Origin of the sequence: Alkalibacterium pelagium (genome assembly GCF_900109325.1) — a bacterium.
Taxonomy (GTDB): Bacteria; Bacillota; Bacilli; order Lactobacillales; family Carnobacteriaceae_A; genus Alkalibacterium; species Alkalibacterium pelagium.
The window spans coordinates 1-57,671 of record NZ_FNZU01000005.1; the positions used below are offsets into that span (position 1 = coordinate 1).

Sequence of the window (57,671 nt, forward strand, 5' to 3'; positions counted from 1 at the left end):
ATGATCACCTATGCGGTATTAGCACCCGTTTCCGGATGTTATCCCCCTCTTATGGGCAGGTTCCCCACGTGTTACTCACCCGTTCGCCACTCATCCACACTCTGCAAGCAGAGTGCTTCAGCGTTCGACTTGCATGTATTAGGCATACCGCCAGCGTTCGTCCTGAGCCAGGATCAAACTCTCATTTTAAGTTTGACTTGCTCATAGTATTAATTGTGAGTTAACCATGTTAACTCGTTTGTTGCCTTCGACTCCAAAAGAATCGAAGACCCCTGCACATTTGGTTGTTTCTACTTTGTTCAGTTTTCAAAGATCTATCTCGTTCAGCTCTTTATTTCGTCTCATTCCGTTCGAGCTGACTTTTATAATATTACATTGTTTTCAATTAGATGTCAACAACTTTTTAAAAAAGTTTTTTGTGCATTTGATCCGCACAACGCTGACACAAAGGAAAACTTTGGTTGCTGTTATTCAACAACGAATATAACTATACCAAGTTTCCCATCTTTCGTCAACAGGTTTTCGGATATTTATTAATTCTTTTTCGCGTAGGCTAAAACACAGCGTTACTTGATCAGCTTTATTCTTCCTTCATAAATGAAAAATCAGCTTCGTCTCTTTTTGTAATCATTAACAGTCCATCTCCTACTGGCAGGATTACCGCATCCATTGCCGGGTGGTCCAACACTACATCAAGAAACTCATTTAATTTTCGGTGGATCTTTCTTGTGCGTTTCGGAATGTCCTTTTCATCATCAAGAATCGTACCTCCCTGGAGGACATCATCGACGGCTAATACACCACCCGTTTTCAGGATACGATAACATTCCGGAAAGAAGCTGTAGTATTTTGCTTTAGCGCTGTCCATGAAAATAAAATCTTTCGAGTCAGACTCTATTTTTTCCAGCCATTCATTGGCCTGACCTTTTAAAAGCGTCACTTTATCTTCCAGCCCCAGAAGCTGAAAATTAGATTCCGCTTTATCAATCATATCCGGATTTCGTTCAATTGTTGTTACGTGTCCGCTCTTAGGCATAGATTCAAGCATAAGAGCGGCCGAGAATCCAATGGCTGTTCCAACTTCAAGTACGTCTTTTGGGCTGAGCAAAGGAAGCAGCCATTTAAAGAACGCGACTGTTTCGTGAGGGATGACCGGAACGCGGTTTTCATTCGCCCATTTTTCAATCTCCAGCAATTTCCCTTTCAGCTGTTTCTGGTCTCTTCTAAGAAATTCTCTAACGTCGTTATTGATGACAGGGCGATCCATCATTTCATTCCGTTTATGCAATGTCGATTCCTCTTTTCTTTTATTTTCTCTATTTTACACTGTTTTATCTACTTAACCAAGATTGATTCTGTTATAATGAAAATGTGAAAACACGAAAAATCAGATGAGAAGGAGCTTTTGATTTATGCTTATCAAACAACTATCAGTCCCTAAAAACAACGTCACGACTATTTCTGAATCAGCTACTTTACAGGAAGCGATCACTCTATTAGAAGAAACTGGATTCCGATGTGTGCCTGTGCTGGATAAAAGCGGTCGTATTTTCCGCGGAAACATCTATAAAATGCACATTTATCGCCACAAGGCCAATGGTGGAGATATGGACCTTCCGGTGACCCACTTACTTAAGAATGCAACCAAGTATGTACACATTAATTCGTCGTTCTTTAAAATCTTCTTTATGATCAAAGACTTACCGTATATTACTGTCCTAGATGAGAACAATAATTTCTACGGTATTCTGACTCACAGCACATTGATTGACTTGCTTCAGCAGTCCTGGAGTATCGACCAGGGAAGCTACGTTCTTACCATCGCTACTCCTGGTGAAAGAGGAGATCTGGCTAACATCTCCAAACTGATCAACCGCTACTGTTCGATCATGAGCTGTATTACTCTTGATGTCCAGAGAGAGAATATGGTTCGCCGAACAATCATGACTTTGGAACCTGGCATCTCGCGAAAAACTGTTGACGAAATTTCAAAGGTTCTTGACAGAAAAGGCTTCAAGGTTGTACAGGTTGAAGACCTTCATAACGATTAAGATTAAATAGAAAAACAGTGCTGCTCCTATTGTCGCTCTTATAAAAGAGAACACTAGGAACTGCACTATTTTTTTGCGCCAGACTTGTTTAGTTTTCCATTCGTTTATTGAAGTTCAGTTTCTTATCCAGTGAAAGGATGATTGGTATCCCGACACCCATAGTAACAAACTGTCCCAGGAATACTGTCAGGTAAGTTAACCAGAAAACTTCCTCTACCCCAATAAGCAGGAGCATCAGTGCGATCATGAAGCTGAACACTGAGAATATAACGGTGTTAATCACCATCTTCTTAACTGGTGACTGAATTTTCTTTGTCACTATAAAGAAAATAATAAATGAGACAATTGTATGGCCGACGCCTAGAATCCAGTCGTATACTCCAAAAGGAGACAGAATCAGATTTGTCAGGACGACTCCGGCCGTTACACCATAAGCATACTTTTTATTAAAGACAGCCAGATGATTCAGCATCTCAGATAATCTGAACTGAATCGCTCCAAATCCAAACGGAGCGATAAGTAGTGTAATGCCTGTGTAAAGTGCTCCTATTATAGCATTTAGAACCCATTGCTTTGTTTTCATTACCATTTCCTCCTAGTTTTTATATCGTGGGTTGGCGCTTTCGAACCACGGTCGTTTTTAGACAACGAGGATAAGTTTAGCATGCTTACATTGATATTTCAATACAAAAAAGACAGACTCCGGTCGCCGAGACCAGACTCTGTCTTACACTAAGTATCGTAAGAACTTAAATATGTTTGTATTTGCTTGATAATCCAACACTGATAGCCAAAGCTTCATCAACGGCATTCATCGTCTCAGCATCCAGCTGGGTGACTTGGTCTTTCAGTCGCTGTTTATCGATCGTTCTGATCTGTTCAAGCAGAATGACAGAATTTTTTTCCAGTCCCTGCTCAGCGCTGACTTCAACATGCGTCGGCATTTTACCTTTTTCTATTCTAGTTGTGATAGCCGCAACAATAACTGTCGGACTATATTTGTTCCCAACGTTATTTTGAATAATCAGAACAGGTCGCATGCCGCCTTGTTCCGATCCAACTACCGGGGATAAATCTGCATAAAAAATATCTCCACGCTTAACCATAGGCTTTCCTCCTTGAAGGAGCCTTTCAGATAAGGTCGTGTTCCGTTTGAAGAGCAGTCGGAACCTTATTATCAGATATGGGTGTGCGCTTCGCTCTCGCATCCATCAAATTCGGAACAAATTTCCAAATTAATGTGCCCCATTTCTGCATATCCCTTCCTCATGGCATCCATTTTATTCATTGTTTCTCGAACAAAGCAGTGGAAAATATCAGACATGAGTTCTGTCTCTTCAGTATCTGTCTCCATGCAATATTCTTCGATGTCTTCGTACACTGATTGATCAAGTTCAATAACCATTTTTCTGTTGCTATGCTCTTTCATTAATATGCCCTCCAAAATATACTGATAAAAAAGCTAAACAGCCAGCTTGCTTGACACCAATGTCAGAAGCTTCAATGAATACTTAGCCATAAGAAATGTGAAATCGCATCTCTTGTCTGTTAGTTTATCATGAAAGGCAAACAAATTGAACCGCTCTTTGTGACAATTCTTTGACTCAAAAAACCGCCCAACGAGAACAAGTGTTATTTATCTTCTAAAACGACCTGCGCTACCGCGATCGTCCCTGTATGGGAAATTGATACCCACACCTTTCCCGGGAAAGGGCTTTGTGTAATTACAGGTTTCCCTTGTTCATCTGGAAGAATCTCAACATCGAGAAAAGTCAACTTACCGATACCTGTTCCCAGCGCTTTAGAGAACGCTTCTTTTGCTGAGAATCGGCCGGCTAAAAATTCAATCTGTCTCGTTCCGCTCAATGAGTGAAAGAACTCCCGTTCATTAGTTGTCAGAACTCGGTCAGCAAAGGATGGTCTTTTTATGTATGCTTTGTTGATCCGTTCAATATCGACGATATCCAGTCCGATACCAGCAATCATCTGTGTTCCTCAATTCTATAACTCTATATTAAATCAATCAGCTACTGTATCATGTTACCAGATTAAATAATAAAAGTCATTTCATATAATTTAAGATTAGATTAAAAAGAACCGGCTGATCATCTGTTCTTGTTACATTGAACAGATGATCAGCCGGCTAGTTTTATTTATTCAGTTCGCTCATTAGTTTGAACGGCGGTTATTTGAACGGTTCCCTTTATCTCCAGAACGTCCTTTACCTTTATAGTTGCGGTTTCCACCTTTACCTCTACGGTTGTTGGAATAGTTTCCTTTTCCGCCACGGCCACCGCCACGTCGCTTATCTTTGCTTGGAAGCGGACGCTGAGGTGTGATGCTTACTGGTACATCCGTCGGATCTTTAACCATGTTCTTAACTAAAGCAGCAGCCAGATCTTCAGCTGAGTATGAACTCAGGAGCTTTTCAGCAGCAGCTTCGTACTTATCCAGGCCATTCTGATCGATCATTTCCTGAATGTCTGCCATAGCCGTCTGCAGCTGACTTTCAAGCGCTTCGTCGTTTGTAGGTGGACGAAGAGACGTCATTGGCTGTTTAGTCAGTTTTTCAACTGTACGCAGGTAGCCCATTTCATGAGGCGTGACGAATGTAACAGCTACGCCTTCTTCACCAGCACGTCCAGTACGTCCGATACGGTGAACATAACTTTCAGGATCTTGAGGAATGTCATAGTTGTATACGTGTGACAGTCCGCTGACATCCAGCCCCCTGGCAGCGACGTCTGTTGCTACTAGGATATCGATTTTACCTTTTTTAAAGTCTTTCAAGACGCTCATACGCTTGCCTTGAGAAAGGTCTCCATGGATTCCTTCAGCCTGGTATCCGCGCATTTCAAGTCCTTTAGCCAGTTCATCGACACGTCTTTTCGTACGTCCGAATACGATAGCTGACTTAGGATTCTGTACATCCAGCAGGCGAGTCATGATATCAAACTTCTCGTTGTCTCGCGCTTTTGTATAGTACTGTTGGATAGTTGAAGCAGATAGTGTTTTCGTTTTGATACGAACTGTTTCAGGGTCCTGCATGAAGCGTTCACCGATACGTTTGATCGGAGCCGGCATAGTTGCTGAGAATAGCAAGGTCTGACGCTCAGCTGGTACTTCCTGAATGATTGTTTCGATATCTTCGATGAATCCCATATTAAGCATTTCATCAGCTTCGTCTAGCACCAATGTCTGAACCTGGTTCAGTTTCAATGTTTTACGACGGATGTGGTCAAGCATACGACCAGGTGTTCCAACAACGATTTGTGCGCCACCTTTGATCTGCTTGATCTGACGTCCGATGTCAGCTCCACCGTAGACACATGTTACTTTCACACGCTTGTCTTTGCTTAAACGGAATAGTTCTTCCTGTGTCTGGATAGCCAGTTCACGAGTAGGGGCGATAACAAGCCCTTGAACATTGTGGTTTTTGACGTCGATTTTCTGAAGCATAGGCAGACCGAAAGCGGCAGTTTTACCTGTTCCTGTCTGTGCTTGTCCGATGACGTCTTTTCCTGCAAGTGCAAGCGGGATCGTCTGCTCCTGGATTGGTGTTGTTTCTTCAAATCCCATATTCTGTACGGATTTGAGTAGTTCAGGTAGTAAATCTAGTTCATTAAATTTCAAAGAATGTTTCCTCCTAATATTTTCCTTAGCGTTCATTCGTTTACGAGCCAAGGTACAGTCACTCTTACATTAAGAGAAACTTCGAAAGCAATGAACAGATTTGTATCTTTCTGTTCAAATAAAGACCCTAGTGTTCGTCACTCAATTTCGATGCGATACACCAGGGATCATAGTTAACTTGACTCAGTATTTAATTTTAAATTCTATACGGATAATTCGACGTATCCATTAAACGAACGGTTCACTTCATTCCAGATGTTATCTTAACACATGAATGACTTGTTTTCAACTCGTTTTCATACCTAGATAAAATGAATACGTTTTAACCTTCATCTCCATGTCTTAACTTAGTCACAACTTCAAGCATCCCTGTACTCAAGCTCGATTTCAGTAATACAGTGTCATCTTTCTGTATCTGCTTCGTCAGATAATCGACTAAAGGCTGCTTGTTTCCTTCAAAGTGCTGAAGAGTCTGGTCATCCATCTGAGGTAAAAGCTTATCATACAATGCTTTCATATCTTTCCCGTATAAGACGATCAGATCAGCTTTCTTAGGATCGATTGCTTCACTCAGACTCTCATGCATGACTCTGGAGTGCTCACCCAGTTCCAGTACATCTCCAAGGACAATAACTTTCCTTTTAGGTACATCGATTTCCTGGAAATAACGTAGAACGGCTTTCATTGATGATGGACTGGCGTTGTATGCGTCGTTGAGCAGAGTGGATCCATTGATGCCATCGATCCATTCAAGACGGTTCTTGGTCAGTTCAAAGTTCTCAAGCTGGACATAGGCTTCCGTATCAGATATGCCAATCTCCTTTCCGACTAGAATGGCGGCCAGGGCGTTCTGAACATTGTAGATGCCCGGGACTGGCAGCGTGCATGCCTGTTTTGGATCTGCATTAGTCGTAAAGACTGTCTGTCGCAACCTTGCTTCCACTGTCAGTGGATAGAGATCCACGCCTTCTTCTTTTCCGAAGGTCAGACGCTTGCCTACAGTCGCATCCACATACCCTGCTGCTATTTTATCTTGAAGCAGCGGTTCTTTGCCTGGATAGATCAGTATGCCGTTCGACATCCCTTTAACGATTTCAAGTTTAGCTTCAGAAATCGCATCACGCGACCCGAGAAATTCAATATGAGATTCTCCGATCATCGTAATCACAGCAATGTCAGGATGCGCCAGCTGAGAGAGCACTTCAATCTCCCCTCGTTCACTCATTCCCATTTCAAGTACAAGAACTTCTGTATCCTCCGGCATATTGAGTATCGTAAACGGTAGTCCCAGGTGATTGTTGAAGTTCCCAACTGTCTTATACGTCCGGTATCTGGCAGAAGCAACGGCTGCGACCATGTCTTTCGTTGTTGTCTTTCCGTTACTTCCAGTAATCCCAATGACTTTAGGTCCTACTTTGTTCAGATAATACTGCGCGAAGTTCTGAAAGGCTTTTTCCGTATCCTCTACTGCTATGATCGGGAAACCTTCCGGAGCTTTTTCTGTGTCATCACTCCAGAAACTGGCAGCCGCCCCCTTTTCAATCGCCGCTTTGATAAAATCATGCCCGTTCCTCTCAGCAGTCAGAGGGATGAACAGGTCACTCGGCTGCAGCGAGCGCGTATCAAACGATACGCCTTCTATCTTCAGATTGTCGTCTCCACCAATCAGCTTGCCATCCACAGCTGAAGCTATTTCTTTTAATGTCCATTTAGCCATTGTTTCTCTCCGTTCCTTCTGTTCCTTGATTCCTTCTTACTTGTTTCGTCTTGTATTAAGCTCCAGACGGTCCTTGTGACGCCTGATACCCAGCTGAATTACTTCTTCAATCAGATCTTCATAAGGCAGACCCGTTTTTGCCCATACTCTAGGATACATACTGTTGTTCGTAAACCCAGGGAAAGTGTTGACTTCATTGACGTAGACTTCTCCATCTTCAGTAAGGAAGAAATCGACACGAGACACCCCAGTGCCATCGATAGCGTGAAAGGCACGCGCTGCCAGCTCCCTCAGCTTTTTGGTCAACTCATCTGAAATATCTGACGGGACCTGTCTAATCACTTCCTGGTTCAGGTATTTGTCTTCATAGTCATAAAATGGCTTATGCTTGATAAGTTCACCTGGAACTGATGTATGGATATCTTCATTGCCTAAGACGGCTACTTCAATTTCTCTCGCTTTGACGCCTTTCTCCACCACGATTCTGGTGTCATATTCAAATGCGAGTTCAATCGCCTCTTTTAACTTGTCTTCTTCAAGCACTCGCGTAATACCCACGCTCGATCCCAGATTGGCCGGCTTGACGAACATCGGGAAGCCTAGAGACTGAATCAGACCGTCCTTAACTTTATCAGGATCAACTTTCCAGTCAGTCAGTTTTACCTCATTATAAGGCAGGATGGGCAGCCCTGCTTCTTTAAATACGCTTTTACTAATGATCTTGTCCATACCGACAGCACTTGCGAGTACGCCAGCTCCTACATAAGGAATGTCGAACACTTCAAAGAGACCTTGAACCGTCCCATCTTCACCATTCGGGCCGTGAAGCACCGGGAAAGCTACTGATTCACCTTCCATCATTTCAATGAAATTAAACGGCTGTTTCTTGTCAATCTGATTCATTTCTTCCACTTCAGGAATATCATCTTTGCTGTTCACATTTCCAGCCTTGTACCACTGACCTTCTCTAGTGATATAAACCGGTATGACTGTGTAATGATCATAATATATTTTCTGTAAAATCGAGTAAGCGGATTTGATGGATACTTCATGTTCCGCACTCTTTCCTCCATAGATCAGATAAAGTTTCATTCGTTTCCTCCTGTATTAAGCTGATAGTTTATTACATAGGTAAAACAGAATCTAATCTCATTTTAGCATATTTTCCCGCTGCAACAATATAATTCGGTATCGGATACCGATTGTATTTTGGGCAAAGAAAAAAGCCCTGGCTAGCCAGAGCTTTAAACCGATTATTCTTCGTCTGCAAGACCGTATTTCTTGTTGAAACGGTCGATACGTCCATCTGCCTGAGCAAATTTCTGACGTCCAGTGTAGAACGGATGAGAGTCAGATGTAACCTCCATACGGATAAGCGGATACTCTTTTCCATCTTCCCATTCAACTGTTTCGTTTGATGTTGTAGTAGACCCTGACATGAATTTAAATCCTGTCGTTGTGTCCATGAACACTACTTGACGATATTCTGGATGAATTCCTTGTTTCATATCTTTTTCACTCCTTCATGCCATGAAACCTCTGCGGCTCCATAGTTATCTTAATCCTTTAAGTCAGCGACTGGGTGATCAGCGCTAAGCACTGGTCTCCTTCATCGGCTTGATTATATATGCAACACTAGACATAGTAACATATCCTGTCGTCTGTTGCAATGGATTGTCGCTTTTTTCTGCACATTATTTAGACGATTACTGCTTAAGTACTTTTTCTACAAAGGCGGCATTCTTACCGTAACGTCTCAATGTCTTGATGAACTGATCCGTATACTCCAGTGAATCATTGCGCATCCCTCTACGCAGTTTGTAGACCGCTTCGTATTCTTCCTTGGATAGAAGCATTTCTTCTTTACGGGTACTTGATTTTTTAATGTCGATTGCCGGATAGATGCGTCGCTCAGCCAGTTCTCGGGACAGATGGACTTCCATGTTACCCGTTCCTTTGAACTCTTCATAAATGACATCGTCCATTCGGCTTCCGGTATCCACTAATGCTGTTGCGACGATCGTCATGCTGCCGCCTTCTTCAACATTACGGGCAGACCCGAAGAAACGTTTTGGTCTATAAAGAGCTGCTGGATCGATCCCACCGGAAAGCGTACGCCCACTTGGCTGTTCCACAAGGTTATACGCTCGAGCCAGACGAGTGATGCTGTCCATAAGGATAACTACATCCTGCTTGTCCTCAACCAGTCGTCTTGCACGTTCGAGAACCAGTTCGCTTACTTTGACGTGGTTCTGCGGCTGCTGATCGAATGTCGAATGAACGACTTCTCCATCGATGCTCCGTTCCAGATCGGTTACCTCTTCTGGACGTTCATCGATAAGCAGGACAATCAGTTCAACTTCCGGATGATTTGCCTTGATTCCATTGGCAATTTCTTTGAGCAATGTCGTCTTCCCTACCTTAGGCGGTGCGACGATCAGTCCTCTCTGTCCGAACCCAATCGGAGCCACGAGATCGATCATTCGTGCAGACAGTTCGTTCTCGGATGATTCAAGGTTGATTCGACGATCCGGATACAACGGTGTAAGGGCCGGGAAATGAGGGCGTTCTCTAGCTTCTTCAGGATTCTTTCCATTGACCAGTTTGACGTTCATCAGTCCGTAGTACCGTTCCCCCGCTTTAGGCGGCCGTGCTGTACCGGTGATTTTATCTCCATTTCTCAAGCTGAAACGTGTCATCTGAGAGGCTGAAATATAAATATCTTCGTTACTATGAGAGTAATTGATCGGACGTAAAAAACCAAAGTCCTGGCTGTTGATTTTATCGAGCACCCCGCTGACCTGGAAATACCCCTGCTTTTCTTCCTGCGCGCGAATAACAGCCAGAGACAGTTCCTTTTTGTTCATCTGACTGTAATAAGGTATTTTCAATCGCTTAGCGTGCTCATAAATCTCTTTTAAAGTCATGTTCTGTAAATCACTGAAAGTTAAAAAATTTGCCACTCGTCCCTATCCCCTATTCCTATAATTTAATCGCCACTCTCTTCCATGTAAATGTCTGCACCAAGAGCGGTCAATTTTTCTACAATATGATCATATCCTCTAAGAATATTATCTACTCCATCAATGGTCGTCTGTCCTTCAGCAATCAGACCGGCAACCACAAGACAGGCACCGGCTCTCAAATCACTGGCTTTGACTTCGGTTCCTTCAAGATGTGTGCCGCCTTCAATCAGGATGACATCACTTTCCACACGAGCTTTAGCACCCATACGGTTCAGTTCCGGAATATGCTTGATGCGTTTCGGATAAATCGTATCCACAATCATTGATTCACCTTGTGCCATCATAAGCAGAGGTGTAAACGGCTGCTGCAAGTCGGTCGCAAAACCAGGATAAGGCAGTGTCTTGATAGAAACACCTCTCAGATTCCCTTCCGGCTTGGTGATACGAACGTAATCTTCCCCAATCTCAAGAGGCACGCCCATTTCTTCCATCTTTGCAATCAGACTTTCCAGATGCTCAACAATGACGTTGCGGATAACGACATCTTTCCCTTTTGCCGCAGCCATGATCAGGTACGTGCCTGCTTCGATGCGGTCAGGAATTACAGTGTGACGGCATCCATGCATCTCTTCGACACCATCTATACGGATAATGTCTGTTCCTGCTCCACGTACTTTTGCACCCATGTTATTTAGAAGCGTCGCTACATCAATGATTTCAGGTTCACGCGCAGCGTTTTCGATGATTGTTCTGCCTTTAGCTTTTACTGCTGCCAGCATGACATTGATCGTTGCTCCAATGGACACGACATCAAAATAGACACGCGCAGCCTGGAGACCATCTTCATCTGTCTTGAGATACATTGCACCCATTTCATTGTCAACAGTAGCTCCTAAGGCTCTGAACCCTTTCAGGTGCTGGTCGATCGGACGCGGACCAAGGAAGCATCCACCAGGAAGACCCACGACGCCTTGACCAAACTTAGTCAGTAAAGCGCCCATAAAGTAATACGATGCTCTCAGGCTCTTTATTTTTCCCGTAGGCATAGGAACCGATACCATCTCTGTGGGATCTACTGTCAATGTTGTGCCTTCAAAGTGCGTTTTCACATTCATGTCATTTAGAATTTCGATGAGCGAGTGGACATCTGCAATGTTTGGTACGCCTTCCAGCGTAACAGGTGAATCTGCAAGAATCGACGCTGGAATCAGCGCTACTGTACTGTTCTTTGCTCCTGAAATCGTTACTTCGCCGGATAAGTCATGTCCACCATTTACGATTAGTTTTTGTGTCATTATAAGTCCTCACTTTTGTTTATACGTTTATTGTTTGTCTGAATTTTTTATCTCGAACATTGTGTCATTATATTTTTCAAGGTCGGGCTGCTTACAGTTTAACGATACGCCTTGCGAATGGCAAGCTGGACAATCTGTCATATAAAGCGATGGCCAGAAGCATTTTAAGCGCATCAATAGGAAGAAAGACCGTCAGATTCAAGCTGACAATGCTCATCAGCGAAATCGGCGAGTCAAGAACTGTGTTCATAAGTACATACTGATAACTCATACCTGTTATATACAGTACGACTAATCCCAGGCTCATGATCCCTGTCATTTCCCATTTATTTCTCTGTTTCTTTAATCCTGACCCGACTATCCATGCGACAGCCAGTGCTCCCGCGATATAACCGAAAGACGGAGAAAGAATACTTCCCATGCCCCCGCTTCCCCCAGCAAATACAGGCATTCCGATCAATCCCATAACGATATACAAAATAATCGTCATCAGACCTTTGACTGGTCCTAATAACGCCGGAATAAATAAAAAGAAGAATACTTGTAAAGTGATTGGGATAACTCCAATTGGTAAGACGACAATTGAAGAGACAGCAAGGAGTGCTGCGGATAAGGCTATTTGAGTAAGGTCATGTGCAGATGGTTTTTTCATTTCTTTAACCTACTAACATTTTGTTTAGTTTATAGTGAACTACTAATTAAGATGGTTTCTATCATCAGAAGTTCATTTGCATTTTCTTGTAATGCGAACGGTTAGCATGTGACGACGTGAACAATGCTTTAGAATATACAGTTGCCCACACTCATAATCATACAGGGTTTACTTTTTTTTTCAACATAAAAATACAGAACACTAACTATTGTTAATGTTCTGTAAGATTTTATTCACTTTTAAAACCCATATTGTTCTTCTTTAATGCGTCTGGCTTCTTTATACGTCTCGGCAAGAACCATTGTGTCTTCCACTAGACGTTCGATTCTAAATACCGCATCCTCATTGACAATTTCCTTACGGTAGAAGTCTCTTTCTTCCATGAAGGTATAGGTCTGAACAATTTGAGCCTTCATATAAGCAAGGATCGGTTTGAGCTGTGTTTCAGCAATCAGGTAATGTTTGGCAGATCCCGCTGTCACCAGTATGCCTGCTGTTTTGTCTCTCAGCCCGTCTTGAGGAAGAAGATCGAACACGTTTTTCAGAGAGCCGGGAATGGATGCCTGAAAGATAGGTGTCCCGATGAGGATGATGTCAGACTCCATAATCGTCTCGGTCACGACTTTCGTGTCTCCTTTATATTCTCTGAAGTCCCGTCCATCACTGAAAACCAGTTCGAAATCAGCCAGATCCAGAAGGGTAACCTCGTGCTCCGGATAGTTCCGTTCAATGATATCTTTTGTATAGTTCATCGCTGTTCGCGTTTTAGACCCGATCGTCGAGCCGGATAACAGGGTAATATTCAATCTAGTCACTCCTTATGCTTTTGCTTTAGCTGTATGCTTCTTGACTGCGGGTAAAATGTCATTTCCGATCAGTTCGATATTTCTCATGATCTTGTCAAACGGCACGCCGCCGAAATCCATTTGAGCAATATAACGCTGGTGATTGAACGTCTCATGCTGATACAGGATTTTCTCGATAATTTCCTGTGGGCTGCCGACGTTCATGATATTTTTCAGATGAGCGCCTTGTGCAAATGCCTGCTTAGGAAAGCCTCGTCCATTTGTCAGCTTCATCCCTTCGTTGATGTGCGGGTAATACTCTTTCAATGCTTGCTGAGTCGTGTCTGCTGCGTAAAAGAAGCCAGCTGTTGCCACAGGAAATTCTGATGGATCCTGGCCAAGGCTTTCTAAAGTTTCTCTATAAGCATCGATCGGCCGCTTGAATACAGATGCCGGACCCCCAAGCATCGCCTGATACATCGGCACGCCCTGGTAAGCAGCTTTCATTGCACTGGCCGGTGTGCCACCGACAGCACGCCATATCGGTAAGCTTCCATTAAGTGGACGTGGAAGAATATGCGCATCCCTTAGCGGCTGACGAAACTCCCCTTCCCAGTTGACGACTTCTTCTTTATTTATCTGCAGAAGAAGTTCAAATTTTTCTTCAAACAGTTCTTCATAATCATGGAGATCATACCCTAGAAGTTCGAACAAACCTACACGGGAAGCACGTCCTGCTACGATTTCTGCCCGACCACCTGAAATCAGATCGATCGTAGCAAAGTCTTCATAGACTCTCACCGGGTCAGACGTACTAATGATCGTGGATGAACTGCTGACTTTGATTTTTTCTGTCGCCTGGGCGATTGCGGACAGGACAACCGAATGTGCCTGCGTGGTGAAGTGGTCCTGGTGGCTTTCACCTACGCTGATTAGGTCGATGCCTGCTTCTTCAGCCAGCTTGGCCATTTCAATGATCTCCTGCAGTCGCTGCTGAGGGGAAATCCGTTTGTCTATATGTGGATTCTTTAAATGGTCCCCTAAAGTATACAGGCCAAACTCCAGGCCTTTGCTGTCATCGATTCGGTATTGTTCAAAACTCATGTTATCACTCTTTTCGTTTAAATTTCATCGCTGCTTCGACTTTTACTGGGGTGTCTCATTCAGATTCGGCGGGCAGGGATATCATAATTGCATTTTCCCCGCCCAAGCGAGTTGTTCTAGTTTCAGCAGCAGCAAGTCAGTCTTTATAATGACTTATGTGTGCTCTATTTCGTCTTCTGTTACACAGTATACACTATAAACTAACTTATAGTAAGTTTTTTATCTCTAATTCGTATGATTTTTACTCGACTCGTTCTGTCTGGCTTCTTTTAAGGGCTTTTGAAGTCGAAAGCGGTCGGTCGAGCCGACCGCTTCATTATTTTCAACTGCCTGGTTTGTGGAACTGCCATCGATTTTGGGTGGCTTTCTCTCTGTTTGTCCTGCTATTACCCACTCAATAGCACGGTTCTGTTGAGTGGGTAGTAATCAGCAATCTTTTTACCACTCAAATCCAAATCGATTTTGACTGGGCACTAATTTGTCATTTATGACCCACTCGTTAGTCCAGATTCACTGAGTGGGCAATAGTATGATATTTATTCCCCACTCAAAGGCAAAATCTGTCTGAGTGGGCGTATGTAATCGTCCGATGACGATTACACTCCTTATTTACTCTCTTTTTTGAAAGTTGTGCCTGATTTATTTCCTACTCTAGTATAATTTTCAGAAAGTATCCCACGTATTCTTTTTTTTGGAATAATTTGTCCATACCATCTATATATTTTTTCAGTCGTCAGTAATTCAGCAGGATATAAAAGTATAAACTCTTCAATTTGTCGGATGACTGCACTGTTCAATGACGATGAATGCTCGCAAACTAAACATTTACATGAGCGTTGATTAACTTGCACACTAAAACTACTGCATCGCGTACAAGCTATCCCCTTCCTCAACTCCTCATAAATATACTCCGGCCTTTTGATTTGAATGCGTCCTTCCTTATCGTGTTCCTCGATCAGTCTTTCTGCCAGTCTCTTCATCTTTTTCATCCCCCATGGCTCGTACAGCTGTCTGCGATCGATTTCGGTCAGACGGGATTGAATTTGCCCATAGAAAATGAACGGGTCGGCAGGTGTCGCATGATACAGCATACATGCCGGATTGACAAACACAATGTAGCCTTCGATACTCATTTTGACCTGCCAGGACTGCAGCAGCTGCCTCAGAAGAGACAACGTTCGATTAAGCTGGGTGAGCGGGTTCGATATCTCCTTGCCGGCTACTGTATAGATGTCGCCGTCTTTCATAATAAAGTCACCCTCGTAGTTCTTGACTTCAAAGATATACACGACTTCCGAAGTCAGGAGAACTGAATCGATCTGCACTGTGTTTCCTCTGATGGTCAGCGAAAGATCCTGCAGCATCACACACTCCTGCTCCAGGTACTTCTCTCCCATCTCGTCGAACTGCCTTTCACCAATTAATCCCTTCTCCATATTCAATAGATCCTGCTTCTGTTCAAATGAATATGCCTGCCTTTGGTTCAGGGCTCTCAGTACGTTGAGTTCTTTAGATGCTTCCCGCGGCTTCATTACCTTCATTGATTCTTTCCTCCAGCTGATCAATTTGTCTTCATTCATTATATTGTCCAAACGATTGGATTCTCACGAAATTGACTGGCAGCGTTTATCAAAAGCAGAAGATTTTCGCTCAAAAACGGGCCTCACTTTTCATAAAAAAAATCACCCTCAGGAACTGGCGACAGCTCAAGAGGGTGATTCTGTTGACGGGAAGGCACGGGCCCTCGCGTCTCTATTTTATTTTAATTAAGCTTTGTTTGAAGAACCGAATTCTCTCATTTTAGCTTTAGTTGTTTCAGTGATGTCTGCTTTACCAGGTCCGATGATTTTACGAGGATCGTAAACTTTTTCGTTGGTAGCAATCACTTCACGCGTGCGCTTAGTCCATACTTGCTGAAGCTCAGTGTTTACGTTGATTTTAGTATGACCATATTCGATTGCTTTTTCAATCTGGTGAGTTGGGATACCTGATCCACCGTGAAGTACAAGTGGTGCACCTGTCAGTTCAGAAATTTCTTTCATTTCGTCAAATCCAAGTTTAGGTTCTCCATCGTAGTCTCCGTGAACAGATCCTAGAGCAGCTGCTAGAGCATCGATTCCAGCTTCGTCAACCATACGTTTACACTCTTCTTTATCAGCGTACATTACGCCACCGACAACGCCGTCTTCTTCTCCGCCGACAGTACCGATTTCAGCTTCAACTGACGCACCTTTAGAGTGAGCATATTCAACCACTTTTTTAGTGAAAGAAATGTTGTCTTCGATTGGATCATGAGAGTGGTCGATCATAACTGAAGAGAATCCAGCGTCGATCGCAGCTTTACATGTGTCAAATGATGAACCGTGGTCCAGGTGAAGAGCTACAGGAACTGTAATGTCCATTTCTTCAAGTAAAGCAGTAACCATTGCAGATACCACTGTGAATCCACCCATGTATTTAGCTGCTCCTTCAGAAACACCTAAAATTACTGGAGAATTTTCTTCCTGTGCTGCCTGTAAAATGGCTTGTGTCCATTCTAAGTTGTTGATGTTGAATTGCCCAACTGCATACTTTTCAGCCAAAGCTTTGTTCAACATGTCTGTCATACTTACTAAACGACTCATAAATATAGCCTCCTCAAATTTTTGCGCACTTTTTAAACCGATATACGCACTCGGTCTCGCTTATTATTATATACAAAACTTCACAATAAAACTAGTATTAATCATTAGGTTGTTTCTCTATTTTCAACTTTTTTCATAAAACCAGCCTCATTATCATTTATTTATTCTTGTTTTCTAATGATTTTTCAATAAACGCTTTGAACAACGGCTGAGGTCTGTTCGGTCTGGAAATGAATTCCGGATGGAACTGGCAACCAACGAAATAAGGGTGATCGGCCACTTCGATGATTTCAACCAGTTTGTTATCGGGAGAAACACCAGAGAAAATCAGTCCTTTTTCTTCAAGCAGTTCACGATAACTGTTGTTGAATTCATAACGGTGACGGTGACGCTCCTGGACGACTTCCTGATTGTCATAGGCTTCAGCGGTCACTGTGCCCGGCTTCAGTTGACATGGGTATAGACCCAGCCTCAACGTTCCACCCATATCCGTCACATTTTTCTGATCCGGCATTAAGTCGATGATGTTGTGTTCGATGTCGGGATTGACTTCCGCTGACCCAGCCCCATCAAGGTTGGCTACATTGCGGGCAAATTCCACAGCTGCCAGCTGCATGCCCAGACAGATACCGAAGAATGGAATCTTGTTTTCCCTTGCATATCGAATCGCCAGCATTTTACCTTCCAGACCGCGTTCACCGAATCCACCTGGAACGAGGATCCCGTCCGCATCATCCAGTTCCTTGACTACTTCTTCCGGAGAAAGCTTTTCCGCATTAACCCATTTGATGTCAATTTCAGAGTCTGCTGCATAACCCGCATGCTTCAGTGCTTCAACTACGGACAGATAAGCATCCGGCAGTTCCACATATTTTCCTACGATAGCGATACGTGTAGATGTTTTTAGGTTCAGCACCTTTTCTTCCAGTGCTTTCCATTCTGTCATGTCCGCTTCCGGCACATCCAGTTTCAGATGATCGACTACAATCTGATCCAGTCCCTGTTTCTGCAAGTTCAACGGGATCGAGTAAAGCGTATCGACATCCAAAGATTCGATGACCGCTTTGGAATCCACATCGGTGAAGGACGCCAGTTTATCTTTTGTATGCTGCTCAACTGGATACTCCGAACGGACAATCAGCACGTTTGGCTGGATTCCTAAGCTTCTAAGCTCTTTTACACTGTGCTGGGTCGGCTTAGTTTTCATTTCACCGGCCGCTTTAAGGTAAGGAATCAGTGTCGTATGCAGATACATGACATTGTCGGACCCGACATCACTTTTCATCTGACGCAGTGCTTCAAGGAAAGGCAGCGACTCAATGTCTCCTACCGTTCCACCAACTTCAGTGATGATCACATCCGAATCGGTCGTCTGTGCCGCACGCATGATCTTTTTCTTGATTTCATCTGTAATGTGCGGAATGACCTGAACCGTTCCGCCCAGATAATCACCGCGACGTTCTTTGTTGATCACTTCAGAATAGACTTTCCCTGTCGTGACATTTGAATACTGGTTCAAATTGATATCGATGAATCGCTCGTAATGCCCCAGATCCAGATCCGTTTCAGCGCCATCATCCGTTACAAACACTTCTCCGTGCTGATACGGACTCATTGTCCCTGGATCCACATTGATATAAGGATCAAATTTCTGAATCGTTACTTTCAGCCCTCTGTTTTTCAATAGTCGGCCAAGAGAGGCTGCCGCGATGCCTTTTCCGATTGACGATACCACTCCGCCTGTTACAAAAATATACTTTGTCATAGTATTCCCTCCATAATTCTTTTAAGGAAAGGCAAAATGTCTCATAAAACAGAAAACTCCCTATTCCATTTAATAAATGAAATAGGGAGCGGTGAACTGTCTTGCATTCTGTCCTGTTGACCCTTTACATACATCACATGTACGTAGGGTGCCCAATAAATAGTTTAAAGACCTGACCGCTGTAAGTCAAGAACGAATTCTATTAGTTTTCCCATTTGAGTAAAGTAGAGGGATTACTGATCACTTCAACCGTCCGTCCGCCATATCTATGCCCATCTCCACTTTTATTCTGCGGACGACTTATTCGATCTCAGCTATAAATCTGACGCATTTTTACGCATCAAAAAAGCTGACCCCGGTATACAGAGAGTCAGCTTTTCCAGACAGGTTCAGCGATCAAACCGCCCGCCTTTACTTTTATTCTTCTTCGTCTTCTTCGTCTTCAAGAACATCTTCATCATCAACGATGTTCAGACCTTTCAGCTCTTCGCTGTCTTCGTCCTCATCACCAAGATCGTCGAGATCATCTTTGTATTCACCAAGGTCTTCCTCATCTTCGTCATCGACCATGACGCCATGCTCATCGACTTCAACGCGGTCCCCATATTTAATGGTTTCTTCCTCATCTTCGTCTTCGTCTTCTTCTTCTACTTCTACTTCTTCATCATCATAAGCCTGATCGAATCCAGTACGGCTTCTGCGACGCGGTCTCTCATCTTCTTCATCGTTATCATGCGTAATTTCTTCATCGATTGAGTCGACAGGGTACCATGCACGCAGACCCCAACGATTATCCCCCAGAGAAATGAATCGTCCGTCTACATTCAGATCAGTATAAAACTGAATCATTTCACGTTCCAATGTTTCATCATCCAGCTCCAGATAGTCTGCCACTTCTGACAGCAGATCATTGAAATCAGTGACTTGTCCAGTTGTTTCAAGGATGGCATGAGCCACATCTACCATAGCCAGTTCGTCTTTTGCCTGGCCTTTAAATTGATTTAATTCCACGACTGTAACGTCCTTTCTTTCATCGGTTTCATTAAACTTTCTCTTCAACTAATTTATACTACATGATTATGTTGTAAAACGCAATCTAATTTGATACTCCCCTAATTTTTGTCCATTTGCATGCAGCTTGTAATCGACATAGACTCTTCCGGAAAACGGGCGGTCATAATAGCTGACTCTCAAATCGTCGGTCAGTACCTGCAGCGGAATGATTCCCGCGGGGGTGGCGTAGTTGGTTTCTGTATGTCTGTCACTGTTGAACGTCAGACGCATCGTCCGCTCACCATTTCTGATCAGATTTACTACTCCATCGGGATTGATCTTGACGGTCACTGGAACTGTTGATTCCTCATGCGTTTCTTCAAAACGAATGTAGTAACTGTTATTCATGTACACGACTCGTCCTTTTTCTTCGAACGAATGCTGATGCGTTTCTCCATTCTGTATATAGGATGTTTCCATTTTTACTTCGGCCGGCAGACCGTTTTTTAAATCTCTTGAAGGCACAAGCGCTACTCCTTCCTTATTCTCTTTTGATTGTCTGTCCTATACAGTTTATCATAAATCGTATTCGGCGTCTCATTCTATATTTGACTCCTGTATCCTAACCCCGTTGATTTTTGGTATACTGAAAGAAACTGACGATAAAATAATTAATGAGATAACATGAAGGACGGACATTATGACTGAAACCTATTCTTATTTTAAAGATTACACACAGCCCTATCTGCTGTACGATAATCTGCCGGCTGATTATTCAGAGCACCGCTTCGCTCCTTTTGCGCTGACGGATGGCTTTATCAAAGAAGCAGGAGAAAAGAAGCAGCCCATCCTGCACTTCTGGCAGACTGACCCGCTGATCATTTTAGGAATGATGGATACTAAACTTCCATTCCTGAGCGATGCCCTTCCGGCTTTTGCGTCCGGTGGCTACGACTATTTGGTGCGAAATTCAGGTGGACTGGCTGTTGTGAGTGATGGCGGAGTACTGAACTTTTCCATGATTTTTCCTGAAGGCGAAGAGCGACTGTCTATCGACGAGGCCTACTCTCGAATGCATCATGTTGTTCAAGCGGCCTTTTCACGCTATAACAAGACGGTCGATGCGTATGAAATTGCAGACTCCTATTGCCCAGGTGAATTCGATTTAAGTATCGAGGGCAGAAAAATCGCCGGCATCGCCCAGCGACGGATCAAAGGCGGAATCGCTGTAATGATTTATCTCAGTGTATCAGGCGACCAGACACACCGGGCTGAGATGATTCGCGAGTTCTATACTCAAGGACTGGACGGAACAGAAACCAGATGGAGTTTTCCTGCTGTGAATCCGAATGTGATGACGACACTGGAAGATGCGCTTGGTGTTTCCTTGACCATTGAAGAAACAAAGCAGCATCTGCTTTCTGTATTTACTCAGGCGGGTGTATCACTGGTTCAAGGCGATATGACGCCATCCATCGCCTCTGCTTACGACGAAGGTCTTCAGAAAATGATCGTCCGAAATGACAAATTACTACCCTGATCCCCCCCTCAGTGCTTGAGGCTAAGAGAGGAAGGAAATGGTCTGCTTCACACAGCACCTTCTTGCTTGTAAATAGAAGAAGATGGAGTAGAACCGAAAACTATGTGTATCGACTCATTTGAAAAGCAGGACCGCCTGCCTATTGAAAAAGTATTTAAAGATCCCGTGCACGACTACATTCACGTCCGGCACAAACTGATTTTAGATCTGATCGACACCAAGGAATTTCAGCGTCTGCGTCGAATCAAGCAGCTCGGAACAGCTCAGTTCACCTTTCACGGTGCGGAGCATTCCCGTTTTTCCCATTCTCTGGGAGTTTATGAATTATCCCGGCGTATAGTGGATATGTTCGAGCGCAACTACCCGGATGACTGGGACTGTTCCATGCGCCTCGTCACCTTATGCGCAGCTCTGCTGCATGATGTCGGGCACGGCCCTTTTTCCCATACATTCGAAAAAATCTTCAATACGGACCACGAGTCTCTGACGACAGATATTATTTTATCTGAAGGAACGGAAGTCAATACGATTCTTAAGCGAGTGTCCCACGACTTTCCAAACCAGGTGGCCAGCGTCATCACCAAGCAGCATCCGAACCCTCAAGTCGTTCAGCTGATCTCCAGCCAGATCGATGCGGACCGGATGGATTATCTCCAAAGAGACGCTTTTTTCACCGGTGCCACATACGGCGCCTTCGACTTGTCTCGCATCCTTAGAGTGATTCGCCCCTACAAAGATGGGATTGCCTTTCAATATCAGGGAATGCATGCCGTGGAAGACTACATCGTGAGCCGTTTCCAGATGTATATGCAGGTTTATTTCCACCCGGCGTCTCGGGGAATGGAAGTCACTCTGGATCGCCTGCTCTACCGTGCCAAACAGCTCTATAAAGAGCAGGAGCTGTATCCGGCTTTCGATCTTCTCGATCCATTTTTTGAGGAAAATCCGACTCTGGACGACTATCTGAAACTGGACGACGGTGTGCTTCAGACGGCCATCATTTTATGGACCGAAAGTGATGATGCCTACTTGAGCGAGCTGTCTAAAATGTTCCTTCACCGTAAACCGCTGAAATCCGTCACCTATATAGATGGAAAAGACGATGATGTGGTGGAGACTCTGCGGGATATCGTTGGGCACTTGACATACGACAAGAACCTCTATACTATGACCAATAGCAGTTCTGATCTGCCTTATGACTACAAACTTAAAAACAAGACGCCGATTCATCTTATGCAGTCGGACGGGACCCTTGTCGAACTCAGCAAGGTCAGTTCCATAGTCAAGACACTAAGCGGGAACCTGCACGGCGACCATCGCCTATATGTACCGAAAGAATTTCTGGAAGAACACAGCGACAACATCAACATGTTTCAGGAGGAATACGATGCGTTCCAGCGTCACATTGTCAACGGAGCAATCATCCACCCTAATGAAACAGATTAAAAAATACATTGAAGCAAAGAATGGAGAACAGGTATGACGATTAAATTAGTTGCCATTGATCTGGATGGCACATTACTGAATGAAGAACACAAAATCAGTCCAGAGGTGAAGCAGGCGATTCAGGCAGCCAGACAGGCCGGCGTTAAAATCGTGATCTGTACCGGACGTCCTTTCCCCGGCGCAACAGCCTTTTTGAAAGAACTGGACCTGAGCGCCGATGACGATTACGTCATCACTTATAACGGTGGACTGGTACAGGAAGTCAAATCCGGAAAAGTAGTCGTCAGACATATGATGGATCATGACGATTACCTTACCTTGCAGGCAGCTGCTCAAGAAGCCGGTTCGCACTTCCACGCTATTCACAATGAAGGAATCTTTACACCGAACAGCGACATTAGCGAATACTCCGTACGTGAAGCTTTTCTGATTGGCCTGCCACTGTTTTACCGCAAACCTGAAGAGATGGATCCATCTGTCATCTACAATAAAATGATGATGATCGACAAGGAACCTGTGCTGGAAGCGGCAATTTCCCGTCTTCCGAAATCTTTATGGGACAAGTATACGATCCTGCGCAGCGAACCCTTCTTCCTTGAAGTCCTGAACAAACAGGCCAGCAAAGGAACCGCGGTCAAGGATCTGGCTGAACTACTGAACATTCCCCGTGAATCTGTCATGGCTCTCGGTGATGGGGGAAATGATGTGGACATGATCGAATGGGCCGGAATTGGCGTAGCGATGGACAATGCGCGCGATGAAGTCAAGGCCGTTGCCGACCACATCACAGGTTCCAACCGTGAAAACGGCGTAGCACAGGCACTTGAAACCTTTGTTCTGGAAACTTGCGTATCTTAAATTCAATATATATTAGTGAAAGGCTATCATTTAGCCTTTCTTTTTTTTAGTGCTATACTGATAGTAGACTATAGAAAAGGAGCGTTTTAACTATGCCAGATAAAGTTGTTTACACTACAGCCGCAGTCAATACAGGAGCGCGAGAAGGAGAAAGTCACACACCTGATCGTTCATATGAGGTGCAGGTCGATACGCCTAAAGAAATGGGTGGATCTGGAGACGGAACTAACCCTGAGCAGCTGTTTGCTTTAGGTTATAGTGCTTGTTTCCACGCTGCCCTGGATCACTATAAAAAAGAAGAGAAGATCGACAACAAATCTCAAGTGACCTTGACTGTTCACCTGATGAAAGACCCCGATGATGGTGGATTTAAATTAGGAGTAGAAATCGAAGTCGGTGTTGAAGATATGTCTGAAGAAGAGGCTCAGAAGCTAGCTGATAAAGCACACGCTTTCTGTCCTTACTCAAAAGCTACTAAGGGAAATATCGAAGCCACCGTCAAAGCTGTGCCATATGTCGACGGAAAATAAACTCACTTATGTTTGTAAAGAGCCGATCCATCAATTTTGATGGACGGCTCTTTTTTCTGTTCTCAGGATGTTTCTGAGACGAATCAGCTGGGTGCGTGGAGGATCGGCCCTCACATTAGTCAGCCGGGTTGAAAGATGTGAGACTTGCTGTCTTTCGGTTCGCTTCATTCGATCTTCCTCTCCTCTTTTTTTAAATACAAATATAGAAAGGCCAAATCCTTAGCCCTTCGTCTTTTCAGAGCCATTTCACCTGACTTGGAGCACCTTCAACATCTCAATCCCCGACGCGTTCCCCTTGACGAACCGAATATATGTTCCTATAATTAAAACAAACATACATTCCCTTAAAGGAGGTCCTTGCCATGCTTCAAATAATGGATTACTCCAGAGAGCCGCGTAGAGATATATTATGTATCGATGTAAAGTCTTTTTTTGCCTCGGTTGAAGCAGTTGAGAGAAAGGAACATCCGCTCAAGGCCAAAGTCGCCGTTGTCAGTAAGCCGGACAATCATGGTGGACTGGTACTGGCTTCTTCCCCCATGGTCAAAAAACTTTACGGAATCAAAACGGGGACGCGGGTATATGAAATTCCAAAAGATGCGTCGATCGACATAGTTGAACCCCGCATGGCCTTATACTTAGAAAAAAACTTGGATATTGTGAATATTTTCAAACGCTTTGTTTCAGACGAAGACCTTCATGTCTACAGTATCGATGAATCTTTTCTGGATGTGACACGTTCCCACCGATTGTTCGGCAGTACTGAAGATATAGCCAAACGCATCCAGTACCTCGTATGGAAAGAAATGAAGCTTGTGGTCACTGTAGGCATCGGAGACAACCCTCTTCTGGCCAAGCTCGCTCTGGACCATGCGGCTAAACACGATCAGAAAAGTAATTTTATTGCAGCCTGGCATTATGATGATGTGCAGGATACGGTATGGAAAATTTCTCCCTTGAAAGATTTCTGGGGGATCGGATCAAAAACGGAGAAACACCTCGAGCGAATCGGTATCCGTTCAATCCACGACTTATCACAGGCTGATGTCAAAAAACTGAAGAAACGGTTTGGGGTCATTGGTGAGCAGCTCTTCTTTCACTCCCACGGCATCGACCGGACCCGACTGTCGGATACATTCACGCCTAAAGAGACCTCTTTCAGTAAAAATCAGATTTTGAACAGAGATTACACTGTAAAGCATGAAGTGGAAATCGTGATACGTGAAATGGCCGAAGAGAATGCAGGGCGCCTGCGCAGACATTACCTGACGACGGGACTGGTGAAATTGAGTATTGGTTACTCCAAAGATGTCATGGATCGGGGATTCAGTCACCAGCTGCCGATAGAAAAGACAGATTCATCCAAAAAAATCATTGACGGGCTGTTGATTCTCTTCAACCGTCACTACAGATCCCTCCCTGTCCGGGTAGTCAATGTCACCTTCGGGAAAATCGAACCGAAGTCCGCCCTTCAGCTCTCATTATTTGATTCCGCTGAAAAGCTGATCAATCAGGAGGATCTGGATCAGACGATCGATTCCATCAGACATAAATATGGCTACACCTCTCTGCTTCATGCCAGCAGCCTGACTAGTGGCGGGATGGCAATGTACCGGTCCAAGCTTCTTGGCGGTCATCGATCAGGCACTCAGAAATAAACTGCTTTCTGGACATGCCTCAAAGAGCAGGCAGAAAAGAGTTAACTTCATACTTAAAAACTAAAATGAAAGGAGCGGATCAACATGCAGGAAGACGTGATCAAACTGTCCCCTGATGCTTTGGGGTACAAGGATCGGGGTAAAATGAAATGGATGGGAATGATGCTGTCTGACCATGCTGAAGCACTGAAAAAGCAGAAAAAAGCCAGCCAGTCAGCCGTGATCGTTCCAAAAGAGAAACAGACACTCGAAGACATCAGCGCCTCCCTTTATAAAAGCTATACATCAAAAAAGCCATTGGCCATTCAGCTCGATATGATAAAAGACGGGAACTACCTTCCTGATACGGAAGGGCTTGTAAAAGGTTTTAAAGGCTCCATCGTATTTATTGAACGTCGCGACCGCTCAATCAGACAGATCCGACTGGAAGATATCAGACACATCAGCTGGATCGATGCTGCTTCCTGGTTTGAAAAGTACCAGCGTCAGTCGGTTTCTTACTGAATGAAAAAAGCCCTTCTGGATGAAAGAAGGCTGTCTTCATTTCATCCAGAAGGGGACTGGTATCTGATTTCATAGTATTCAATTTTAAACGCGTCTAAATGACAGATTCAATGCCGCGCCGTCGAGAATTTTGCATAGGTTTTTTTCATCTGTTTATTTCCGGCAAAAAATCGTACAGTGGCAATGCGCACAACGACCATGACAGCATTCTGAATAAGTCGAGGCGGCAGAAGAACAGCAATCGGATTTTGAGTCAGAATATGAAGCCAGATTGTATTCAATGTCAGATTGACAAACAGAGCGATCAGCACTTCAGCCATTACGATCCGTTTCAAAGTCACGTCACGCTTGTGAAGAAACAGCCCGTAAATCAGTCCTGTCAGAAAGGCTGACAAGGTAAAGCCAGGGAAGAATCCACCGACACCCGGACCGATGATAAAACCTAAAATATCAGCCAGAACTGCCCCAAATCCGCCTATCCATGGCCCGAAAAGCATTCCGATCAAAGCAGTTGGCAGGAAAGCGAACGTAATACGGACCACTGGTGTCGTAATGCCCACCATGCCGAGCGTAATGTTCATGGCGACCAGTAGACCAACAATGGCAATACCTAATGTCCGGTTCTTCATTGTCCACCTGGATAAGCGAACAGCCCGGAAAACCAGCAGCCAGATATAGTATAAGAAGGCGATACCGTAAATAAGGCCGTTGTCTTCATAAACTAGATTGATCTGAAGCAGTTCCCGTTGAAGGAAAAGCAGAAAAGGTGCACCTGTAATCAGAAGGCCGAGAAGCAGACTGATCAGCATGCTTTCTTCTTCCAGCTGTCTGGATACGGCCACACTGATCAGCAGCAGCAGTCCTGTAAAGAATGCAAGGAAGAGCATGTCCGTCAGAATCGTCTGCAGATCTCCCGTTCCGTCAAGCAGCTGATTGAGTCCACCCATTCCGCTTTGTGAACGTGCGAAAGGAATGAGAAAAGCCAAGCATAAAGGTCCAGCCAGACCGATAAACCCATAGTGGAACCATTTGTTCTGGCGTCTGCCAGTATGTGGTGTTGCAGTCATATCGAAGATCTCCTTTAATTTTAGTTCTCTTTCAGCCAACGAATAAGAAAAGCTTCACGTGCCGTTCAGCCTCGACAAGAAAATACCTTAGTATCTGTTTGAGCTTCAGCTCTTACAGATATACTTGAGATCGCCGGAGCGATAGCGAGTAGACCTTACAAGTTGTAGTGCTTTAGCACGTACAACTATTGTTGAGATCGACCGAGCGATAGCGAGTAGAGGAAATTTGCCCCGAATTGCTGTGAATCTAGCATTTCAATGCGTAGAGACAAGTATGCGGCAGAAGAGCATCCTGCGCAATGGGTAAATTTATCTTTTTCTCGAGAGGATGGTACGTGTAGCTAGACAATATCAGCTACTACACGGAACTTATACTTTTCAACAGACTGAAAAAGGGCATTAAACTGAGTACGGCAGCCCCAGTAAAATTAAAGAGTCCTCACTAAAAAACTATTCAGTTTTCAAGCGGATGCAGAGAAAAATCGCAAAACTACCGTTTCTTCGTCTGGAGGCAACATCCCATCCACCCAGCACTTAACGTTTTCCTCTTACTCTTTTTTCCTTCTCTATTATAAGCGACTTGCCCGATATCCTCAATAGGGTGACACTAACTTACTGATCAAGTCCAGTCTTCTTCAACCCCTGCTCAGTTATCAGAAAATCTACCGGCACATCATGCGGTTCTATCGGAAAAGATTCAACAATCTGATTGGAATGAAGCAGTGAGACAGTAGGCTTGTTAAAACCAGCAAGTAACCGGTCAAAATATCCGCCCCCGTATCCGATACGGTAGCCCGCCGGTGTAAAAATCAATCCGGGGACGATCATCAGATCCAAGTCTTCCGGTTCACGCCGAGTGGTCTTTTCCGGTAAGGGTTCTTCAAGTCCGAAGTACCCTTTTTCCAATTGTCTGAACGAACTGATTTCATAAAAATGGAGGTCTTTTGTTTCGTGAATCGATTTCGGCACGCAGACCGTCTTCCCTTCATCCCAGGCACGTTCAATAATCGTCCGTGTGTCCCACTCCCGATCACTTGAAACGGTCACACCGATGGAGACAGCATTATTCCATAAGTCCGACTCAAACAGGTGGTCATGCAGATCGTTTTCCGTACGGTTCCTTTCGAGCCAGCCGATTTTTTCAAGAGAGAGGATCATTCCTTTTCGTAAGTCTTCTTTCCCCATACTTTCTTCCTCCTTTAATCCGAGCGCTGATTCCATGCAGCTTGAGCGACTTGTTCAGCCAGTATGGCGGTCGTGATCGACCCGACTCCACCAGGTACAGGGGTGATCGCTCCAGCTTTTTCAAACACATCATCATAACTGACATCTCCCACAGGTTTCCCGTCTTTATATCCGAAGCCTACATCAATGACTATAGCGCCTTCCTTGATGTGTTCTGCTTTTACCAGCTCAACAACACCTGTCGCTGAAATCACGATATCTGCCTGACACGTATACTGCTTGATATCCTTCGTTTTGACGTGGACATTCGCCACAGTCGCTTCTTCATTCAGCAGCATGATGGACAAGGGTTTGCCGACGACCGGACTGCTCCCGATGACACAGACGTCTTTTCCTTCAACTTCTATTCCATAAAACTCAAGTAAGGCCATGACTGCTTTAGGCGTACTCGGGACGAGAGTAGTCGGATCATTTTCCACTACCCGGCCAAGGTTTTCAGGTGTCAGTCCGTCGATGTCCTTATTCGGGTTGAGGCAGCGCGCAATGTCATTTCGGGACAAGGTATCAGGCAGCGGCTGCATGACCAGGATCCCATGAATATCAGCTTTCTGGTTGAGTGCCTCTATCGATTGAAGGACTTCTTCGGCATCCGCTGTTTCCTTAAAAACGACAGGCTCAACTGCAATACCAGACTGTTGCATAGTCTTTATCGCCGCATTCTCATAAGAAATAGACGATTTATCATCTCCAACTCTTACAATAGCCAAAGTCGGATAGCAGTCAATTTTCTTGAGGTCTTCCACCGTTTTCATGGTCCGTTCCAGTAATGCCTTTGCTACAGGTCTACCTTTCAATTCTTTAGTCATAAAGTCCCTCCGTCTTTAATGATTGATAATAAACAGGTGAACAGTACGTTTCCCCCCCTGTCCTGTTCACCTTTGTGGTCTAAATAGATTCCGGCCACTCATTTTTTTCCAGAAAATATTCGATAGTCTGACGCAGCTGGCTGATTCGCTGTTTGCCGGTTGACAGACGCTCGATTGCTTTCTTCTCAAGTGCATTTCTTTCATTTGCATCAGAAAGAAGTTTCGTATTGATCGTGACGTTCAGGACAGCTGTTTCAAGCACTGTCCCCACAAACAATGTCGCCACCATCAGATCATTCACAATCGTTCCTTTCATTTTCATGCGGGTCAGCTGCTCGATCAGATCGATCAAGTCGTGACTTTTTTCAAGCATTTCAAGGGGTGGCTGAGCAGCGCCTTTAATGGCTTTCTGAACTTCTTCCTGGCGCCTTTCTTTTTCTTCGTCAGTACCTTTTGGCAGCTTGTATGCCATCAGAACAGGTTCGAAAGCAACTGCATCATCTTTTGCCAGCTGTTCAAATGCTTTTCTTAAGGCATGTGACGCTTCCAGAGCCTGTGTGATCTCTTCTGAATAGTCAGCGTATGCCTTCTTGTCTTTCTGGATATCTGCTACCATGCGTATAAGAGCAGCGCTCATTGAAGCAATATAAGCAGCGGCACTTCCTCCCCCCGGGGTTCCTTCTTTCTTCCCGAGTTCAGTCAGATAGCCTTCAATCGTCAGTTCGTTCATCCGTGAGCCTCCTAAAACAGTCCGGAAATTTTGCCGTTATCGTCCACATCAACATGTACCGCAGAAGGCACTTTCGGAAGTCCAGGCATGCGCATGATATTTCCTGTTAAGACGACGATGAATCCCGCCCCTGCAGATACAGTTAAATCTCTGATGTTGACATTAAAATCTGTAGGGCGACCTAAAGCAGTGGCTGTATCCGATAAGGAGTACTGAGTTTTCGCCATACAGATCGGCAGATCTCCATACCCTAATTTTTCCAGACGTTTCGCCATCGTCTTAGCTTTTTTGCTCCATTCCGTTCCTTTTCCGCCATAGACAGACTGGACGATCTTCTCTACTTTTTCTTCGATTGGGTCACTCAGTTCATAAGCATAGCTCAGGTCAGACTCTTCCCCGGTCATCCGAACCACTTCTTCAGCAAGTTCGACTCCGCCTTCTCCGCCTTTGGCCCAGACATCTGACTGGACAACCTTGCTTCCCGTTTCTTCAATAGCTTTCCTCACCACATCCAGTTCATTTTGAGTATCTCCGGGAAAAGCATTGATCGCAACGACGGCAGGAAGAGAGAATGTCTCCTGTATATTTTCTATATGCTTAATCAGGTTAGGCATGCCTTTTTTCAGAGCCTGCGTATTCTCCTGATCCAGATCAGTTTTCTTTACTCCTCCATGCATTTTAAGCGCACGGATCGTGGCAACAATGACTACTGCATCCGGCTTGATATTCCCCATACGGCATTTGATGTCGATGAACTTTTCAGCTCCCAGATCGGCGCCGAAGCCCGCTTCTGTTACGACATAGTCTGCATGAGCCAATGCCATTTTTGTCGCCAGCATACTGTTGCATCCATGAGCGATATTGGCAAAAGGCCCGCCGTGAATGAATACCGGCGTATGTTCCAGTGTCTGAACCAGATTCGGCTTGAGCGCATCTTTAAGCAGCGCCGATACCGCTCCTTCAGCTTGAAGTTCTCCCAGCTTCACCGGTTCATTATCGAAAGTATAGCCGATCAGGCAGTTTCTCAATTTATCTTTCATTTCAGCCATTGAACTGGATAGACACAATACAGCCATGATTTCAGAAGCAACGGTAATATCAAACCCGTCTTCTCTAGGCATCCCATTCGTTCGAGCACCGATCCCGCTGACGATCGAGCGGAGCTGACGGTCATTCATGTCCATTGCCCGTCTCCAAGTCACGCGTCTCGGATCTATGTTCAGTTCATTCCCCTGATAAATGTGATTATCGATCATCGCCGCTACCAGATTGTTGGCAGCCCCAATGGCATGAATATCACCTGTGAAATGAAGGTTGATGTCTTCCATTGGAATCACCTGAGCGTAGCCCCCGCCAGCAGCTCCACCTTTGATTCCGAAAACCGGTCCGAGCGATGGCTCACGTAAGGCAATGGCTGTTTTCTTGCCAATTTTTTGAAGCGCGTCTCCCAGACCTACAGAGGTCGTGGTTTTCCCTTCTCCAGCTGGAGTCGGATTGATAGCCGTTACCAGGATCAGCTTGCCGTTTTTCCCCGTATGATTATGTAGTGCACTGTAATCCACTTTCGCTTTATACTTGCCGTAATGTTCAAGAGCATGCTCTTCGATGCCTAATTTCTGAGCAATGTCTCCGATTGGGAACATATCTGTTGACTGAGCTATTTCGATATCGCTTTTTACCATTTTTACCCCTCCTGCTGATGATGATAGACTGATCCATTTCAATGGACATGTGTTTCTGTAAGTGATTACACATCACTTCCGATTTTACTTTTTCAGTATAACATAGAGTGTTTATAAGCCCACTTTAATTTCTTTTTTCTATCCATTTTCACCTTTTCATAATGTGCAGGTCAAAATTTTCCCTGCTCAATGAGAAACAATCGACATTTTTCATTAAATTTCGTATGATTATAGTATAAGAATATTTAGGAGGAGCTCATTTTGAAAATAATTGACCGCGCAGCACTGACTTTACTTATCATTGGCGGCATTCATTTACTACTTATCGGTTTATTCGGGTTCAATGCTGTAGAAACCCTGTTCGGCGATGCTGAACAATGGGGAACACGTATCGTTTATATACTTATCGGCTTGAGTGCCTTATGGTGCTTCAAGTACTATTCGTTTACACCGAGAGGCGGCAGTCGCCTGAGAGACCGCTGACCTTCTGTATAAGCTGACTGAAAGCCCATCACCCTGTGACTGGGCTTTTTTTTCGGACGTTTATTGTAAGCTTCGACCTGTTTCGGACTTAAGTAGGCCTCAGATGTTATCTCCTCACAGCCCTATGATTCCTGTTCAAAAAACAGGAGTATGCAGATCGTTCTGCATCTCCTGTCCCTAATCGTAAAGTTTATTTAGTCAGCTCTTCAAAAGCTTTGAATTCATAATAAAGATCGTTAGCCACTGCCTCATTGACCACATGTCCTTTATATACATTCAGGCCGGCAGCGAGACTTGCATCGCATTTAAGTGCATCTTCAACGCCCAGCTCAGCTAATTTAAGAGCATATGGAACCGTATCATTTGTCAGAGCCATTGTCGACGTTTTCGGTACAGCACCTGGAATATTGGCCACACCATAATGAAGAATTCCGTGTCTTTCCACTACCGGTTCATCGTGGGTTGTCGGCTGGTTCAACGTTTCAAAATTACCGCCCTGATCGATGGCAATATCAACAACAACCGCCCCTTTATTCATAGTCTTGATCATATCTTCCGTGACCAGTTTAGGTGCCTTTCGTCCTGGAATGAGAACTGCACCAATCACTAGATCAGATTCACTTACAGCTTTCGCAATGTTGGCTGGATTAGAAGCTAGTGTCTGCACATTGCTTCCGAACATCTGGATCAGTTCTCTCATCCGTTGAGGATTCAGTTCAATGATGTTTACATTCGCACGCATCCCGACAGCCATCCGGGCAGCATTTTCTCCTGCCACCCCGCCACCGAGGATAGTTACGGTCCCGCGAGGCACACCGGTTACTCCACCTAGGAGAATCCCTTCTCCCCCCGCATGTTTCTCAAGATAATGAGCCCCGATCTGGACAGACATTCTTCCTGCCACCTCACTCATAGGCGTGAGCAGTGGTAGTTTGCCGTTCTTTTCAACCGTCTCGTAGCCGATAGCCGTCACTTCATGCTCCACCAGTGCTTGAGTCAGTCCAGGAGCAGCTGATAGATGAAGATACGTAAAGAGGATCAGCCCTTTTCTGAAATAAGTGTACTCCTCTTTCAGCGGTTCTTTCACTTTCATGATCATCTCAGCCTGTTTCCAGACTTGACCGGCTGATTCTGTCAGCTCTCCACCGTTTTCAGCATACTGCTCATCTGTAAACCCACTTCCTTCTCCCGCTCCTTTTTCTACGAGGACACGATGTCCGTTGTCTGTCAGGCGTCCGACATTCGATGGGGTAAGAGCTACCCGGTATTCATTATTTTTTATCTCCTTAGGCAGACCAATAATCATAGCGACAATCCTTCCATCAATTAGTTAAATAATAAAGTAAGCTATCATCAGAAGCAGGCCAGTAATCATAAACAGCAGCCCGCCAATTTTCTGAAGCTGCGGGAACCATTCCGGAAACTGCGTCTGAGTTTGGCGTCCGCGCTTTCCTGGCTTAAGCTGATCTGAAAACCTGAATGACAAATAGCCAGAAATAAGCAGTGCTAATCCGATAACCAGCAGCATGTCAGCACCCCTTTAAAAATGTAGTGAATCACGGTCCTGTCCTCTCGAGACATCTCGCCAGCTATAAAATCCGGCATCAAGTCCTCTCAGCAGCACTTCAGCTGAACCTACATTAGTAGCTAATGGAATTTCATAGACATCACATAGGCGAAGCAGTGCGGATATATCTGGCTCGTGGGCCTGGGCAGTAAGAGGATCACGGATAAATATAACCAGATCCATCTTATTATCGGAAATGTAGGCACCGATCTGCTGGTCACCCCCGAGTGGGCCAGATTTAAACCGATGGACATTCAAACCTGTTTCGTCTGATATTCGCTTTCCTGTCGTTCCGGTAGCAAAGAGATCATGGTGTTCTAAAATGACTTTATAGGCTTCTGCAATTTTCACAATATCATCTTTCTTTTTATCGTGAGCAATTAATGCAATATTCATAAACTGATAGTCCTCCTTAAAACGTTGTATTTTTTTCATCATAACATAAAAAAGAGCAGCTTATTGAATAAAAAAATCCAGTGTCGCTGCCGCGAATCGTTTTACTTGAAGGATACAAAGTGAGTCGATAAACTGTAATTAGAATAAATGAAGGAGGAATTTCAAGAATGAGCAAGAAAGTTGCAGTCGTCATAACAAAACTATTTGAAGACGTGGAATTTACTTCCCCTAAAGAAGAACTGGAAAATGCAGGTCATACACTGACCACGATCGGATTTGAAGCAGGTGAAACAGTAGAAGGTAAAAAAGGAGAAGCATCGGTGACCATTGATAAAAGCATCGATGATGTCTCTCCGGAAGACTTTGACGCCCTGCTGATTCCTGGAGGATTTTCTCCAGACCAACTGCGTAAAGATGACCGCTTCTTGGAGTTTACCCGTGCGTTCTCAAACGACAGTAAACCTATTTTCTCTATCTGTCACGGTCCTCAGCTTCTGATCAATGCTGAAGTAGTAAAAGGAAAAGACATTACTTCAGTTAAGCAGGTGGCGGTGGATCTTAAAAACGCCGGAGCCAACTTCTATGACAAGGAAGTTGTAATAGATGACTCAGGCCTGATTTCAAGTCGTACGCCTGATGATCTTCCTGCTTTCAACAAAGCAATGGTTGATGCATTAAGTGAGTAAATTATCATTTTAATTGGATGAATGCTTAGGCAATTTTAAGGATTTTTCCAGATAGTTTTGCTACACTATGAATGTGGAATTTAAGTACACGTTTCTTTTCTCCCCAAAAAGCTGATTGAATGTTTCCCCCGAATCATTCATCACCTTTGAAAAGATAAACACTATTTGAGACCATTATTCTTTCTCCCCGGATTGAATGGGATTACTCAAATAAAAAAAGACGTTTAGTCTTATCCCCAGCCACCTTTTCTAGAGGAAAAGGTGGCTTTTTATTATGTTTCGCTTCTCCATTTTTATTTACTATCAAAAAGAAAGCGTTAATTTATCATTGATTGGTCACATTAAATTCAAATTTAGATACTATACTTTACTCATACCCACAACAACCAACTTATTTTTGGTTACCTGCACTCCTCCAAGTGACAGGTTACCACTCCTTTTTTGCCACCTGCTGTTCACTCAGCAGGTGGTTTTTTGTCGCTGGAAACTCACTTGAAACACAATATTGTATTATATTTCCTTCTTGTCCACTTACTATTTGAAAGCTTCCTACATCTCAGAATCCTTGATATACCGGTCTCCGTTCCTCCTCCGGCAATCACTCGGATATGTTCAATGTTAGACCTCGCCTGTTTCTTATTACACATTCATACCTTATTTTATTGCTTCCCTTCTCTATCCTACATATAATTGGCAGTGTTGTTTAAACAGCGACGTAAATGAAGGAGGTCTATAGACACTTTGATACAACTCCGTCAGATAGAAAAAACGTTTTTCAGTAAAAACCAGACACTGGCTGCACTCACGGATATCTCACTCGACATAAAGACAGGTGAAGCATTCGGTGTCATAGGTGAAAGCGGGGCAGGAAAGTCGACTCTTCTCCGTATGATCAATGCACTTGAGACACCCGATGCTGGTTCCGTAACCGTAGACGGTGTTGATTTGACTCATTTGTCAAAGAAAGACCTGCGTATGGAACAGAAGCAGATCGGCATGATTTTTCAGCAGTTCAATCTGCTCAACAATAAAACAGTAGCTGAAAATATCAGATTACCTCTGACTCTCCATAACTATGATCAGACTCTGACCGTAGACGAAGTCCTCGATTTCGTCGGGTTGAGCGACAAGAAGCACAGCTACCCTCAGCAGCTCAGCGGGGGGCAGAAACAGCGAGTTGGTATAGCCCGTGCCCTTATTACACGGCCAAAACTACTATTATGCGACGAGCCGACATCCGCTTTGGATCAGAATACTACCGAAGACATCGTAGCTGTTTTAAAAAAGGCACACAGAGAGTTCAAAATGACCATTGTCGTTGTCACACATGAGCTTCCGGTCATCAAAGCCCTGTGCACACGGGCGGCTTTAATGGAATACGGTAAAGTCAGGCAAATTGTAGATATCACTCGTTCAGAAGACAAACTGACTGATCGACCGTATCTTGAGCGTGCAATCGAGGTGCTGACTAGTGACTGACTCTATTTCGATATATATAGAACGCATCATTGAATTCGCACCGCGTCTGCTCGACAGTTTATGGGAGACAGGCATCATGCTGTTTTTCGCCATGCTTGCTGCTATTCTTCTTGGAATACCTGTTGGCACGCTACTGTATCTGACAGCTGACACTCGGCCTATGGCTAATCGGTTCGTCAATCGCCTTTTAAATATTCTGGTGAATGTGATCCGGTCGTTCCCCTTCTTGCTGTTAGTTGTAGCCATGCAGCCCTTTGTCCGGCAAGTATACGGCCGAGCGACTGGCGACCCCATCGCAGCCTCATTTCCTATGGTCGTCATTGCGATTGCCTTGTATGCCCGTTTCGTTGAACAGTCTCTGATGGAAGTACCAAAAGGCATCATCGAAACGGCAAAATCTATGGGCGCAACAAACTGGCAGCTGGTCTGGAAATTCCTTTACGTGGAAGCCAGGAGCAGTCTGGTCATCGGCTTTACAACTGCTGTGATCAGTTTCGTGTCCTACTCGACGATCATGGGCGTTGTCGGTGGAGGAGGGATCGGTGATTTTGCCATCCGCTTTGGCTACCAGCGTTACGAAACAGATATTATGTATACCGCCATTGTCCTGATCATTGTACTCGTTGAAATATTTCAATGGCTCGGACTGGCTCTTGCAAGAAAACTGGATAAAAGATGATGAATGAAAAAGACTTAAGGAGAGATTATTATGTTTAGAAAAACCCTGCTTTTAGGAAGTACTGCTCTGCTCTTGGCTGCCTGCGGTGACGCAACTGAAGAAACTGCTGATGAAACAAATGGAACAGATGAGGAAACAACTGAAGAATCTGGAAACGGCAATGGTGAAGAGGTCGTCATTGAAGTCGCTTCTCACCTTCCTCCGATGACAGATATCGTTGAAATTGCCGGAGATGTGATCGAGAATGGATACAGTGTCGAACTTGTAGAAGTATCCGACAATATCCAGTACAACGAAGCTCTCCTTAATGATGAAGTGGATGCCAGCTTCGCCCAGCACGAACCGTTCATGGAAATGTTCAACACAGAACGAGACGGTAACCTGGTTGCCATCCAGCCTATCTATAATGCGATTGTAGGCTTCTATTCTCCAGTCTATGGATCGATCGATGATATTGAAGAAGGAGCAGAAGTGGCACTTCCAAGTGACCCGTCAAACGAAGCCCGTGCTCTGATGATTCTGGATCACTACGATTTGATCACATTGAGTGAGGATGTCAGCTTCGAAGCCACTGTAAATGATATTGAAGAAAATCCGTATGATCTGACCTTTACAAGTATCGATCTGCTAAACTTGTCAGCTGCCTACGAAGACGGTGTGGAACTGGTATTCAACTATCCGACTTATATTGAATCAGTTGGGCTGACACCTGAAGATGCACTTATCCTGGAAGATGATGAAGACTTTACTTTCGCGATCCAGCTTGTAGCAAGAGAAGATAACCAGGATTCTGATGCTATCCAGGCCCTTAAGGACGCCTTTACCAGCCAGGAAGTCTATGATTTCCTTGATGATCTTGCCGAAAACGGCCATCTGGAACCAGCTTTTGAAGTGAATAATTAGTTTGAACTAAATTGACTGAACAACCAGTCAGTTTTCTGCCCGCCCAGTCGGATTCCAGTCCTGCACGGAGTATTTCTCCTGCAGGCTGATCCCTATGGTCGGGCATTTTTTGTACTGCCAGTTTTGTCTTCATCAGCGCCGGGGCACTGTCTGCTCATATACTCTCCCGGAAGTGGCTCCTGTCGCTGTATAGTGCTCTTTCAACACCTTTCTCATCCGTCTGAAATGAACCGCATCCCCGCACCACTCGTTTACTTTAGCCGTCGTCAGAGTGGTCTCAGGAAAGAGAAACTGCAGTTCTTCTATATTGTCCAGAATTACATCCGTTACTGCACGTTTAACGAAACAGGATTTACAGTAACAGGACCGTTGAGTAATCAGAAGATCAAAGGATCCGCAGGCATTGCAAGATAACCCTTTCTTCAACTCCTTATAGGAATAATACGGCAGCTGATTCTGCACGGGACTGTCATCGTCATGCAGTTTGAGTATGCGTCTGGCCAGATCGTGATGATCCCTGCTCAGCATTCGGCTTTTTGTATTGAGATCCTCCAGGTACTCATCGATCTGATTCGGCAGGATGATTGGATCCTCTACTCTCGCATTGTATAAACTGAATTGTGGATGGATAAACACCAGATGAGCTGTGACCTTCAGCTCACTTCCCCACTCTTTCAGAAGCTGACTGAGAAAAGATGCCGATCTATTCAGCTGAATCAGCGGATTCGCCACCTCCTCCCCATGTATCGTACTGAAGCCTTCCATATGCCTGACATAGCGTCCAACATAGTTCCTGATTTCGAATATATACACCCCGTGTGAGGCAATCAGCAGGGAGTCCACTTTAAAAGACAGTCCTTTGTTCAATAGAAGCAGATCATTCAGTACGATGGCCTGCTTATCGATATGCTGATTTATTTTATCGTCAAATGCGGTCTCTCCACTTAATCCTTTCTGCAGATTAATCAGGTAACGCTTCTCCGGCTCCTTCAATTCAAACCGTTTATCCAAGTAATTCAGTCCTCTGAGCAAGTCGGATGGTTGTCTTGCTTTTAATATCTCCATTTCGTTCGCCTCCTTACTATACTCATTGTCTTTTTATCGAAAAACTGACTAAAATTGTTTGAGTTTTTTTAACTGCTTTATCTATAAAGGAGGCGCCTCGTTTAGCGTAGATTCAGTGGTAGGATCTTAGATTCAGATTTTTTTGAGCAGACCCATGGGATGGGCGGAATCTTGTGACAAACTGAAGATAAAAAGAGGATTTGAGGTGGCCATAAGCCCCTCCTCAACTGCATCCAGCATCGTCACACTGAACCCCTTCTTCTTTTCTCTGTATAGACGATGCTCGTCAGCTGACGAGTATCATCATCTCAACCCCTTCAGAACGAAAAAACAGCCGATCCAGTCGGCTGTTTTCAAATCATCTTATTTAGTCAGGGTGTCTTTTTCGACCTTTCCGTCCTTGACGACATATTGAATGGTATCGGTGTCCGCCAGGCTCGCAATGTCTTCGAGGGGGTCGCCTTTGACGATGACGATATCGGCCAGTTTTCCTTTTTCAAGGGTCCCGACTTTGTCTTCCCATCCTAGACACTCAGCTGCCGTTTTTGTGGTGGCCACGATTGCTTCCATCGGTGTCATCCCCACATCGGTCATGAGTTCCAGTTCCCTTAAATTGAGTCCGTGAGGCATGACTCCAGCATCAGTACCCATAGCTATTTTAACTCCTGCTTTATGAGCTTTAGTGACACTTTCCTTGTGGATCTCAATGACTTCCTTGGACTTCTCGACAGCTGAATCAGGCATTCCGGATTCTTCAGCAAGTTCCAGAACGGATACTGGAGCCAGCAAGGTCGGCACCAGGAATGCTCCGTTTTCTTTCATCAGATCAATAGCTTCGTCATCGAGAAAGATGCCGTGTTCAATTGAATGGATGCCTGCCCGGACGGCCTGTTTGATCCCTTCAGCTCCCTGAGCGTGGGCCATGACTCGCACACCTTTTCTGAAACGCGCTTCTTCCACAATGACTTTCAGTTCTTCCAGAGAAAACTGGGTAAACTCCGGATGGTCGGTCGGGCTGAGTACGCCACCCGTCGCATGGACTTTAATGACCTCAGCTCCGGCACGAAGCATTTCACGGACTTTCTTCCGGACTTCTTCCACACCGTCTGCCCGCCCGTCAGGCATCCCTGGATAATTGGCCTGAAGCAGTTCAACCGTCTGACCAGATGTAGTATAGCCATCACCATGTCCACCGGTGATCGTCAGTGCATTGATGCTCAGCTGCAGACGCGGACCGGCGATCAATCCTTCTTCCACAGCTTTCTTAACACCTAAATCTGCCCCTAATGCATCTCTGACAGATGTGATTCCAGCATCCAGTGTCTTCCTCATATACTGGGCAGCCTGATAAAATCTGTAGGAAAAAGGAGTCTCCAGTCGTTTCTGAACCCCTTCAAACTCCATCATGACATGCACATGGGTATCGATAAGTCCTGGGAGGATGGTTCCTCCTCCGGCATCGACTATCGTTTCATCTCCAGTCAAGGTGTATCCTTCCGCTTCTCCTGCGTAAATCAAGGTGTTTCCTTCGAATACGACCAGTCCATCGCGGACCGGCTGTCCCCCAAGTCCATCAATTAGACGTCCGTTGTTTATAGCTGTTTTCCCCATAGTATCTCCCCTATTAATTAGTGTATTTACTATTGTATACGAAGTCCAGCCGTTTTACTATAATAAGATTAAAATTAAATGGCTTTATTCTAATTTAACTGCCCTGATATAATGACCTGCTTGTCTGTACCCTTTACTGAATAATCTGCTCCAGAGCATAGGCCAGTTCCATTAACCGGACATCCTCTCCGTCCTGGCCGATAAGGGTTATGCCAATAGGCTCACTGGTTGCGCGAACATATCCAGGAACGGTGACTGCTGGATAACCGGATGCGGAATAGACAGCAGTCGCATAATTACTTAATGTCAGAAGAACATCCACGGAGTCAAAGGCTTTTTCCAGTGCCTGTCGTGTAACCGTCTGATTGGATGTGATGATCTGAGTGATGTCTTCAGCAGTCTCTTCAACACCGGCTGACTGAATCAGCAGCTCCTGATTGAAAGGTGCCGTCTGATCTTCCCCTTCTTCTTCATTGAACGCTCTAATTGTCTCGAGAGTCAGTGGATGGGTCCGACTCTGATTGAAAAAAGACTTGATCCCTGTATTGAATTCATACTTCAGAACCGGAACATAGTCTACTTCAAGTGCCTTTTCATCTAAAGAATACTCAGATGGGATCGCTCCGGCTTCTTTCAGCTTCTGCCGAACATCTTCTATTATTTCTTCGTCTTCTTCTCTATAGAGGGACTTGATCGATTCGTTTTCCAGGATACCTGTTTTCACACCTTTAAATCCTGCTTCAGACCACTCTGCTTCTTCTGAAACTGCTGACGCCATTCCCTTGAAAAGCAGATACGTATCCTTGACAGTTTTCGCGATCGGCCCCGCAGTATCATGCGTTTTTGAAATGGGGATAACACCGTCCTGAGAGACTAGACCAAGTGTCGGTTTAAGTCCGACCACACCATTCTGACTGGCTGGATAGATGATAGACCCGGCCGTTTCCGACCCGACGGTAACAGGAGACAGGCTCAAGGCTGCAGCAGCGGCACTTCCTGCACTCGATCCTCCAACATCAAACTGTCCCAATGGATGTATCGTCTGTCCACCTACTGCAGAATATCCATTGGAACTGTCAGTAGACATAAAATTTGCCCATTCGGTCAAGTTTGTTTTCCCCAGAATCAGTGCCCCCTTTTCTTTAAGAAGCTGGATAAGTTCTGCATCTTCCTCAGCTATATAATCTCTAAGAACAGCAGCCCCCGCTGTAACAGGCATCCCCTTCACACTGATATTATCTTTAACGAGGACCGGCATACCATAAAGCAGGTCATGCTCGTCATCAAAGACCAGTTCTTCAGCCTCCTGAACAATAGTCTCATTCAGAGAGATGACCACATTGTATCTTTTCTGCCTGATTGTTTCATTCCAAAAGCACATCGCAATTTCGGCGTATGTAGTTCTGCCTTCTCTGACTAAATTCTGAAGTGTCTGTATATCGCTCGATAGAATCTCCCGTCTCAATTCATCACTCAGATGATACTCTTCATGGTCCAGATCTAATTTATACCGACTCTTCTTCGTACGAATATGCTGCTTGTCTATCTGCCCCAAAAGATAGTCTTTACTATTAAATCCCATTAGTTGTCTCCCCTGTTCTATCTAAGTATTTAGTTCCTCATTTTATTATACACAAAATGAGGAAAGAGCCTTTAACATTGTTCAGCGAAGGCCCCTTCCTCTTTCAGTTACGTTCAGTCATCAAGTTGTGCTAGTCAAAATCTTCCGAGTCAAGCAGCTCCCGGACATAGGCCACATCTTTGTCTCCACGACCAGAAATAGTGATGATCACAGGCTCTTCAGGAGAAAATTCATCCGCCAGTTTTTCTACTAAGGCGACAGCATGGGCACTTTCGAGTGCCGGAATGATTCCTTCAGTTTCGGACAGGTTCTTGAAGGCAGACATGACCTCTTTTTTCGATACCGTATAGTATTCAGCACGCCCACTATCTTTCAGGTAACTATGTTCAGGCCCGATTCCCGGGTAGTCCAGACCGGCAGCGATTGAATAGGTCGGTGCCGGGTTGCCGTTTTCATCCTGCAGGACAAGGGTTCTGAACCCGTGCAGATCCGCCGCTTTTCCTTTACTCATCGTCGCTGCTTCTTCAGGCTCCGCCCCGATCAGACGCACGCCGGGTTCTTCAATATAGTGAGCAAAGGAGCCGATCGCATTGCTTCCTCCACCGGCCACTGCAACAACCGCTGCAGGCAGACTGCCTTCTTTTTCAAGAATCTGCTTCTTCGATTCCTCGCTGATCACTGACTGGAAATACTTGACGATGGACGGATAGGGATGCGGTCCGACGGCTGAACCGAGGAGATAAAATGTGTGATCATAATTCTCGATCAGATCTCCTAGAGCGACATCAACGGCATCCTTCAACCGCCCTTGTCCTTGCTCGACAGGAACCACTTCTGCTCCGAGCAGCTCCATCCTGAACACATTGAGTGCCTGGCGCTCGGTGTCCAGTTTACCCATATAGATCGTACAGTCCATACCAAACATCGCGCAGGCCGTCGCAGTCGCTACCCCGTGCTGTCCCGCTCCTGTCTCTGCAATGATGCGATGCGCTCCCATTCGCTTGGCCAGAAGAATTTGTCCCACCACATTGTTTATCTTGTGCGCCCCTGTATGATTCAGATCTTCTCTTTTAAGATAGATTTTCGGGCCGCCGAAACGTTCTGATAACCGCTCTGCGTAGGTCAGGGGATTCTCTCTACCCACATATTCTTTTAAAATCGACTGGTATTCTTCCTTGAACGCGTCATCTTCTCTAGCCTCGTCAAAAGCTGTCTCAATCTTATCCAAAGCCGCCTGAAGGTTTTCAGGGACGAAACTGCCACCAAATGTTCCGAAAAATCCTTTTGCTGTCTCCATTATCCTTGCACTCTCCTATAATTATATTTTCCCCATCAGAAGTTCTATTAAAGTTAAATGATCTGAGCTTTTTCTTCTTCAAACAGAACAAACAGATCTTCCAGCTTCATTTGTGCTTTTTCTCTAGCATTCAGATCCAGTTTGATTCTTCCATTTTCGAGAACAATCAGCCGATTGCCGTACTTCAAGGCATCTTCCATCCGGTGCGTGATCATCAGACAGGTGAGCTGATGAGTTTCGATAACTTCTTGTGTCAGCTCCATCAAGCGCTTTGCCGTTTTAGGATCCAGTGCAGCAGTATGTTCATCCAGAAGCAGGAGCTCTGGCCTTGTCAATGTAGCCATAAGCAGACTCAATGACTGTCTCTGCCCACCGGATAAATGCCCCGTCGGCGTGTCCAGATGTTTTTCAAGCCCATTTCCAACTGAGGCACACAAGGTTTGGAATGAGTCTCTTTGAGCCTTCATTTTCCTTGGCAGAAGGTGCCGTTTCTCCCCTCGTTTCAGAGCAAGCAGCAAGTTTTCCGCCACCGTCATTCGTGGAGCAGTCCCCATTTTCGGATCCTGAAAGACCCGGGAGATATGACGTGCTCTTTTTTCTTCGGGTAGTCTTGTCACTTCCTTATCTCCAATGTATAGCTTACCGCTGGTCAGTTCGATCGTGCCGGTTATACTGTTGAACAAGGTCGTTTTCCCTGCGCCGTTCCCTCCAAGGACTGTGACGAATTCTCCCTTTCTAATTGTCAGATCGACATGATCCAGAATCGTCGTATTCGTATCGGACTCATTCTGGATTGTTTTAGTTGCTTGCTTTAAATTCAGTAGTGTGGTCATCCCTTATCCCTCTTTCCGGATCAATGTGTCCAGTTTAAGCGCCCGTCTGATTTGCGGGATCATCAGGCAGACCGCCAGTATGGATGCGCTGAATAACCTGATGTAAGTCGTATCGAAGCCGAGTCTGATTACACCGAGAAGAAGTAGCTGATACAGGATGCTTCCGATAACGATGGAAATCAGTCGTTCGCCCAGAGTCACATCTTTGAAGGCGACTTCCCCAATAATCAGTGAAGCCAGCCCGATGACGATGACACCCGTTCCTCCGTTGACGTCCGCATAGCCGTTATTCTGAGCAATCAGAGAGCCGGCCAGTGCGATGATCCCGTTAGAAAAGACGAGCCCGATAATTTTCATGCGGTCGGTCTGAATGCCGAACGATCGGGCCATCGCTTCGTTATCCCCTGTGGCAATATAGGCCTGACCTAAACTGGTGTAGAAGAAAAACAGCAGCAAGCCGATGACGAGACTGACAACTGCCAGCCCGACCACAACTGCGTCGAAATAATTAGGTAAAAAAGCCAGGCTGTCAAAGATTCTTGGATGATTTAAAAGACTCAGGTTCGGACGCTGCATCACGTAGAGCATCACGGAATGCAGCGCCGTCATGACTAGAATACCGGCTAGAATGACTGGGACTTTTCCTTTAGTGTATAAAAGACCCGTCACCAGGCCTGCACTCATACCGGCCAGAACTGCCAGCCCCATAACCAGTACGGGATGTATTTCATTGACAATAGCTGTAACAGCGACAGCGGCTCCCAATGGAAATGAGCCTTCTGCCGTCAGATCCGGAAAATTCAGAATCCGGTAAGTTGTGAAAATGCCGATGCCAAGCACTGCCCAAAGCAGCCCCTGTGCGATTGCTGATATGACCATAAGCTGATTCCCTTTCTTATTCCCTAGTTTCGATGATAACCGCATCCTCCAGAATAGATTCTGGAATGGTGACGTTCAGACGTTCCGCTTTCTCCTGATTGATTAGAATATCTCCTTCACTCAGGACAAAAACAGGGAACGCACTCGGGTCCCGCCCGTCCAGTACTTCTGCAGCCATCCGTCCTGATTCGACCCCCATCTGTGTCTGGTTGATTCCAACTGTAACCAGTCCCCCCTGGGCAATCATCAGATCGACCGTCGGAATCAGAGGCATGTCGTAACGGTCCGCTTCGCTGACCACGGTGTCGAACGCACTCGCTATTGTATTGTCAGTCGGCAGGTAAATTACATCGACTTCCTGAGACATGGATGCAACCATCTGCTGAATATCATTCGTACTTGATACCGTATAAGTGACCGGTTCAAGCCCCATTGATTCAATCACTTCTGTCGCCCGTTCTGCTTCAGCCCTGGAATTGTCCTCACCTGAACTGTATAATAGCCCGATCGTTGAGGCTTCCGGAAGTACGGCACTCATCAGCTCCAGCTGGGCTTCGACCGGGGCTTGATTCTTCACACCTGTGACATTTGTTCCCGGCTCGTCTTCTGACTCCACCAGACCGGCACCGACGGGATCGGATACGGCACCCATGATGATCGGAATCTCACTGGTTGCATTGGCAAACGCCTGGCTGGCCGGTGTACCGATACCGATCAGCAGATCTGCCCCGTCTTCCACGAGAGACTGAGCCATCGTGTTCATCAGGTTCTGATCGCCTTGAGCATTCTGAAAGTCGATTTCTGCGTTCTCCCCTTCGACATAGCCATGTTCAGCCAGCCCTTCTATTGCCCCCGCCGTAATTTCGTCCAGCGACGGATGACTGGTGGTCTGTAGGATACCGATTTTCACAGTTTCCTGTTCGTCGCTCTCATCAACTACTTGTTCGCTTCCATTACGATTTCCGCTGTCTATAGCTGTGTCGTCATCTGCACTAGTCAGCGAGGCAACAAAGACTCCGATAAGTAAAACTAAAATAGCGCCTAAAGTGATGATCATACCTTTTCTTTTCATGATTGATTTGTCCTCTCTTAATTAAATTCATTGGTTTTTCGGTCAATTTCTTGTTGCGCCAGTCCCAGTCAGATTCCATCTGCATCCACTCCTTTAATTAAGACTCATTTTGACAGAAGATTTTTATTCACCCATACCTAGTGGTACAAAAAAAGGCAATCTCCACGAATTGAATCGAATCGTGGAAATTGCCTTAAAATAAACAAAAACCACATAGATAATTTATCATCTATGCGGTGTAAAAAAATCCTCGTCAAAGTGAGCCGGCATAGATACAAAATTTAGATTTGTTCTAAACGTTGTATCTATGAAAGAAAGTCTTCATCTATACAACAATCTGCGCCAGCTGTTCCAAGCCATATTCAGTTGTCTGGATTGAGCAGATCGTGTAAGCATGTTGACCTTCCTTTCGTCTGTTTTTTAATGTGATTCTCATACTACACCTATGAAATGGATCCGTCAACATCTTTTTTGAGAAAATTCAAACTGATCTCAAATTTTCTTAAATTACTGGTGGCCAGGAAGCGATGGTCCTTTATGTAAATCAGTCTCTTTCTTTTTCCTGCTGTCCTGCATGTTTCAACTGAGTCGGTAAAGACAACTGCTTCAAAAGCTGTCTGTCCAATAGACGTATGACAACAACTGAGACTGCAATTAAAGCGAAACTAATCAGTCGGTTATTGACTCCTAGACTGATTAATGTGATCACAGTAAGTACTAACTGAATCAGGTCCCCTCTTATAACCGACTGAATGACCATTTCATCCTGTTTCCTATTCTCTTTAAGTAGTCGGCGCGTATTCCATCCTCGGCCTGATGTTACAAATACGGACCAGGTCTCACCTTTGTATGCTTTAATAATGCCAATGATCGTCCACATCAGCAGGCTGAGTATGGCCAATCCTAATAATCTGTCCACTGCTTATCCTCCTGTTATTATCTCTACTGTTACTTATGTATTTTATAATCACTAATAAAACTCATTTAATAAATCAATGTAAACAGTATATCCTGAACATTTTCTACTTACAAGTTATTTTCGGGCAGCCCTTATTTTTTCTCCTCCCTGTTTTCTTTTTGAACAGACATGTTAAACTTGGAAAGAGAGTAAAAGAAAGGTTTGACACATATGAATAAACGCGTTGCTATAATTGGAGCAGGAGTCGTCGGTGCTTCTGCCGCTTATGAATTGAGCAAAGATCCTTCTATTGATCTGACGATATATGACGAAGGGACAGGACAAGGAACATCAGCTGCTGCAGGAATAATAAGTCCGTGGCTTTCCAGACGTCGAAACAAAAAGTGGTATGTCATGGTCAAGGAAGGCGCTGCTTTTTATCCCGATTTTCTATCTGAAGTCATGCAGGGCAAGGAGATTCCCTCTTCAGTTTACAGGAAAGTCGGCACCCTTTTATTTAAAAAGAAACCCGAATATCTGACTGAGATGCTTGAAATAGGAGAAAAAAGGCGGCTGGATGCACCGGAAATAGGTGAGCTCGCTATTTTAACAGCCGATGAAATCAGAGAAAAAATTCCGGTCTATAAAGGGGAGAATTCAGCACTTTGGGCTTCTGGAGGGGCACGCGTTGACGGCGGCCGATTAGTTGAGCTGCTTTTATCACGAGCGGTTGAAAATGGAGCTGCTGTGATCAGGAAAAAAGCTCGATTCAAGCGAGCAGATCAAGGCTATTCAGTCCTGACAGACCACTCTGAAGACTCTTTTGAATCTGTCATTCTGTCCGCTGCAGCCTGGCTCCCGGACTTGCTCGATCCTGAAGGCTATGACGTTGATATAAGACCACAAAAAGGTCAGCTTGCGGAAGTCCAGCTGTCAGATCATCAAACTGAAAACTGGCCGGTCATCATGCCTGAAGGCGAAGCGGATATTATTCCTTTTGAAGACGGGAAAGTAGTAATAGGAGCGACACATGAGAATGACAAAGGATTCAATCTGACCATCGATGAAGAACTAGTCAGCACGCTGATTGATGATGCCGCTGCTTTCTTTTCGACAGAACTGCATCAGGCATCCATTACATCCTACCGGGTTGGAACTAGAGCCTATACCTCTGACTTTGCTCCATTTTTCGGAGAAGTTCCTGATCTTCCAAACGTGTATGCAGCCAGCGGTCTCGGGTCGACAGGTTTGACAGCAGGTCCATTAGTCGGAAAATGTCTGGCGGATCTTGTTAGAAAGATCTCGCCCCTGCTTCCGGTTGAAGATTATCCAATCGCTGACTATGTCAAAAAAAAAGAGCTGACTTAATTGTCTGACTCCGGTAAGTAAGGTATACTTTTAAAATAAGAGTGAGACAGGTAGACAAGGAGAGAGAATCATGAAATCAGATAAAGTAGGCAAACTCATCGGATGGGCCGCCATGGCGATAGCCCTGATCGGATTTTTCGTCTGGAATATCCCTCTAGGGTTAGCCGCAATCATTTTAGGAACTGTCGGTCTTGCCAGCAATGAAAAAGGGTTGAACTGGACGGCCATTGCTTTCGGAGCGATTGCGATGATTATTGGTATTATATAAACTAAATGCCCTGTAGATAAAAGAATCCCCCTTGCCACAGACCTATTTCCTGTTGCAAGGGGGATTTATTTATCGTTCGCCTTTCTTGTACCCTTTGTTCCGAAGTGAGGCACTGTAGAGTCCGATACTAAGTGAGAGAATCGCCAGCCCAAGTGAGTAGCCGCCAATGATATCTGACGGATAATGCACGCCCAGATATACTCGACTGATGCCAATCAGCCCAATGAGCGGGATAAGTGTCACCGAAGCAGCGAGAACAGGTTTCCAGCTTTTACTGGCTCGAATGATCAGAAACAGCAAAGCACCATAGGTAATAATCGATCCCATGGCATGTCCGCTGGGAAAAGAATAACCACCCTGAACGATCAGGTGCTCAACATGAGTCGGTCGCGGCCGTCTGAAGAAAATCTTTACCAGCTGGTTCACACCTCCGGCTCCTACACTGACTGTAAGAAAATACCAGACCGCCAGTCGCGTGTTTTTTCTGAAACGCCAGATGTAGAGAGAAAAAAGGATCGTAAACAGTCCCACGAACCAGCCATCACCCAGACGTGTGACAAAGATAAATCCCCATGTCAAAAGAGCTCGTCTCTCTTCATGAAACTCATTCCCTATCACTTCATCCAGTAGACCGATGAATCCCCAGTCATAAAAACTCATCCAGACTAAAAAGAGAAATGGAATGGTGAGCACGGTGGCCAGGATAAACAGATTTTTGGGCTTGCCGAACTTACTAACAATATAATCTTTTGCTTCTTCCATTATTCTATCCTTTCGCAAACTATTTATGTTTTCAATTTATCAGTTTACCGTGTATTCGTCTGACTTTCAAACGTTACATTCCTGTTCGAAAATCAGACATATCTAATTGCAAAGTGGCTTTGACATGATGCGTGTCTTCCGGTAAAGTAGTTTAGGGAAACTCAATTCTAAAAAACATGTTTTTCTCCCTACTATCTGTCTTTTCAGACTGCAAAAAAGAGGAGTACACCATGAAAGTATTTGATTATGAAGATATACAACTTATTCCGGCGAAATCGATCGTCAGAAGTCGTTCAGAATGTGACACATCCATTACATTAGGCAAGCATACCTTTGCCATGCCTGTAGTTCCTGCAAATATGCAGACAGTGGTGGACGAAGAGCTGTCCATCTGGCTCGCAGAAAATAATTATTTCTATGTCATGCACCGTTTCGAAGAAGAAACACGTATCAACTTTATCCGTACAATGCATGACCGCGGACTGTATGCTTCTATCAGTCTAGGCGTCAAAACAGATGAATATGATTTTGTAAAAGAATTAGCTGAAAAAGATCTTGCTCCTGACTACATTACGATCGATGTGGCCCACGGTCACTCTGATCTGGTCATCGATATGATCCGTCACGTGAAGCATCATCTTCCAGAAACTTTTCTGATTGCCGGTAATGTCGGTACTCCTGAAGCCGTGCGTGAACTTGAAAACGCCGGTGCAGATGCAACTAAAGTCGGTATTGGTCCGGGTAAAGTCTGCACAACTAAACTTAAAACTGGTTTCGGAACCGGTGGATGGCAGCTTGCTGCTCTTTCTCATTGTTCAAAAGCAGCCCGCAAACCACTAATTGCCGATGGCGGCATCCGTACTCATGGAGACATTGCAAAATCCATTCGTTTCGGTGCAACTATGGTCATGATCGGTTCCCTGTTCGCAGGACACGATCAGTCTCCAGGTAAAATGGTGACGATCGATGGAAGACCATATAAAGAATACTTTGGCAGTGCCTCTTCTCATCAGAAAGGCGAACGTAAAAATGTCGAAGGGAAAAAGATGCTGACCGAATACAAAGGGGATATCGCTGATACCCTACTTGAAATGAAACAGGATTTGCAGTCTTCCATCTCCTACGCTGGTGGCAATGACATTGAATCGCTTCGTAAAGTCGATTATGTTATCGTTAAGAATTCCATCATGAATGGAGAAAATTATAACGCAAGCGGAATCGATGTACCGGACAGCTTCGCATCGAGCAATTTCACTTCCTGAACAGAATGACAGACTAAACTGAATAGACTGAGACCCACAAGTTGATTGAGAGACAGTCAATTTGTGGGTCTTTACAATTCTACTTTTTAATTTCAATAATTATAATCACCAGGATATAAAGAAAAACGAGAAATAAAGCGAGAAACAGTGTCCAGAACGGTAGATCGAACAACAGACTCAATATCAGATAAATCAGCAAGGTAAAAAGAGGATACCAGACAATCGTTTTAGGATCTATTTCCATAAGCTATTCCTCATTTTCAGCCATAGACTGGTCTGTTTTCTTTCCAATCAGGCTCAGGATTTTATCAACAGTATCCTCTACAGATTTATTTTCAATAATCAGATCTGCTTCTTCAACTGGTTTCAGCTCATCAGTCTGTCTGCTGAAAGACAGTCGTTCAGAGATTTTCTGCTCACTGTCTCCACGACCTGCCATTCTCTTTTTCATCTCTTCAGTTGATACATAGATGAAGATTACGATAGTTTCTTTTGGAAAAGTTTCTTTCATAGCCTTCGCTCCATTTTTATCCAATGAAACATGGACAACTGGCTTTTTTTCTAACGCTTCAGTCACTTCCTTCTTTGTCAGGCCGTAAAGTTTCTGATTATAGACAGTCTGTTCAATAAAATCATCCGAGTCCAGTTCTTCAACTTTTCTGAAATAGTAATCGACGCCATCTATTTCTCCTTCACGTGGTTGGCGGGTCGTCGTCGTCACCAGTTTAGGTATTCCTTTCTTTGTCAAAAGTTCTCCCACTGTCGTTTTTCCGCTTCCACTTGGTCCAACCAGGACGATGATCCGATTATCGTTCGTCATTGTATGCTCAGTCTCCTCTTTATGAAAAGAGAATAAACAGAAGTCGTCTGCTTACTCTCTTCACTGGTTATATCTATAGTTATCCACCTAATGTTACATCAGTTTCCTGATACCATTCCAGTGCTTCATGCAGATGCTCATCTTTATAGTTCGGCCAATATTCATCGATCACATAAATATCGGAATAAATAGACTGAATCGGCAGAAAACCGCTCAAGCGCCTTCTTCCGCCCCATCTCAAGACCATGTCCATTCGGGAAATATCTTTGGATGCTATATGGTCGATGACGTTATTATCACTAGAAGCTTCTCCATTTTTCAATCCGTAATTCAGATCCCAGTTCCAGCCATAATTGACGAGGAAATTGACTTTCATTCTGCCTTCACCAAATTTGGTTCGTTTCATTGCATAAGGAAGCAGTTCTTTAGGAAATACTTTAGAATCCGTATTTCCTATGACCAGCAAGTCTGCATCACGTTTTTTCAGTTCATTTACTGAATCAACACATGCTTTCTGAAATGCTTTTGTCTGAAGCGACGGACGCTTGACATTATCCATAGTAAAGCCATAGTAAGTCATTTCTTCTACCCCGAGTTCAAGGCAGGCTTCATATAACTTAAGTCCCGGTCCAATCCCATGATCATACCCATCATGTTTTTTTAATCCTTTATGGACGGCCCATCTCCTGTTGCCGTCTGGAATCACGCCAATGTGTTTTGGTAAACGTTTATAGTTTTTCATTAATCTAAAAGTCTCCCTCTAATTGTTTTGCAAACATTCCAGAATCAGTGGATAAAATGCTTACTACTATCATACCGTTTTTTAGATGGATTCATCAACTAAGAGAACAGTTTTAATTGAAAAAAGTTCTGCATAAGCGCGCCAGTAAAAATTTCCTCTTCAGTAAACATATGGATTTGTTTTTGTAAAATAAATTGAGTACAAAATTCACCATGATCACTAATGATCAAATTTAAAACCTTAAAATACAGCATTTTATATTCATAATATTTATAGTTTGTGATTGACTGAACAATGTATTTTATTTATAATTACAGTAAGAATTTAACAAGAAAGGAAGAAAAATCATGAAAGCAGCAGTTGTAACGAGCGACAAGACAGTTGAAGTGAAAGACAAGGATATCAGAGCGATTCGTTCAGGAGAAGCACTCGTTGATGTGGAGTTTTGTGGTGTATGTCACACCGATCTTCACGTTAAAAATGCAGACTTTGGTGACAAGACAGGCGTTACCCTCGGCCATGAAGGAATTGGTGTTGTCAGAGAAGTAGCGGATGATGTCACTAGTTTAAAAGTCGGTGACCGCGTCAGTATTGCCTGGTTCTTCGAAGGCTGCGGCCACTGTGAATACTGTGTCAATGGACGTGAAACGTTATGTCGTGAAGTAAAGAATGCCGGTTATTCTGTTGATGGCGCAATGGCCGAACAGTGTATTGTGACCGCTGACTATGCAGTAAAAGTTCCAGATGGGCTGGATCCTGCTGCTGCAAGTAGTGTGACATGTGCCGGTGTGACATGTGCCGGTGTGACGACCTATAAGGCGATTAAAGAGGCTAAAATCAAGCCGGGCCAATGGATTGCGATTTACGGCCTGGGAGGTCTGGGGAACCTTGCTCTGCAGTATGCCAAAAATGTCTTCAATGCTAAAGTCGTAGCAATCGATGTCAACGATACACAGCTTGATTTTGCTAGAGAAGTGGGTGCAGACCTGATCCTAAACCCGACAAAGGAAAATGCTGAACAAGTTATGCAGGAGAAAATAGGTGGAGCCCATGCGGCAGTAGTAACAGCTGTAGCAAAATCAGCTTTCAACTCAGCCATTGACTGTGTCCGTGCAGGTGGTGTGGTTGTGGCAGTCGGACTCCCACCGGAAGCCATGGACTTGAGCATCCCTCGTCTTGTACTGGATGGGATAGAAGTCGTCGGCTCCCTGGTCGGTACCCGTGAAGACCTCCGGGAAGCATTTGACTTTGCAGCAGAAGGACTGGTCGTCCCTAAAGTTGAGAAACGCCCGATCGAAGACATCAATGATATTTTCGATGAAATGATAGAAGGTAAATTTAAAGGCCGAATGGTCATTGATATGAATATGTAACTATAAACTTATGCAAAAGGGCTGTTCTGATCAAACATTCAGAACAGCCTTACTTTTTTCACAGCATTATCGCTGTCCATGGGTATTAAGAACCTATCAGATTATCAGTTGCCTGTTATGTATAGAAAAGACCCTCACAGCTATAGTGACCTTTAAAAGTTAGAACCGAAAAATCTAACTTTTTGGGGCTGCACACAGCTGAGGGTCTTTACTTTATTCATTTAATTGATGGAATACGCTTTGCTTTCTTCAAGAAAAGCAGCTCGGTCTTTTTCAGGGACCATTGACCCGCCTGTTGCCCAGGCAATATGAGTAGCCTGATCCATTTTATCAGACAGACCTGATGATTCGATGTAGCCCTTGCCATTATCAGTCTTCATCAGACGATAAGGCCCGACAAGCCCAGCGACTGCAGCTGGCTCAAGGAAAATCGATTCAGTGTCATACAGGCTGGAAAGCAGCCCGTTGAACACACCTTCTTGCACAGAGTACCCGCCGCTGAAGAACGTTCTCATCAGTTTAGCAACTAAACCTGATGTACGTGGAACAGCCAGACCATCGGCGATAGTCAGTCCGCCCAGCTGGAAGTCAAAGACGGATACATCATCATATTTTTCAGTCAGCAGCCCGACAAGCATGCTCGGCATTTTGGTCGGTTCTGCGAAGAAGCAATGCACATGTTCTCCGAAAGCTTGCTTCAGACCAAACGTAATCCCACCTGGAGACCCGCCGATCCCACAAGGAAGATAGACGAACAACGGGTGGTCAGCATCAACAGTGATGCCTTCTCGCTCAAGCTGTTTCTTCATTCGGTAGCCGCCTACTGTGTAACCTAAGAAAAGCTCCACTGAATGCTCGTCATCTACAAAATAGCTGTTAGGATTCGCATCAGATTCAGCGCGACCATTTTCTACAGCTTTGGAGAAATCTGTGTCGTGCTCGATAACTTCGACACCTTTGTCTCTTAAATAATCTTTTTTCCACTGCTTGGCTTCTACGGACATATGAACCGTTACGTTAAATCCCAGTTTGCGCGCCATCGTGCCTACGCTGATTCCCAGATTTCCTGTCGTTCCTACAGCAATATGGTAGGAAGAGAAAAATTCATTAAATGCTTCACTTGCAAATACAGCATAATCTTCTTCGGTACTTTCGAGCATTCCTTTTTGAAGCGCAAGATTTTCTGCATGCTTAAGCACTTCATAAATCGCACCTCGTGCCTTGATCGTTCCTGATATAGGCAGCAGATCATCACGTTTCAGTAACAATTTGCCGTCCAGAGTCGTTGCAAGTGTGTCATTCAAGTAGTTCTTCATGTCTGAAATTTCTGACACCGGTGATTCTATTATCCCATCAGTGGCTTCAGTTTCCGGGAAAGCTACACGGATGAAAGCTGCAAATCTCTGCAGACGTGCCTCCGCATCCTCAATATCGGCCATTGAGTACTTAGTCTGTTTCGTTGCTTCTTCAACAGGGAGATACATTGAATTGTTCCAAAAGATTTCTTCACTGTTTCTGATGTCAGTCAATAAAGGATTGGATGTAATAAGCTGTTCGATGTCTGTCATATTTGTTTCTACTTCCTTTCATAAAAGACTTCTCTGATTCATTCAAACTCGTTTATTGTAGCATATTCAACCTGATGAAAAAACCTTAAGGACGGCCTTCTCATCATAAGATAAGGAAGCTTTTACCATTCTGTAAACAAATCGTCACGCTTACGATTTGTTCTAATTTCAGTTCTCAGTTTCAGGATTTGTTCGCCAAGTAGTCCGTGATGAGTTCCAGAAAGTCCTCCCCGTATTTTTCCAGCTTCGCCTCTCCCACTCCATGAACCGAAAGGAAATCTGCCGGTGTCTGCGGAAATACAGCAGCCATACTCATCAATGCCTTATCTGTAAACACAACAAACGGGGGTTTCCCGATTTCCGCAGCAATGTCTTTACGTAACGCTCTAAGCTGCTCGAACAGTGTTTCATCATATTCTTCTACAGTAGCATGCTTGGTATTCGTTCGCTCAGCCTTCTGGTGTCTGGTCATTAAAAGCTTGCTGCGGGCATGTAGCAGATCCACAGACTTCTCCGTGAATTTCAGGATCGGATACTGGTCCCCTCCCACGTGAAGAAACTGCTCGCTCACCATAAGCGCAATGATGTCCTTTATTTCCTGATCAGCAGACTCTTTCATAATGCCGTAAGTCGAAAGGTCATCGAACCCCTGCGCTCTGATTCTCGCATTATCTTTCCCTCTCAAAACATCCGTCACGAGTCCCATCCCATACTGCTGATTCATTCTGTAGATACATGAAAGAATCTTCTGGCAAGCCTTGGTCACATCGACAAGTTCCGTTTCTCCGTTACAGTTCGAGCAGTTGTCACATGTCTCAAACTGCGGCGTTTCATCAAAGTAGTCCAGAATAATTTTGCGGAGACACTGGCCTGTTTTACAATAAGAAATGATCGTGTTCAGATTCTTCTTGGCATGCGGGTGATTCCCCTGTTCGATCAATAAATTATTCGTAATGATGTCCTGACTGGAATAGAACAGGATCGCTTCAGCAGGTGCCCCGTCTCGTCCGGCACGACCGGCTTCCTGATAATAACTTTCCATATCAAGCGGCATATTGTAGTGGATAACGCGACGTACATTACTTTTGTCTATACCCATTCCAAAGGCATTTGTCGCAACAATGATCGGGGCTTTATCATACAAGAAGTCTTCCTGATACTTGGTCCGCTCTTCCGGAGTCAGTCCGGCATGGTAATACCCGACCCCGTACCCCTTTTTCTTCAGGAATGCATGGACCCGTTCGACATTCTTTCTGGTGTTGCAGTAAATTACACTGGATTCTTTATCTTTAAGCAGGTCAAGCAGCTTCTGCTGTTTCTTCTTGGGATGCACAATGGAAAACGTCAAGTTTGGTCGGTCGAAACTGGCTGTAAAGGCATAAGGGTCGTCAAGTTCCAGTTTTTCCGCAATATCTTCTCTGACTTTCTGAGTTGCCGTTGCAGTAAACGCAGCAAAAGGCGGATACGTCGAACAGTATGCCCGGACTTTGGGAATCGCCTGATAACTTGGACGGAAATCATGTCCCCACTGTGAAATACAATGTGCTTCATCTACAGCGATCAGATTGATGTTCATCTGACTCAGACGGCTCAGAAAATAATCGTTTTCCAGTCGTTCAGGAGACACGTAAAGCAGATCGATCTCGTTTCTGATTGCCTGTCTGATGGTCTCATTCTGCTGATCAAGAGAGAGCTGGCTGGTCAGAAATCCTGCCCGGATGCCCATTGACAGCAGCCCATCCACCTGGTCTTTCATCAGAGAAATAAGTGGAGAGATAACGAGCGTCAAGCCGTCCATTTCGACAGCAGGAATCTGGTAGCATAGTGATTTCCCTCCACCAGTCGGCATGATTCCCATGACATCCCGACCGCTCATGATCGCTTCAATGATTCCCTGCTGACCGGGGCGGAAAGAGGTATAGCCATAGTATTGCTTGAGTGTTTGATTAATTGTGTTCACTGTATCGCTCCTAAACATTCAGTTGTGTCACTGTGCATAAACAGACTGATTTATTCTAACATAATAACAGCAGGCCTCAAAGGTCTCATCAAGTGTTCTACGTATATATTATCTTTTCATGCTAAAACTCATTATTTTAATCTCCTATCATCAACTTCTATTCGCAAAATTCAAGAAAACTCGTTATACTTAGCGTATTGAACACATTCAGGAGGAGTAGAAATGCAGAAGTATCCCGTAGCTGATATCCTTGATGTTTGCGTCGAAGCCGGGCGAGTTATGCTCGAAAATGGAGCTGAAACGTACAGAGTAGAAGATACCCTTTACCGTATCGCGAAAAGTTACAACCTTGTTTACATTAATGTCTTTGTTGTTCCTACAGCGCTTATACTGACCGTACAGGGTGAAGACGGTCAGGACCATACTGAACTATTGAGAATGACTGATCGGCAGACGAATCTTGAGAA

58 protein-coding genes, 1 rRNA gene and 1 riboswitch (1 of these 60 running past the window's edge) are annotated in these 57,671 nt (G+C 44.6%); of the genes, 17 read left to right on the forward strand and 42 right to left on the reverse strand.

Translation table 11 applies throughout. The features are described from left to right. Together BMX79_RS05140 and BMX79_RS05145 are read right to left on the reverse strand one after the other, a co-directional pair. Positions 1-189: ribosomal RNA gene (locus tag BMX79_RS05140) — 16S ribosomal RNA — on the reverse strand; the annotation flags it as partial. Positions 190-580: 391 nt separating this feature from the next. Continuing rightward, positions 581-1,270 carry an O-methyltransferase gene (locus BMX79_RS05145; RefSeq protein ID WP_091480302.1) on the reverse strand — a complete coding sequence of 230 codons (690 nt, stop codon included), beginning with the start codon at positions 1,268-1,270 and terminating at the stop codon, positions 581-583. Between the two features lie 142 nt (positions 1,271-1,412). Between BMX79_RS05145 and cbpA the strand changes: the two genes are divergently transcribed. Then, positions 1,413-2,051 carry a cyclic di-AMP binding protein CbpA gene (gene cbpA, locus BMX79_RS05150; RefSeq protein ID WP_091479928.1) on the forward strand — a complete coding sequence of 213 codons (639 nt, stop codon included), beginning with the start codon at positions 1,413-1,415 and terminating at the stop codon, positions 2,049-2,051. Positions 2,052-2,139: 88 nt separating this feature from the next. Here the strand turns inward: cbpA and BMX79_RS05155 are convergent, their stop codons facing one another. The 18 genes from BMX79_RS05155 to BMX79_RS05240 all read right to left on the reverse strand — a co-directional run bounded on the left by BMX79_RS05155 (position 2,140) and on the right by BMX79_RS05240 (position 20,110). Continuing rightward, positions 2,140-2,634 carry a QueT transporter family protein gene (locus BMX79_RS05155; protein ID WP_170230973.1) on the reverse strand — a complete coding sequence of 165 codons (495 nt, stop codon included), beginning with the start codon at positions 2,632-2,634 and terminating at the stop codon, positions 2,140-2,142. A gap of 166 nt (positions 2,635-2,800) precedes the next feature. Then, positions 2,801-3,157, reverse strand: a complete 357-nt coding sequence (locus BMX79_RS05160; RefSeq protein WP_091479932.1) for a type II toxin-antitoxin system PemK/MazF family toxin — start codon at positions 3,155-3,157, stop codon at positions 2,801-2,803. A gap of 71 nt (positions 3,158-3,228) precedes the next feature. Continuing rightward, positions 3,229-3,480, reverse strand: a complete 252-nt coding sequence (locus BMX79_RS05165; RefSeq protein ID WP_091479935.1) for a hypothetical protein — start codon at positions 3,478-3,480, stop codon at positions 3,229-3,231. 203 nt (positions 3,481-3,683) lie between these two features. Then, positions 3,684-4,037, reverse strand: a complete 354-nt coding sequence (acpS, locus tag BMX79_RS05170; RefSeq protein ID WP_091479937.1) for a holo-ACP synthase — start codon at positions 4,035-4,037, stop codon at positions 3,684-3,686. Positions 4,038-4,220: 183 nt separating this feature from the next. Then, positions 4,221-5,684, reverse strand: a complete 1,464-nt coding sequence (gene cshA, locus BMX79_RS05175) for a degradosome RNA helicase CshA (protein ID WP_091479939.1) — start codon at positions 5,682-5,684, stop codon at positions 4,221-4,223. Between the two features lie 322 nt (positions 5,685-6,006). Then, a complete protein-coding gene (locus BMX79_RS05180) occupies positions 6,007-7,401 on the reverse strand; it encodes a UDP-N-acetylmuramoyl-tripeptide--D-alanyl-D-alanine ligase (RefSeq protein WP_091479942.1) in 1,395 nt (464 codons plus the stop codon). Between the two features lie 36 nt (positions 7,402-7,437). Then, a complete protein-coding gene (locus BMX79_RS05185) occupies positions 7,438-8,493 on the reverse strand; it encodes a D-alanine--D-alanine ligase family protein (RefSeq protein ID WP_091479944.1) in 1,056 nt (351 codons plus the stop codon). A gap of 161 nt (positions 8,494-8,654) precedes the next feature. After that, a complete protein-coding gene (locus BMX79_RS05190; RefSeq protein ID WP_091265428.1) occupies positions 8,655-8,909 on the reverse strand; it encodes a type B 50S ribosomal protein L31 in 255 nt (84 codons plus the stop codon). Between the two features lie 198 nt (positions 8,910-9,107). Beyond that, a complete protein-coding gene (gene rho / locus BMX79_RS05195) occupies positions 9,108-10,364 on the reverse strand; it encodes a transcription termination factor Rho (RefSeq protein WP_091479946.1) in 1,257 nt (418 codons plus the stop codon). Between the two features lie 26 nt (positions 10,365-10,390). Then, positions 10,391-11,662, reverse strand: coding sequence for a UDP-N-acetylglucosamine 1-carboxyvinyltransferase (gene murA, locus BMX79_RS05200; protein ID WP_091479948.1), 1,272 nt, complete (start codon positions 11,660-11,662; stop codon positions 10,391-10,393). A 91-nt stretch (positions 11,663-11,753) separates the two neighbouring features. Further along, complete coding sequence (locus tag BMX79_RS05205) at positions 11,754-12,314, reverse strand: biotin transporter BioY (protein ID WP_091479951.1); 561 nt, start codon at positions 12,312-12,314, stop codon at positions 11,754-11,756. 239 nt (positions 12,315-12,553) lie between these two features. Further along, positions 12,554-13,120 carry an NADPH-dependent FMN reductase gene (locus BMX79_RS05210; RefSeq protein WP_091479953.1) on the reverse strand — a complete coding sequence of 189 codons (567 nt, stop codon included), beginning with the start codon at positions 13,118-13,120 and terminating at the stop codon, positions 12,554-12,556. 12 nt (positions 13,121-13,132) lie between these two features. After that, the gene (locus BMX79_RS05215; protein ID WP_091479955.1) at positions 13,133-14,203 is read right to left on the reverse strand and encodes an LLM class flavin-dependent oxidoreductase; all 1,071 of its coding nucleotides are present in this window, start codon (positions 14,201-14,203) and stop codon (positions 13,133-13,135) included. Between the two features lie 605 nt (positions 14,204-14,808). Further along, positions 14,809-15,744, reverse strand: a complete 936-nt coding sequence (locus BMX79_RS05220; RefSeq protein ID WP_170230972.1) for a nuclease-related domain-containing protein — start codon at positions 15,742-15,744, stop codon at positions 14,809-14,811. 225 nt (positions 15,745-15,969) lie between these two features. Continuing rightward, positions 15,970-16,827 carry a class II fructose-1,6-bisphosphate aldolase gene (gene fba, locus BMX79_RS05225; protein WP_091479961.1) on the reverse strand — a complete coding sequence of 286 codons (858 nt, stop codon included), beginning with the start codon at positions 16,825-16,827 and terminating at the stop codon, positions 15,970-15,972. A gap of 157 nt (positions 16,828-16,984) precedes the next feature. Next, positions 16,985-18,592 (reverse strand): CTP synthase, encoded by a 1,608-nt coding sequence (pyrG, locus tag BMX79_RS05230; protein WP_091479962.1) that lies wholly within the window; start codon positions 18,590-18,592, stop codon positions 16,985-16,987. A gap of 417 nt (positions 18,593-19,009) precedes the next feature. Then, positions 19,010-19,603: a DNA-directed RNA polymerase subunit delta gene (gene rpoE / locus BMX79_RS05235; RefSeq protein WP_091479965.1), complete on the reverse strand. Its 594-nt coding sequence runs from the start codon at positions 19,601-19,603 to the stop codon at positions 19,010-19,012. Positions 19,604-19,669: 66 nt separating this feature from the next. Further along, a complete protein-coding gene (locus tag BMX79_RS05240; protein ID WP_246117641.1) occupies positions 19,670-20,110 on the reverse strand; it encodes a YwiB family protein in 441 nt (146 codons plus the stop codon). A gap of 175 nt (positions 20,111-20,285) precedes the next feature. Here BMX79_RS05240 and BMX79_RS05245 point away from each other — a divergent pair, with 175 nt between their 5' ends. The 6 genes from BMX79_RS05245 (at position 20,286) to BMX79_RS05270 (ending at position 26,121) form a co-directional block, all read left to right on the forward strand. Further along, positions 20,286-21,125 (forward strand): lipoate--protein ligase family protein, encoded by an 840-nt coding sequence (locus BMX79_RS05245; RefSeq protein WP_091479966.1) that lies wholly within the window; start codon positions 20,286-20,288, stop codon positions 21,123-21,125. A gap of 102 nt (positions 21,126-21,227) precedes the next feature. After that, positions 21,228-22,571, forward strand: coding sequence for an HD domain-containing protein (locus BMX79_RS05250; protein WP_091479969.1), 1,344 nt, complete (start codon positions 21,228-21,230; stop codon positions 22,569-22,571). Positions 22,572-22,604: 33 nt separating this feature from the next. Continuing rightward, on the forward strand, positions 22,605-23,429 hold the full coding sequence (gene yidA, locus BMX79_RS05255) for a sugar-phosphatase (protein ID WP_091479971.1): 825 nt from the start codon (positions 22,605-22,607) through the stop codon (positions 23,427-23,429). A gap of 92 nt (positions 23,430-23,521) precedes the next feature. Next, a complete protein-coding gene (locus BMX79_RS05260) occupies positions 23,522-23,959 on the forward strand; it encodes an organic hydroperoxide resistance protein (RefSeq protein WP_091479973.1) in 438 nt (145 codons plus the stop codon). 362 nt (positions 23,960-24,321) lie between these two features. Then, a complete protein-coding gene (locus BMX79_RS05265; protein ID WP_091479976.1) occupies positions 24,322-25,617 on the forward strand; it encodes a Y-family DNA polymerase in 1,296 nt (431 codons plus the stop codon). Between the two features lie 84 nt (positions 25,618-25,701). Continuing rightward, positions 25,702-26,121 carry a hypothetical protein gene (locus BMX79_RS05270; RefSeq protein WP_091479979.1) on the forward strand — a complete coding sequence of 140 codons (420 nt, stop codon included), beginning with the start codon at positions 25,702-25,704 and terminating at the stop codon, positions 26,119-26,121. A 107-nt stretch (positions 26,122-26,228) separates the two neighbouring features. Here BMX79_RS05270 and BMX79_RS12690 read toward each other — a convergent pair whose 3' ends face one another. From BMX79_RS12690 to BMX79_RS05295, 5 genes are all read right to left on the reverse strand, one after another. Then, positions 26,229-27,188 (reverse strand): folate family ECF transporter S component, encoded by a 960-nt coding sequence (locus BMX79_RS12690; protein WP_246117640.1) that lies wholly within the window; start codon positions 27,186-27,188, stop codon positions 26,229-26,231. A gap of 461 nt (positions 27,189-27,649) precedes the next feature. Next, positions 27,650-27,746, reverse strand: a riboswitch (THF riboswitch). A gap of 54 nt (positions 27,747-27,800) precedes the next feature. Then, positions 27,801-28,373 carry a 5-formyltetrahydrofolate cyclo-ligase gene (locus BMX79_RS05280; RefSeq protein WP_091479981.1) on the reverse strand — a complete coding sequence of 191 codons (573 nt, stop codon included), beginning with the start codon at positions 28,371-28,373 and terminating at the stop codon, positions 27,801-27,803. Positions 28,374-28,387: 14 nt separating this feature from the next. Beyond that, positions 28,388-29,239 carry a bifunctional 5,10-methylenetetrahydrofolate dehydrogenase/5,10-methenyltetrahydrofolate cyclohydrolase gene (locus BMX79_RS05285; protein ID WP_091479983.1) on the reverse strand — a complete coding sequence of 284 codons (852 nt, stop codon included), beginning with the start codon at positions 29,237-29,239 and terminating at the stop codon, positions 28,388-28,390. A 79-nt stretch (positions 29,240-29,318) separates the two neighbouring features. After that, positions 29,319-29,969, reverse strand: a complete 651-nt coding sequence (locus BMX79_RS05290; RefSeq protein WP_091479986.1) for a cyclodeaminase/cyclohydrolase family protein — start codon at positions 29,967-29,969, stop codon at positions 29,319-29,321. An 11-nt stretch (positions 29,970-29,980) separates the two neighbouring features. Further along, positions 29,981-31,651, reverse strand: a complete 1,671-nt coding sequence (locus BMX79_RS05295; RefSeq protein WP_091479988.1) for a formate--tetrahydrofolate ligase — start codon at positions 31,649-31,651, stop codon at positions 29,981-29,983. Between the two features lie 261 nt (positions 31,652-31,912). Here BMX79_RS05295 and BMX79_RS05300 point away from each other — a divergent pair, with 261 nt between their 5' ends. Next, complete coding sequence (locus tag BMX79_RS05300) at positions 31,913-32,134, forward strand: DUF378 domain-containing protein (RefSeq protein ID WP_091479991.1); 222 nt, start codon at positions 31,913-31,915, stop codon at positions 32,132-32,134. A 190-nt stretch (positions 32,135-32,324) separates the two neighbouring features. On the opposite strand, the gene ald is transcribed toward BMX79_RS05300, so the two are convergent. The 3 genes from ald to mgsA are packed head-to-tail and all read right to left on the reverse strand — an operon-like array spanning position 32,325 to position 34,097. Next, entirely contained in the window at positions 32,325-33,440 is a 1,116-nt protein-coding gene (gene ald, locus BMX79_RS05305) for an alanine dehydrogenase (protein ID WP_091479993.1), read from the reverse strand. A 24-nt stretch (positions 33,441-33,464) separates the two neighbouring features. Continuing rightward, positions 33,465-33,662: a hypothetical protein gene (locus BMX79_RS05310; protein WP_091479995.1), complete on the reverse strand. Its 198-nt coding sequence runs from the start codon at positions 33,660-33,662 to the stop codon at positions 33,465-33,467. 12 nt (positions 33,663-33,674) lie between these two features. Beyond that, positions 33,675-34,097 (reverse strand): methylglyoxal synthase, encoded by a 423-nt coding sequence (mgsA, locus tag BMX79_RS05315; RefSeq protein WP_091479998.1) that lies wholly within the window; start codon positions 34,095-34,097, stop codon positions 33,675-33,677. A 167-nt stretch (positions 34,098-34,264) separates the two neighbouring features. Here mgsA and BMX79_RS05320 point away from each other — a divergent pair, with 167 nt between their 5' ends. The 4 genes from BMX79_RS05320 (at position 34,265) to BMX79_RS05335 (ending at position 37,844) form a co-directional block, all read left to right on the forward strand. Beyond that, positions 34,265-34,783 carry a type 1 glutamine amidotransferase domain-containing protein gene (locus BMX79_RS05320; RefSeq protein ID WP_091480001.1) on the forward strand — a complete coding sequence of 173 codons (519 nt, stop codon included), beginning with the start codon at positions 34,265-34,267 and terminating at the stop codon, positions 34,781-34,783. Positions 34,784-35,524: 741 nt separating this feature from the next. Beyond that, positions 35,525-36,262, forward strand: a complete 738-nt coding sequence (locus BMX79_RS05325) for a methionine ABC transporter ATP-binding protein (RefSeq protein WP_091265493.1) — start codon at positions 35,525-35,527, stop codon at positions 36,260-36,262. Beyond that, a complete protein-coding gene (locus BMX79_RS05330) occupies positions 36,255-36,941 on the forward strand; it encodes a methionine ABC transporter permease (protein ID WP_091265495.1) in 687 nt (228 codons plus the stop codon). The genes BMX79_RS05325 and BMX79_RS05330 overlap by 8 nt, the downstream gene beginning before the upstream one ends. 30 nt (positions 36,942-36,971) lie before the next feature. Then, positions 36,972-37,844, forward strand: coding sequence for a MetQ/NlpA family ABC transporter substrate-binding protein (locus tag BMX79_RS05335; RefSeq protein WP_091480004.1), 873 nt, complete (start codon positions 36,972-36,974; stop codon positions 37,842-37,844). Positions 37,845-37,976: 132 nt separating this feature from the next. On the opposite strand, the gene BMX79_RS05340 is transcribed toward BMX79_RS05335, so the two are convergent. From BMX79_RS05340 to BMX79_RS05375, 8 genes are all read right to left on the reverse strand, one after another. Continuing rightward, positions 37,977-38,909 (reverse strand): nuclease-related domain-containing protein, encoded by a 933-nt coding sequence (locus BMX79_RS05340; protein WP_091480007.1) that lies wholly within the window; start codon positions 38,907-38,909, stop codon positions 37,977-37,979. A gap of 363 nt (positions 38,910-39,272) precedes the next feature. Then, positions 39,273-40,520 carry a metal-dependent hydrolase family protein gene (locus tag BMX79_RS05345; RefSeq protein ID WP_091480009.1) on the reverse strand — a complete coding sequence of 416 codons (1,248 nt, stop codon included), beginning with the start codon at positions 40,518-40,520 and terminating at the stop codon, positions 39,273-39,275. 133 nt (positions 40,521-40,653) lie between these two features. Further along, a complete protein-coding gene (locus BMX79_RS05350) occupies positions 40,654-42,102 on the reverse strand; it encodes an amidase family protein (RefSeq protein ID WP_091480012.1) in 1,449 nt (482 codons plus the stop codon). 130 nt (positions 42,103-42,232) lie between these two features. Beyond that, the gene (trpB, locus tag BMX79_RS05355; RefSeq protein WP_091480015.1) at positions 42,233-43,399 is read right to left on the reverse strand and encodes a tryptophan synthase subunit beta; all 1,167 of its coding nucleotides are present in this window, start codon (positions 43,397-43,399) and stop codon (positions 42,233-42,235) included. A gap of 53 nt (positions 43,400-43,452) precedes the next feature. Next, entirely contained in the window at positions 43,453-44,232 is a 780-nt protein-coding gene (locus BMX79_RS05360; RefSeq protein ID WP_091480017.1) for an ABC transporter ATP-binding protein, read from the reverse strand. Between the two features lie 3 nt (positions 44,233-44,235). Next, entirely contained in the window at positions 44,236-45,111 is an 876-nt protein-coding gene (locus BMX79_RS05365; RefSeq protein WP_091480310.1) for an ABC transporter permease, read from the reverse strand. A 16-nt stretch (positions 45,112-45,127) separates the two neighbouring features. Further along, a complete protein-coding gene (gene trpX, locus BMX79_RS05370; RefSeq protein ID WP_091480019.1) occupies positions 45,128-46,183 on the reverse strand; it encodes a tryptophan ABC transporter substrate-binding protein in 1,056 nt (351 codons plus the stop codon). A 544-nt stretch (positions 46,184-46,727) separates the two neighbouring features. Then, complete coding sequence (locus BMX79_RS05375) at positions 46,728-47,102, reverse strand: hypothetical protein (RefSeq protein ID WP_091480021.1); 375 nt, start codon at positions 47,100-47,102, stop codon at positions 46,728-46,730. A gap of 210 nt (positions 47,103-47,312) precedes the next feature. On the opposite strand from BMX79_RS05375, the gene BMX79_RS05380 reads away from it, so the two are divergent. Both BMX79_RS05380 and BMX79_RS05385 read left to right on the forward strand, forming a co-directional pair. Next, entirely contained in the window at positions 47,313-48,449 is a 1,137-nt protein-coding gene (locus BMX79_RS05380) for an NAD(P)/FAD-dependent oxidoreductase (RefSeq protein ID WP_091480024.1), read from the forward strand. 70 nt (positions 48,450-48,519) lie between these two features. Continuing rightward, complete coding sequence (locus tag BMX79_RS05385; RefSeq protein WP_091480026.1) at positions 48,520-48,717, forward strand: hypothetical protein; 198 nt, start codon at positions 48,520-48,522, stop codon at positions 48,715-48,717. Positions 48,718-48,786: 69 nt separating this feature from the next. Here the strand turns inward: BMX79_RS05385 and BMX79_RS05390 are convergent, their stop codons facing one another. Continuing rightward, positions 48,787-49,479: a phosphatase PAP2 family protein gene (locus BMX79_RS05390; protein ID WP_091480029.1), complete on the reverse strand. Its 693-nt coding sequence runs from the start codon at positions 49,477-49,479 to the stop codon at positions 48,787-48,789. A 230-nt stretch (positions 49,480-49,709) separates the two neighbouring features. Here BMX79_RS05390 and guaC point away from each other — a divergent pair, with 230 nt between their 5' ends. Then, positions 49,710-50,741 carry a GMP reductase gene (gene guaC, locus BMX79_RS05395; protein WP_091480032.1) on the forward strand — a complete coding sequence of 344 codons (1,032 nt, stop codon included), beginning with the start codon at positions 49,710-49,712 and terminating at the stop codon, positions 50,739-50,741. A gap of 79 nt (positions 50,742-50,820) precedes the next feature. Here the strand turns inward: guaC and BMX79_RS12510 are convergent, their stop codons facing one another. From BMX79_RS12510 to BMX79_RS05405, 3 genes are all read right to left on the reverse strand, one after another. Further along, positions 50,821-50,985 carry a hypothetical protein gene (locus BMX79_RS12510; protein WP_170230971.1) on the reverse strand — a complete coding sequence of 55 codons (165 nt, stop codon included), beginning with the start codon at positions 50,983-50,985 and terminating at the stop codon, positions 50,821-50,823. A gap of 3 nt (positions 50,986-50,988) precedes the next feature. Continuing rightward, on the reverse strand, positions 50,989-51,561 hold the full coding sequence (locus BMX79_RS05400; protein WP_091480034.1) for a guanylate kinase: 573 nt from the start codon (positions 51,559-51,561) through the stop codon (positions 50,989-50,991). 79 nt (positions 51,562-51,640) lie between these two features. Next, the gene (locus BMX79_RS05405) at positions 51,641-52,303 is read right to left on the reverse strand and encodes an undecaprenyl diphosphate synthase family protein (RefSeq protein WP_091480037.1); all 663 of its coding nucleotides are present in this window, start codon (positions 52,301-52,303) and stop codon (positions 51,641-51,643) included. A gap of 347 nt (positions 52,304-52,650) precedes the next feature. On the opposite strand from BMX79_RS05405, the gene adhP reads away from it, so the two are divergent. Next, the gene (gene adhP / locus BMX79_RS05410) at positions 52,651-53,676 is read left to right on the forward strand and encodes an alcohol dehydrogenase AdhP (RefSeq protein WP_091480040.1); all 1,026 of its coding nucleotides are present in this window, start codon (positions 52,651-52,653) and stop codon (positions 53,674-53,676) included. A gap of 221 nt (positions 53,677-53,897) precedes the next feature. Here the strand turns inward: adhP and dsdA are convergent, their stop codons facing one another. Beyond that, positions 53,898-55,244 carry a D-serine ammonia-lyase gene (dsdA, locus tag BMX79_RS05415; protein WP_091480042.1) on the reverse strand — a complete coding sequence of 449 codons (1,347 nt, stop codon included), beginning with the start codon at positions 55,242-55,244 and terminating at the stop codon, positions 53,898-53,900. Between the two features lie 181 nt (positions 55,245-55,425). Next, a complete protein-coding gene (recQ, locus tag BMX79_RS05420) occupies positions 55,426-57,204 on the reverse strand; it encodes a DNA helicase RecQ (RefSeq protein ID WP_246117639.1) in 1,779 nt (592 codons plus the stop codon). A 222-nt stretch (positions 57,205-57,426) separates the two neighbouring features. On the opposite strand from recQ, the gene BMX79_RS05425 reads away from it, so the two are divergent. After that, positions 57,427-57,671 carry the 5' end (the start) of a threonine/serine exporter family protein gene (locus BMX79_RS05425; RefSeq protein WP_091480047.1) on the forward strand. The gene runs 514 nt beyond the window's last position, so the window shows 245 of its 759 coding nt (coding positions 1-245); it begins with the start codon at positions 57,427-57,429; the stop codon falls past the right edge of the window.

What these genes read in the sequence shown, in the direction of transcription:
- BMX79_RS05145 (WP_091480302.1), bottom strand. Translation starts at nt 1,270, where the DNA reads ATGATGGATCGCCCTGTCATCAATAACGACGTTAGAGAATTTCTTAGA.
- cbpA (WP_091479928.1), top strand. Translation starts at nt 1,413, where the DNA reads ATGCTTATCAAACAACTATCAGTCCCTAAAAACAACGTCACGACTATT.
- BMX79_RS05155 (WP_170230973.1), bottom strand. Translation starts at nt 2,634, where the DNA reads ATGAAAACAAAGCAATGGGTTCTAAATGCTATAATAGGAGCACTTTAC.
- BMX79_RS05160 (WP_091479932.1), bottom strand. Translation starts at nt 3,157, where the DNA reads ATGGTTAAGCGTGGAGATATTTTTTATGCAGATTTATCCCCGGTAGTT.
- BMX79_RS05165 (WP_091479935.1), bottom strand. Translation starts at nt 3,480, where the DNA reads ATGAAAGAGCATAGCAACAGAAAAATGGTTATTGAACTTGATCAATCA.
- acpS (WP_091479937.1), bottom strand. Translation starts at nt 4,037, where the DNA reads ATGATTGCTGGTATCGGACTGGATATCGTCGATATTGAACGGATCAAC.
- BMX79_RS05180 (WP_091479942.1), bottom strand. Translation starts at nt 7,401, where the DNA reads ATGGCTAAATGGACATTAAAAGAAATAGCTTCAGCTGTGGATGGCAAG.
- BMX79_RS05185 (WP_091479944.1), bottom strand. Translation starts at nt 8,493, where the DNA reads ATGAAACTTTATCTGATCTATGGAGGAAAGAGTGCGGAACATGAAGTA.
- BMX79_RS05190 (WP_091265428.1), bottom strand. Translation starts at nt 8,909, where the DNA reads ATGAAACAAGGAATTCATCCAGAATATCGTCAAGTAGTGTTCATGGAC.
- murA (WP_091479948.1), bottom strand. Translation starts at nt 11,662, where the DNA reads ATGACACAAAAACTAATCGTAAATGGTGGACATGACTTATCCGGCGAA.
- BMX79_RS05205 (WP_091479951.1), bottom strand. Translation starts at nt 12,314, where the DNA reads ATGAAAAAACCATCTGCACATGACCTTACTCAAATAGCCTTATCCGCA.
- BMX79_RS05215 (WP_091479955.1), bottom strand. Translation starts at nt 14,203, where the DNA reads ATGAGTTTTGAACAATACCGAATCGATGACAGCAAAGGCCTGGAGTTT.
- BMX79_RS05220 (WP_170230972.1), bottom strand. Translation starts at nt 15,744, where the DNA reads ATGAAGGTAATGAAGCCGCGGGAAGCATCTAAAGAACTCAACGTACTG.
- fba (WP_091479961.1), bottom strand. Translation starts at nt 16,827, where the DNA reads ATGAGTCGTTTAGTAAGTATGACAGACATGTTGAACAAAGCTTTGGCT.
- pyrG (WP_091479962.1), bottom strand. Translation starts at nt 18,592, where the DNA reads ATGACAAAGTATATTTTTGTAACAGGCGGAGTGGTATCGTCAATCGGA.
- BMX79_RS05245 (WP_091479966.1), top strand. Translation starts at nt 20,286, where the DNA reads ATGACTGAAACCTATTCTTATTTTAAAGATTACACACAGCCCTATCTG.
- BMX79_RS05250 (WP_091479969.1), top strand. Translation starts at nt 21,228, where the DNA reads ATGTGTATCGACTCATTTGAAAAGCAGGACCGCCTGCCTATTGAAAAA.
- yidA (WP_091479971.1), top strand. Translation starts at nt 22,605, where the DNA reads ATGACGATTAAATTAGTTGCCATTGATCTGGATGGCACATTACTGAAT.
- BMX79_RS05260 (WP_091479973.1), top strand. Translation starts at nt 23,522, where the DNA reads ATGCCAGATAAAGTTGTTTACACTACAGCCGCAGTCAATACAGGAGCG.
- BMX79_RS05265 (WP_091479976.1), top strand. Translation starts at nt 24,322, where the DNA reads ATGCTTCAAATAATGGATTACTCCAGAGAGCCGCGTAGAGATATATTA.
- BMX79_RS05270 (WP_091479979.1), top strand. Translation starts at nt 25,702, where the DNA reads ATGCAGGAAGACGTGATCAAACTGTCCCCTGATGCTTTGGGGTACAAG.
- BMX79_RS12690 (WP_246117640.1), bottom strand. Translation starts at nt 27,188, where the DNA reads ATGACTGCAACACCACATACTGGCAGACGCCAGAACAAATGGTTCCAC.
- BMX79_RS05280 (WP_091479981.1), bottom strand. Translation starts at nt 28,373, where the DNA reads ATGGGGAAAGAAGACTTACGAAAAGGAATGATCCTCTCTCTTGAAAAA.
- BMX79_RS05285 (WP_091479983.1), bottom strand. Translation starts at nt 29,239, where the DNA reads ATGACTAAAGAATTGAAAGGTAGACCTGTAGCAAAGGCATTACTGGAA.
- BMX79_RS05290 (WP_091479986.1), bottom strand. Translation starts at nt 29,969, where the DNA reads ATGAACGAACTGACGATTGAAGGCTATCTGACTGAACTCGGGAAGAAA.
- BMX79_RS05295 (WP_091479988.1), bottom strand. Translation starts at nt 31,651, where the DNA reads ATGGTAAAAAGCGATATCGAAATAGCTCAGTCAACAGATATGTTCCCA.
- ald (WP_091479993.1), bottom strand. Translation starts at nt 33,440, where the DNA reads ATGATTATTGGTCTGCCTAAGGAGATAAAAAATAATGAATACCGGGTA.
- BMX79_RS05310 (WP_091479995.1), bottom strand. Translation starts at nt 33,662, where the DNA reads ATGCTGCTGGTTATCGGATTAGCACTGCTTATTTCTGGCTATTTGTCA.
- mgsA (WP_091479998.1), bottom strand. Translation starts at nt 34,097, where the DNA reads ATGAATATTGCATTAATTGCTCACGATAAAAAGAAAGATGATATTGTG.
- BMX79_RS05320 (WP_091480001.1), top strand. Translation starts at nt 34,265, where the DNA reads ATGAGCAAGAAAGTTGCAGTCGTCATAACAAAACTATTTGAAGACGTG.
- BMX79_RS05335 (WP_091480004.1), top strand. Translation starts at nt 36,972, where the DNA reads ATGTTTAGAAAAACCCTGCTTTTAGGAAGTACTGCTCTGCTCTTGGCT.
- BMX79_RS05340 (WP_091480007.1), bottom strand. Translation starts at nt 38,909, where the DNA reads ATGGAGATATTAAAAGCAAGACAACCATCCGACTTGCTCAGAGGACTG.
- BMX79_RS05345 (WP_091480009.1), bottom strand. Translation starts at nt 40,520, where the DNA reads ATGGGGAAAACAGCTATAAACAACGGACGTCTAATTGATGGACTTGGG.
- BMX79_RS05350 (WP_091480012.1), bottom strand. Translation starts at nt 42,102, where the DNA reads ATGGGATTTAATAGTAAAGACTATCTTTTGGGGCAGATAGACAAGCAG.
- trpB (WP_091480015.1), bottom strand. Translation starts at nt 43,399, where the DNA reads ATGGAGACAGCAAAAGGATTTTTCGGAACATTTGGTGGCAGTTTCGTC.
- BMX79_RS05360 (WP_091480017.1), bottom strand. Translation starts at nt 44,232, where the DNA reads ATGACCACACTACTGAATTTAAAGCAAGCAACTAAAACAATCCAGAAT.
- BMX79_RS05365 (WP_091480310.1), bottom strand. Translation starts at nt 45,111, where the DNA reads ATGGTCATATCAGCAATCGCACAGGGGCTGCTTTGGGCAGTGCTTGGC.
- trpX (WP_091480019.1), bottom strand. Translation starts at nt 46,183, where the DNA reads ATGAAAAGAAAAGGTATGATCATCACTTTAGGCGCTATTTTAGTTTTA.
- BMX79_RS05380 (WP_091480024.1), top strand. Translation starts at nt 47,313, where the DNA reads ATGAATAAACGCGTTGCTATAATTGGAGCAGGAGTCGTCGGTGCTTCT.
- BMX79_RS05385 (WP_091480026.1), top strand. Translation starts at nt 48,520, where the DNA reads ATGAAATCAGATAAAGTAGGCAAACTCATCGGATGGGCCGCCATGGCG.
- BMX79_RS05390 (WP_091480029.1), bottom strand. Translation starts at nt 49,479, where the DNA reads ATGGAAGAAGCAAAAGATTATATTGTTAGTAAGTTCGGCAAGCCCAAA.
- guaC (WP_091480032.1), top strand. Translation starts at nt 49,710, where the DNA reads ATGAAAGTATTTGATTATGAAGATATACAACTTATTCCGGCGAAATCG.
- BMX79_RS12510 (WP_170230971.1), bottom strand. Translation starts at nt 50,985, where the DNA reads ATGGAAATAGATCCTAAAACGATTGTCTGGTATCCTCTTTTTACCTTG.
- BMX79_RS05400 (WP_091480034.1), bottom strand. Translation starts at nt 51,561, where the DNA reads ATGACGAACGATAATCGGATCATCGTCCTGGTTGGACCAAGTGGAAGC.
- BMX79_RS05405 (WP_091480037.1), bottom strand. Translation starts at nt 52,303, where the DNA reads ATGAAAAACTATAAACGTTTACCAAAACACATTGGCGTGATTCCAGAC.
- adhP (WP_091480040.1), top strand. Translation starts at nt 52,651, where the DNA reads ATGAAAGCAGCAGTTGTAACGAGCGACAAGACAGTTGAAGTGAAAGAC.
- dsdA (WP_091480042.1), bottom strand. Translation starts at nt 55,244, where the DNA reads ATGACAGACATCGAACAGCTTATTACATCCAATCCTTTATTGACTGAC.